This is a genomic window from Faecalicatena faecalis, from assembly GCF_012524165.2.
GTDB lineage: Bacteria > Bacillota > Clostridia > Lachnospirales > Lachnospiraceae > Faecalicatena_A > Faecalicatena_A faecalis.
Genome location: NZ_JABACJ020000021.1, coordinates 1 through 57,671, shown reverse-complemented (window position 1 = coordinate 57,671; position 57,671 = coordinate 1). Strand labels below are relative to the sequence as shown.

General features: G+C 47.8%; 40 protein-coding genes, 1 pseudogene and 1 riboswitch. Of the genes and pseudogenes, 11 read left to right on the top strand and 30 right to left on the bottom strand.

The genetic code is table 11. The features are described 5' to 3' along the window. The first annotated feature begins 15 nt into the window (after positions 1 to 15). The 4 genes from HGO97_RS17985 (at position 16) to HGO97_RS17970 (ending at position 4,569) form a co-directional block, all read left to right on the top strand. Complete coding sequence (locus tag HGO97_RS17985; protein WP_216244312.1) at positions 16 to 1,248, top strand: AraC family transcriptional regulator; 1,233 nt, start codon at positions 16 to 18, stop codon at positions 1,246 to 1,248. A 224-nt stretch (positions 1,249 to 1,472) separates the two neighbouring features. Beyond that, the gene (locus HGO97_RS17980; protein WP_216244311.1) at positions 1,473 to 2,750 is read left to right on the top strand and encodes a sugar ABC transporter substrate-binding protein; all 1,278 of its coding nucleotides are present in this window, start codon (positions 1,473 to 1,475) and stop codon (positions 2,748 to 2,750) included. 104 nt (positions 2,751 to 2,854) lie between these two features. Further along, positions 2,855 to 3,730, top strand: coding sequence for a carbohydrate ABC transporter permease (locus HGO97_RS17975; RefSeq protein ID WP_216244310.1), 876 nt, complete (start codon positions 2,855 to 2,857; stop codon positions 3,728 to 3,730). Next, positions 3,730 to 4,569: a carbohydrate ABC transporter permease gene (locus HGO97_RS17970; protein ID WP_216244309.1), complete on the top strand. Its 840-nt coding sequence runs from the start codon at positions 3,730 to 3,732 to the stop codon at positions 4,567 to 4,569. The genes HGO97_RS17975 and HGO97_RS17970 overlap by 1 nt, the downstream gene beginning before the upstream one ends. Before the next feature lie 84 nt (positions 4,570 to 4,653). Here the strand turns inward: HGO97_RS17970 and xdh are convergent, their stop codons facing one another. The 6 genes from xdh to ssnA form a co-directional block, all read right to left on the bottom strand. Next, a complete protein-coding gene (gene xdh, locus HGO97_RS17965) occupies positions 4,654 to 7,212 on the bottom strand; it encodes a selenium-dependent xanthine dehydrogenase (protein WP_216244308.1) in 2,559 nt (852 codons plus the stop codon). Positions 7,213 to 7,259: 47 nt separating this feature from the next. Continuing rightward, a complete protein-coding gene (gene yqeB, locus HGO97_RS17960; protein ID WP_216244307.1) occupies positions 7,260 to 8,618 on the bottom strand; it encodes a selenium-dependent molybdenum cofactor biosynthesis protein YqeB in 1,359 nt (452 codons plus the stop codon). A 17-nt stretch (positions 8,619 to 8,635) separates the two neighbouring features. Further along, complete coding sequence (yqeC, locus tag HGO97_RS17955; RefSeq protein WP_216244306.1) at positions 8,636 to 9,433, bottom strand: selenium cofactor biosynthesis protein YqeC; 798 nt, start codon at positions 9,431 to 9,433, stop codon at positions 8,636 to 8,638. Positions 9,434 to 9,528: 95 nt separating this feature from the next. After that, on the bottom strand, positions 9,529 to 10,908 hold the full coding sequence (gene hydA / locus HGO97_RS17950) for a dihydropyrimidinase (RefSeq protein ID WP_216244305.1): 1,380 nt from the start codon (positions 10,906 to 10,908) through the stop codon (positions 9,529 to 9,531). Between the two features lie 157 nt (positions 10,909 to 11,065). Beyond that, a complete protein-coding gene (ygfK, locus tag HGO97_RS17945) occupies positions 11,066 to 14,059 on the bottom strand; it encodes a putative selenate reductase subunit YgfK (RefSeq protein ID WP_216244304.1) in 2,994 nt (997 codons plus the stop codon). Between the two features lie 82 nt (positions 14,060 to 14,141). After that, entirely contained in the window at positions 14,142 to 15,473 is a 1,332-nt protein-coding gene (gene ssnA / locus HGO97_RS17940) for a putative aminohydrolase SsnA (protein ID WP_216244303.1), read from the bottom strand. Positions 15,474 to 15,797: 324 nt separating this feature from the next. Between ssnA and HGO97_RS17935 the strand changes: the two genes are divergently transcribed. From HGO97_RS17935 to HGO97_RS17905, 7 genes are all read left to right on the top strand, one after another. Next, positions 15,798 to 16,445: a helix-turn-helix transcriptional regulator gene (locus tag HGO97_RS17935; protein WP_216244348.1), complete on the top strand. Its 648-nt coding sequence runs from the start codon at positions 15,798 to 15,800 to the stop codon at positions 16,443 to 16,445. A 45-nt stretch (positions 16,446 to 16,490) separates the two neighbouring features. Continuing rightward, positions 16,491 to 17,696: a diaminopropionate ammonia-lyase gene (dpaL, locus tag HGO97_RS17930; protein WP_216244302.1), complete on the top strand. Its 1,206-nt coding sequence runs from the start codon at positions 16,491 to 16,493 to the stop codon at positions 17,694 to 17,696. A 61-nt stretch (positions 17,697 to 17,757) separates the two neighbouring features. Continuing rightward, positions 17,758 to 19,068 carry a YgeY family selenium metabolism-linked hydrolase gene (locus HGO97_RS17925; protein ID WP_216244301.1) on the top strand — a complete coding sequence of 437 codons (1,311 nt, stop codon included), beginning with the start codon at positions 17,758 to 17,760 and terminating at the stop codon, positions 19,066 to 19,068. A gap of 181 nt (positions 19,069 to 19,249) precedes the next feature. Then, complete coding sequence (ygeW, locus tag HGO97_RS17920; RefSeq protein ID WP_168866704.1) at positions 19,250 to 20,443, top strand: knotted carbamoyltransferase YgeW; 1,194 nt, start codon at positions 19,250 to 19,252, stop codon at positions 20,441 to 20,443. Positions 20,444 to 20,538: 95 nt separating this feature from the next. Further along, on the top strand, positions 20,539 to 20,919 hold the full coding sequence (locus tag HGO97_RS17915) for a RidA family protein (protein WP_216244300.1): 381 nt from the start codon (positions 20,539 to 20,541) through the stop codon (positions 20,917 to 20,919). A gap of 31 nt (positions 20,920 to 20,950) precedes the next feature. Beyond that, positions 20,951 to 21,898: a carbamate kinase gene (gene arcC, locus HGO97_RS17910; RefSeq protein ID WP_216244299.1), complete on the top strand. Its 948-nt coding sequence runs from the start codon at positions 20,951 to 20,953 to the stop codon at positions 21,896 to 21,898. A gap of 14 nt (positions 21,899 to 21,912) precedes the next feature. After that, a complete protein-coding gene (locus HGO97_RS17905) occupies positions 21,913 to 23,262 on the top strand; it encodes a uracil-xanthine permease family protein (RefSeq protein WP_216244298.1) in 1,350 nt (449 codons plus the stop codon). A 64-nt stretch (positions 23,263 to 23,326) separates the two neighbouring features. Here HGO97_RS17905 and HGO97_RS17900 read toward each other — a convergent pair whose 3' ends face one another. The 24 genes and pseudogenes from HGO97_RS17900 to purF all read right to left on the bottom strand — a co-directional run bounded on the left by HGO97_RS17900 (position 23,327) and on the right by purF (position 56,769). Next, complete coding sequence (locus HGO97_RS17900; RefSeq protein ID WP_216244297.1) at positions 23,327 to 24,901, bottom strand: AAA family ATPase; 1,575 nt, start codon at positions 24,899 to 24,901, stop codon at positions 23,327 to 23,329. A 183-nt stretch (positions 24,902 to 25,084) separates the two neighbouring features. Further along, positions 25,085 to 25,594, bottom strand: coding sequence for a xanthine dehydrogenase subunit XdhC (xdhC, locus tag HGO97_RS17895; RefSeq protein ID WP_216244296.1), 510 nt, complete (start codon positions 25,592 to 25,594; stop codon positions 25,085 to 25,087). After that, positions 25,587 to 26,474 (bottom strand): xanthine dehydrogenase subunit XdhB, encoded by an 888-nt coding sequence (xdhB, locus tag HGO97_RS17890; RefSeq protein ID WP_216244295.1) that lies wholly within the window; start codon positions 26,472 to 26,474, stop codon positions 25,587 to 25,589. Before xdhB ends, xdhC begins: the two co-directional genes overlap by 8 nt. 77 nt (positions 26,475 to 26,551) lie before the next feature. Continuing rightward, complete coding sequence (xdhA, locus tag HGO97_RS17885; RefSeq protein ID WP_216244294.1) at positions 26,552 to 28,849, bottom strand: xanthine dehydrogenase subunit XdhA; 2,298 nt, start codon at positions 28,847 to 28,849, stop codon at positions 26,552 to 26,554. A 99-nt stretch (positions 28,850 to 28,948) separates the two neighbouring features. Continuing rightward, positions 28,949 to 30,229, bottom strand: coding sequence for an amidohydrolase family protein (locus HGO97_RS17880; RefSeq protein WP_216244293.1), 1,281 nt, complete (start codon positions 30,227 to 30,229; stop codon positions 28,949 to 28,951). A gap of 69 nt (positions 30,230 to 30,298) precedes the next feature. Next, a riboswitch (purine riboswitch) is annotated at positions 30,299 to 30,394 on the bottom strand. A 61-nt stretch (positions 30,395 to 30,455) separates the two neighbouring features. Next, a complete protein-coding gene (locus HGO97_RS17875; protein WP_216244292.1) occupies positions 30,456 to 32,378 on the bottom strand; it encodes an NAD(+) synthase in 1,923 nt (640 codons plus the stop codon). Positions 32,379 to 32,434: 56 nt separating this feature from the next. Further along, the gene (hslO, locus tag HGO97_RS17870; RefSeq protein WP_216244291.1) at positions 32,435 to 33,310 is read right to left on the bottom strand and encodes an Hsp33 family molecular chaperone HslO; all 876 of its coding nucleotides are present in this window, start codon (positions 33,308 to 33,310) and stop codon (positions 32,435 to 32,437) included. Further along, positions 33,310 to 34,038 carry a class I SAM-dependent DNA methyltransferase gene (locus tag HGO97_RS17865; protein WP_246597564.1) on the bottom strand — a complete coding sequence of 243 codons (729 nt, stop codon included), beginning with the start codon at positions 34,036 to 34,038 and terminating at the stop codon, positions 33,310 to 33,312. The genes hslO and HGO97_RS17865 overlap by 1 nt, the downstream gene beginning before the upstream one ends. Positions 34,039 to 34,211: 173 nt before the next feature. Beyond that, on the bottom strand, positions 34,212 to 35,912 hold the full coding sequence (locus HGO97_RS17860) for an AAA family ATPase (RefSeq protein ID WP_216244289.1): 1,701 nt from the start codon (positions 35,910 to 35,912) through the stop codon (positions 34,212 to 34,214). 80 nt (positions 35,913 to 35,992) lie between these two features. Then, positions 35,993 to 37,180 (bottom strand): annotated as a pseudogene (locus HGO97_RS17855) (ArsA family ATPase). A gap of 13 nt (positions 37,181 to 37,193) precedes the next feature. Further along, the gene (locus HGO97_RS17850) at positions 37,194 to 37,457 is read right to left on the bottom strand and encodes a hypothetical protein (RefSeq protein WP_216244288.1); all 264 of its coding nucleotides are present in this window, start codon (positions 37,455 to 37,457) and stop codon (positions 37,194 to 37,196) included. Continuing rightward, a complete protein-coding gene (locus tag HGO97_RS17845; RefSeq protein ID WP_216244287.1) occupies positions 37,454 to 38,641 on the bottom strand; it encodes an ArsA family ATPase in 1,188 nt (395 codons plus the stop codon). The genes HGO97_RS17850 and HGO97_RS17845 overlap by 4 nt, the downstream gene beginning before the upstream one ends. Positions 38,642 to 38,749: 108 nt before the next feature. Continuing rightward, the gene (locus HGO97_RS17840; protein ID WP_216244286.1) at positions 38,750 to 39,244 is read right to left on the bottom strand and encodes a MarR family winged helix-turn-helix transcriptional regulator; all 495 of its coding nucleotides are present in this window, start codon (positions 39,242 to 39,244) and stop codon (positions 38,750 to 38,752) included. Positions 39,245 to 39,389: 145 nt separating this feature from the next. Further along, on the bottom strand, positions 39,390 to 40,604 hold the full coding sequence (locus HGO97_RS17835; RefSeq protein ID WP_216244285.1) for an LL-diaminopimelate aminotransferase: 1,215 nt from the start codon (positions 40,602 to 40,604) through the stop codon (positions 39,390 to 39,392). Positions 40,605 to 40,674: 70 nt separating this feature from the next. Further along, positions 40,675 to 42,153 (bottom strand): Asp-tRNA(Asn)/Glu-tRNA(Gln) amidotransferase subunit GatB, encoded by a 1,479-nt coding sequence (gatB, locus tag HGO97_RS17830; RefSeq protein WP_216244284.1) that lies wholly within the window; start codon positions 42,151 to 42,153, stop codon positions 40,675 to 40,677. Then, on the bottom strand, positions 42,150 to 43,658 hold the full coding sequence (gatA, locus tag HGO97_RS17825) for an Asp-tRNA(Asn)/Glu-tRNA(Gln) amidotransferase subunit GatA (protein ID WP_216244283.1): 1,509 nt from the start codon (positions 43,656 to 43,658) through the stop codon (positions 42,150 to 42,152). The genes gatB and gatA overlap by 4 nt, the downstream gene beginning before the upstream one ends. 11 nt (positions 43,659 to 43,669) lie before the next feature. After that, positions 43,670 to 43,963, bottom strand: coding sequence for an Asp-tRNA(Asn)/Glu-tRNA(Gln) amidotransferase subunit GatC (gatC, locus tag HGO97_RS17820; RefSeq protein ID WP_216244282.1), 294 nt, complete (start codon positions 43,961 to 43,963; stop codon positions 43,670 to 43,672). Positions 43,964 to 44,007: 44 nt separating this feature from the next. Continuing rightward, entirely contained in the window at positions 44,008 to 45,339 is a 1,332-nt protein-coding gene (gene aspS / locus HGO97_RS17815) for an aspartate--tRNA(Asn) ligase (RefSeq protein ID WP_216244281.1), read from the bottom strand. 98 nt (positions 45,340 to 45,437) lie between these two features. Continuing rightward, complete coding sequence (locus tag HGO97_RS17810; RefSeq protein ID WP_216244280.1) at positions 45,438 to 45,992, bottom strand: ANTAR domain-containing response regulator; 555 nt, start codon at positions 45,990 to 45,992, stop codon at positions 45,438 to 45,440. 26 nt (positions 45,993 to 46,018) lie between these two features. Next, complete coding sequence (gene glnA, locus HGO97_RS17805) at positions 46,019 to 47,341, bottom strand: type I glutamate--ammonia ligase (RefSeq protein ID WP_216244279.1); 1,323 nt, start codon at positions 47,339 to 47,341, stop codon at positions 46,019 to 46,021. 257 nt (positions 47,342 to 47,598) lie between these two features. Beyond that, positions 47,599 to 49,083 carry a glutamate synthase subunit beta gene (locus HGO97_RS17800; RefSeq protein WP_216244278.1) on the bottom strand — a complete coding sequence of 495 codons (1,485 nt, stop codon included), beginning with the start codon at positions 49,081 to 49,083 and terminating at the stop codon, positions 47,599 to 47,601. Further along, complete coding sequence (gltB, locus tag HGO97_RS17795; protein WP_216244277.1) at positions 49,052 to 53,641, bottom strand: glutamate synthase large subunit; 4,590 nt, start codon at positions 53,639 to 53,641, stop codon at positions 49,052 to 49,054. The genes HGO97_RS17800 and gltB overlap by 32 nt, the downstream gene beginning before the upstream one ends. A 14-nt stretch (positions 53,642 to 53,655) precedes the next feature. Further along, the gene (locus HGO97_RS17790; RefSeq protein ID WP_216244276.1) at positions 53,656 to 55,293 is read right to left on the bottom strand and encodes a CTP synthase; all 1,638 of its coding nucleotides are present in this window, start codon (positions 55,291 to 55,293) and stop codon (positions 53,656 to 53,658) included. A gap of 72 nt (positions 55,294 to 55,365) precedes the next feature. Continuing rightward, on the bottom strand, positions 55,366 to 56,769 hold the full coding sequence (gene purF, locus HGO97_RS17785; protein ID WP_216244275.1) for an amidophosphoribosyltransferase: 1,404 nt from the start codon (positions 56,767 to 56,769) through the stop codon (positions 55,366 to 55,368). Positions 56,770 to 57,671 lie beyond the last annotated feature (902 nt).

Genomic DNA, 57,671 nt, shown 5'->3' with positions numbered 1-57,671 from the left:
AAGGGGGGGGATTACATGGAGCATAAACAGCTTGAACTTTTTCAGGAGGCGGTCACCGCATGCAATGTCGGATGCTGTGTGGTCTTCAAGGACAATTCTAACCTGTCACGGACAGACAACGGGCTGAGACTGCGTCTGTATGAAGACTATAACTATCAGGCTTTACAGTTTTTCCTCGAACAATACGTCACTTCCGGGAAAATGATAAGATACCAGGATTCTTTCGGGATGTATTATATGTTCCTCCGTCTTCCCTCTCTCTATTTATATGATTATGAATCCCCGCATTTTGTGATTGGACCTTATCTGGAGACCACTCCTAAACCAGAAACGATCCGCCAAATCATGGAGCATTTAAGTATACCGGAACAGCTATTTGAGGATATCCGTCTGTATTACGCCTCCACCCCGGTACTTTCCAATATAGAAAGCTTCGAATCACTTGTTCTGAATCTTTCGCAGGGACTTTTCCACACTGAATACTCAATCTCACATCTTCCTGACCAGGGTGAGATCCAGATGGAGCATTCCCCATTGATTCTGAAAATACGGAAAAACCCTGAGATTTCTGTCAGTACCATTGAGGAACGCTACAAAGTAGAGAATCAGATGCTGGAGGCAGTCTCCAAAGGAGATGAGAAAAGGGCACACGAGCTGCATCAGAAATTCCAGACCTTTCAGCTCAGGCCCAGAACGGAGAATGCCCTTCTAAATAAGAAGCACGGAGTGATCATCCTGAATACACTTTTTCGGAAAGCAGTGGAATCTGGCGGGGTCCATCCACTGTATATCGATGACCTGTCCGGTAAATTTGCCATTCTGATCAATGAAGCACGTTCAGAGCGGGAACTGGACCATCTTGCATCGGATATGCTGCACAAGTACTGTCTGATGGTGAAGAATCACTCCATGACTGGCTATTCCCAGGTTATTAAGGACGTCATTTCCTATATTGACTTCCATTATGCAGAGGATTTAAGTCTCGCTTTTTTCGCAGAGATGTGCAATATGAATAAGAACTATCTATCAAGCCTGTTCAAAAAAGAGGCAGGGATCACTCTGACCGATTATATCCACCAGGTACGCCTGCGCCGGGCCATCACGCTGATCAATTCCTCCTCGTTGTCCATCACCACCATAGCAGCATCCTGTGGGTATAATGATATCAATTACTTCACCCGGATTTTTAAACGGACCTACGGAATGTCCCCGAAACAATATCAAAAATCTATCCTTCGTCCGTCCTAGCGGATATATGATTCTCCGGAACTTTCAAGCACAGCCGCTTTGCCTGCAGGTACGTTTTAGAGAGGGATTTTGAAGATAGATAAATTCAATAAATCAGTATACTTATGTGAAAAATAAATCGGCAAATCATACCTGTATCTTGCAGGCTGGGTTTGAATTGGATATACTTTGTAACGAAGGCTTAACAATACCAGGCCCAAGTTACACACACAAAGGAGGAAGTTATGAAAAAGAAACTATTGAGTGTGCTTCTATGCACCGCTTTGATTGGAACGCTCGCAGTAGGCTGCGGTTCTGACAAAAAAGCAGAAGAAAACAAAAAAGAGGATGCCCCTAAGTCTGACGGAAAGGAAATCACTGTCATGGTCCCGGAATGGGCAGTCCCAAGTGATGAGATGCTGGATGCTTTTACAGAAGAGAGCAGCATCAATGTAGTCATGAATGTAGTAAGCTGGGATGATATCCGCGATAAAGTAGCAATAGCCGCTTCCGGCGGAGCTGCCGCAGCAGATGTCATTGAAGTCGACTGGTCATGGGTCGGCGAGATGAACAGCGCCGGATGGCTTGAAGAGATCGAGATGACAGACGAGGACAAGGCCGATATGCCTACACTGGAGACATTTTCCATTGATGGAAAGGTTCTGGCTGTTCCATATGCGAACGATTACCGTATCGCATATTACAACAAGGAACATTTCAAACAGGCAGGAATCGAAAAGGCTCCTGAGACATGGGATGAAGTATATGACGCTTTAAAGAAAATCAAAGATGCCGGAATCGTAGAATATCCTTACACTATGCCGATGAATGCAGATGAATCTGCAACCACTTCTATGATGTGGATGGCATATTCCAGAAGCGGACAGGTCTTTAACGAGGATGGAACACTCAATCAGGATGCCGTTCTCGACGCTCTTACGTTTGAGAAGAAGCTGGTCGACGAGGGATTCACTGATCCTGCCTTAAAGACTGCATCTGGAATGGACGCTTACCGTAAACTGACAGCAGGTGAAGCAAGCTTCATGGTGGGACCGACCAAGTTCGTCGGAATCAGCAGCAATGAAGAGGAATGCAGTGTAGTGGGACAGATCGAAGCAATCCTTTTGCCTGGAAAAGATGCAGCCTCAAAAAAGACCATGCCTCTGCCAGAAGCAGTTGGTGTTACAAAATTCTCTGAGAATAAAGATGCTGCAAAAGAGTTCGTAAAGTGGTATACTTCTGCTGAGACACAGAAAGAACTGTACCAGGCAAATAGCTCTATCCCTACAAGAAACTCTGTACTGGCCGACCTCATCGACGATGGAACCATCCAGAACGCAGGTGCAATGCTTGACGAGGCAAAGCTGATCCAGTCTCCGTTCCCGAACGGAATCCCGGATTACTACTCTGAGATGAGCAATGCAATCTATAATAACGTCAACAAGATGGTACTCGGAGAGGCTTCTGCACAGGAAGCATTCGATGCCATGAATAAAAAAGTGACAGAATTAGCCGGAAAATAAAAGTACAGCCCAGGTTCGATCTGATACCTGGGCGAAAAAGGCTTTACGAATAGAAGTCATACTTATGGAATTTCAAAGCACGTAAGAAGCGGAGAATAAAGACTATGAAGAAAAAACACAAAGGGGCGCTGGGTATTGCGCTCCTTTTGCCAATTATTATCATCATGGCAGTACTCGTGTACTACCCCATTATTAAGACATTTTCATATAGTTTGCAGAAGATGAAGCTGACTGCGCCACAGGATACTGGATTTGTAGGACTTGCCAACTATCGTTCCGTCCTGGAATCAGATTCTTTCTGGTACAGCCTTCAGAATACGCTATTTCTGCTGGTAGTTGTAGTCCTTTTTACAACAGTCTTTGGAATTTGTGTCGCACTGATGCTGAATGTCGACACGAAGATTTCCGGCCTTCTGATGGCCGCGGCCGTCCTGCCTTGGGCTCTGCCTCCCGTAGTAAATGGAATTATCTGGCGCTTTATCTTCTATCCCGGATATGGATTCATGAATAAGCTGCTGATTGGTCTTGGAGTCATTGATCAGCCGATTGAATGGATGTCACACCGTTTCCTGCTGCTTTTCGTGGTAGCCGTTGTCGTAGCATGGCGGAGCATACCCTTTACAGCAATCGTATGCCTGGCCGGGCTTCGGGCGATTCCGCACGAATTCTATGAAGCCGCAAGGATCGACGGTGCGGGGAGATGGTCTTCCTTCCGTTATATCACGGGACCGCTGATGCTTCCTTTTATCGGAATCGGGATTACCTCTGCTTCTATCACTGCAATCAATATCTTCGATGAGATCGTAGCACTGGCAGGGTACAGTGACCTCGGGAAAAATCTTCTGATCGAGAGCTACCTGACCACATTCTCTTTCCTCGATTTTGGAAAAGGAAGTGCTCTGACTTATATCATCATGCTGATATCGGCAATACTTGGTTTCTTCTATCTTAGGAACCTGACCAGGGAGGTGGAATACTAATGAAGACAAAAGGCGGAAAGGTACTTTATTTCATCGTAGTCGTGATCTTTTTAATCTTCACGGCAGGCCCCTTTATCTGGGCATTTTCTGTATCTGTGACACCAGAATTTGAGATGTTCAAGAACACGATGAGTATGCTTCCGAGTAAACTGAACTGGGATAATTATGTCACCCTTTTCACAGCCTCTTCCAGACAGAATAAGATTCTATTCCAGGGAATGTTCAATTCCCTCAAGGCTGTTGGGATCACTCTGCTGATTGGTCTCCCAGTGGCCCTGATGTCCGCTTACTCTCTGGCACGATTGGAATTTAAGGGAAAGAAACTCATCAAGAATGCGATTCTGATCACTATGGTCATTCCAGTTTTTGCAACCGTGATTCCACTCTACCGTATTTTTGTTTCCTACCAGCTTCTGGATAAGATGTTCTGGCTCAGCCTGGTATATGCAAGTTCCTTCCTGCCAATGAGCATCTGGCTGATGATCAATTACTTCAGCACGATCCCGGTGGAAATCGAGGAGGCCGCCAGGGTGGACGGATGTGGACGGATCCGGACCTTCTTTGAGATTCTGATGCCGATTGCATACCCGGTCGTAATTTCCAGTGCACTCATCATGTTCTTAAGTGCCTGGAATCAGTTCCAGATTCCGCTGATCCTGGCATCCTCTTTTCAGACGAAACCAGTGTCTATCGTGACAAGCGAGTTTATGGTGAAGGATTCCATTCAATATGGGATTACTGCGGCGGCAGGACTGCTGGCCATTGTGCCGCCTGCGGCTACGGCGCTGATACTGAGGAAATATCTTGTGTCAGGAATGACACGGGGGACGGGAAAATAGAAACGGGCAGGGAAGATACCGCATCATCGGTAAACCTCCCTGCCCTTTCTTCTCCATAACATTTAATCTTACTTCTTTTATTCTCTATTTTTTCTTCTTCTCATAAGGAGTCCCCGTAAGCGGCAGCTTTGTCTGGAACTCTTTATTCCATTTATAATATGCTCCGGCAATTGCTGGTGCTGTCGGAATAGAAGTGATCTCCCCGATTCCAATCGCGCCATATCCTACATCGACTCCCGGCTTCTCTACGATAATGGATTCCAGCTCTGGCACTTTATCTGCCTTGAACAATCCCAGTGTTCCGAATCTGGAAACCGGATAGCCGTCTTTGAGTTCATACTGCTCTGTCAGGGCATATCCCATACCCATGACAACACCGCCTTCGATCTGTCCTTCTACACTGATTGGATTGACTGCCTTACCGACATCATGGACCGCTACCATCTTCTTTATTGTTCCATCTTCATTCAACACACACATCTGAGTTGCAAATCCGTATGCCACATGGGATACAGGATTCGGTACATCACTGCCCATCTTATCGGTCTTTGCCAGATATTCTCCGAGATACTCTTTTCCTTCCAGCTCATCCAAGGTATGTTCCTTTAAGTCCTCTGTCAGTTTTTCAGAAGCCCGCTTTGCAGCTTCCCCAGTGATCAGGGTCTGACGGGAACCGGATGTGGTACCGGAATCCGGTGAATCGGCGGTATTCGGACGGCAGTATTTAATCTTGTCAATGGAAAGTCCTAATGTCTCGGATACGACCTGAATCAGTACAGTTCCAAGTCCCTGCCCAATACAGGATGCTCCAGCATGAATCTCTACTTTTCCGTCTTTGATCAGCAGACGGCAGCGTCCCCAGTCTGGAAGTCCCACACCAACTCCAGCATTCTTCATGGCACAGGCAAGACCCGCATATGGTTCACTCTCGTATATTTCTTTTACCGCCTCCAATGTCTCTGCAACAGCGGTAGAGTTATCTGCGATCTGTCCATTCGGAAGTACCTGTCCCGGACGGATTGCATTGCGGTAACGAATCTCCCACGGAGAGATTCCCACCATCTCTGCCAGCAAGTCCAGGTTGCGCTCTGATCCAAAACAGGTCTGAGTCACACCGAATCCACGGAATGCTCCGGCTGGAGGATTATTGGTATAGACTGCTTTTCCGTCAATGTCCACTACCTGGAAGTTATATGGTCCTGCGGCATGGGTACATGCTCTCTGTAGAACAGGACCGCCTAAGGATGCATATGCTCCTGTATCAGATACGACAACAGCCTTCATAGCTGTCAGATATCCGTTCTCATCACATGCGGTGGTGATATCCATCCACATCGGATGACGCTTTGGATGCACCACGATACTCTCCTGCCTGGAGAGCTTGACTTTAACGATGCGTTTCGTCAGGTAGGCGATCAACGCAGCGTGATGCTGTACACTGACATCCTCTTTTCCACCGAAACCGCCGCCGACCAGCTTGTTTTCCACAATGACTTTCTCCGGTGGGAGTCCCAGCATGATACAGCACTCGTGCTGGGTATCATAGGTGCCCTGGTCCGTGGAGTAGATAAATACACCGTCATCAAACGGCATCGCCACGGCACATTCCGGCTCCAGGAAGGCATGCTCTGTCCATGGAGTCTCATAATGTCTTGTCACTTGATACTTGGATGCTGCGATCACCTCATCCGCATTTCCTCTGACCAGATGCTCATGGGCAAGGACATTACCTGACTCATGAACCTTCGGTGCATCCTCCTTCATTGCCTCGAAAGGATCCAGTACCGGTTCCAGCACTTCATAATCTACCTTGATCAGGCTCTTTGCACGTTCCAATGTCTCCTGATCCTCTGCTGCTACCAGACAGATGGCATCGCCCAGATAATGAGTGACCTTTCCTACCGGAATCATCGTATCCCAGTCCTGCTTGAGATGACCGACCTTGACATTGCCCGGAACATCTTCTGCTGTAAAGACACCGATCACGCCCTCGAGCGCTTCTGCTTCTTCTTTATGTATTGCCAGTACCCTTGCCCTTGGATATTCAGAGCGGACTGCACTTCCGTAAATCATGCCGTCAAGATAGATATCATCGGGATATTCCCCGATTCCCAAAACCTTTTCCCCTGCATCGATTCTCTGAATGGCATCTCCCACAAGGACTACACCACTATTATCCGTAGCGGGAATATTTTCACGGAACATCTTAGCACTGAGCAGAATTCCATCAATAATCTTCTTATATCCTGTACAACGGCAGATGTTATTACGGATTGCCGCAACCACTTCCAGGCGGGTCGGATCTGGATTCACATCCAGCAGCCCTTTCGCACACATGACCATCCCTGGAATGCAGAAACCACACTGCACTGCCCCGGCCTTGCCGAATGCACAGGCATAGACTTCCTTTTCACGATCACTTAGGCCCTCCACTGTGACGATCTTCTTTCCTTCCATCTTTGAAATCATCGGAATACAAGCACGTGTCGTCTTGCCGTCTACCAGAACCGTACAGGTGCCGCACGCACCCTGACTGCATCCGTCCTTGACAGATGTCAGATGAAGATCGTCCCTTAAGAAACGCATCAGCTTTTGATCCCTTTCGACCTGATAATCCTTCCCATTGACATGAACAGTAAACATGATATACCCTTCCTTTCTCCGAACAGCTCTTAGCTCCCCGGAACTCCTTATTCTAAGATATCATCCTTTAAATCGATATCCTTTAATTCTTCTGACTGTGCTTCTACATACCGGACCTTATCATGCAGCCGGGACATAATTTTTCTACCGCCGTTATCCCCTGTAAGCCCTCCAAGCTCATCAAAAAACATTCGGTCCCACAATACCGGATTGCCCGGTCTTAATGGATTCCCTGCACAGATGATCTGTCCCCTATGCACAGATGCTGTATTTAAAATCCGCTGGATCGTCGCTGCTTTTAAATTAGGCTGATCACATACCGAGAAGAGGATTCCCTGAATGTCCGGGTGTTCTTCTAAGCACGCCTCCAATCCAAGCCTGATAGAATGGGAGATGCCCAGCTTTGGCTCATAATTCATCACGGTCTGGATTCCCTGCTCCTTGGCCTCCTTTGCTATGCTGTCATATCCGGTCACAAGATACTGCGGAAAATCCCCAAATGCCTGCATCCGGTCCAGTGTATGCTGGTACAGTGGTCTTCCTGAAATTGCAGCCAGCAGCTTGTTATCTCCAAAACGAACGCTTCGGCCTGCCGCCAGGACTACCATAGCGTAATTTTGGCGCATGTGTTCAAAACGGGTCACAGCCTCCAGTACTCCACCGCCGACTGACCTTGCTTTATCTGAAATGGTAAAACAATGGTCGATCTCACAGCGTGCGTCAATATCCCCGATTTTTAAGTTCTCAGATACCTCCACACCTGACTGCAGCATTCCGCGGACAATCCCGCTCATCTGTGCGTAGACTTCTTTTCCACCTGTCAGCGCTACGACCTGTCCTTTTTCCACAACATCACCTATAGATACCAAAGGCTCAATTCTGCCTGGGGCAGACGCCCGAATCAGACGTTCTATCGTATATCCCCCGACATTACCCGGAACTCCTGTGTTCGGGATGGCACTTCCTTCATAAATGGTGCTGCCCAATGTATGGCCCCTTTTCGTTTCTACAACACAATGGCAGTCTTCTCCCGCTGTAAATCCGGGCCCGACCCCTATCACAAAGGGTGCATCTATGATTCTTGTACCAAGATTTTTCTTTGCAAGAATCGCGTCTATGACTACATCAGGATGGTATTCCTCTGCGATTGCCGCATGTTCATCTATGATCACCGGGATATCGCCTGCTGCCAGGACCGCCTCTGCCTCCTTCATGCAGGTGACGAGAACCCCTTTCATATCTTCTACAAGGGCCTCCTTTTCATAGACTGCCCTGGACAGAGCCACGATTCGGCGTACCGTCAACGGGACTGCGATCTCTGTCATTAAAATCTGATGTCCACTGTGATATAGGCGAGAGGCAATCCCTGTTGCCAGATCGCCCGCTCCTTTGATTAATATTTTCATAACCTCTGCTGCCTTCCTTATTTCAATGCTGTCACCAGGATGTCAGTCACTCCCCGCATCTCTGCCAGAGAGCATATCTTCGACGCTGTCTGTTCTCTTTCCCAGGTGTCAGCCTTATTCAAAATCACGCTGTACTTCATGGTGGGAAGTACACCTTTTTTCCCGCCCTTGGAACAAAATGCCAGGTTCAGGATATCCTCCGGGCATACTTGATCCGTGATACTTTTGTGTAAAATCTCCGCTGCAAGTGCAGGACGGAAGCATACTTCCTGAAAGGGCTTTCCTGCTGCATCTAATCCACAGACATAAACGACATGGGTCGTCTCTTTTAAAATCACTGGCTCATGCTCTGCCGGCACCTTTAAGGGAAGCCGTTTCGCTCCATCTGCTTCAATCAGTACCACACACCCACAGTTGAGAAGCTGTTCGAAAAGCCATCCAGGTGGTGCCTTCATCTTGCCTTCTTCGGCAGGAATCCCGACCCAGGCCACGCCTTCCTGAGACAGTACGTCCATCACAGCTTCCATGGATGACTCTAACACGAACCATGGGGCATCTTCTATTTTCATATGGGTCGTCGTCGTCACGATCACCGGAATGTGCTTTTTTCGATATTCCCAGGCCAGTCTCGTAATCATCGTAGTCTTGCCGCCTGCTCCTGTGACTGATATGACAGGATTCTTTCTTTCTATAGGAAGTGTTCCCGGATTGAATGCCTCGAAATCAGATGTCCTAAAATCACCTTCCTCAAGATCAAGTGCCTCAATCAATGAAGTGTATTCTTTTGTTGTACTTCCAATATACTTCTTAATCATTTCCTCCTGCCGCCCTGCTTATCCTGTATATTTTTTTATTGATATTAAAACTAATTGCTTGTTTTGTAAATTATTTTATTTCTTTTTTATTTTATCTATTCTTCTGTCTGAACTCCATGAAGAACATACTTCCCTGCATTTTCCTCTTTGATTTCACCATTCTCAGCAATCAACTGACCACGCAGGAATACTTTTTCAGCTCTTCCTTTGATCCGTGTTCCCTCCATCGGACAGTAATCGATGTTCGTCTGCTGTGTCTCTTTTGAAAGCATCCACTCTGTCTGTGGATTCCAAACAACAATGTCTGCATCACTTCCCGGTGAGAGTGTTCCCTTCTGTGGATAGAGATGATACAGCTTCGCTGGATTCTCTGCAAGATATCTGCACATCTGTTCCAAAGTAAGTCTTCCTTCTTGTACGCCAAACTGCCAGATCAGGGCTGGACGTTCTTCTGCTCCCGGCATTCCACATGGTGTCTTTGAAAAATCTTCCGCTCCCATGCTCTTTTGTTCGAGATCAAAGCTGCAGTGATCCGTACAAATAGTCTGGATTCTGCCTTCGGAAAGGGCTTCCCACAATACCTCCTGATTCTTCTTCGCACGAAGAGGCGGAGCGATCATATACTTTCTGCCCTCTCCATCTGGCAGGAAATATTTCGTCTCATCCATGACCAGATACTGCGGACAGGTCTCTACATACACGGTCTGTCCGTCTTCTCTCGCGCGCTCGATCTCCCGGTATCCTTCTTCGGAGCTTAAATGTACCACGATTACAGGTGTATCTACACATTTTGCAATCTTGAGCAGGCGGTTGACTGCTTCTGCCTCTGCTGCCGGAGGACGGGTGCCCGGATAATCGGAGACATCTTTTCTGTCCCCTTTTTTCATCTGGACTTCCTCCAGTCTGGCATCGATGATTCCTTTATTTTCACAATGCACGCCTGCAATTCCACCGAGTTCTTTTAACCGGGTCAGAATCTCATACATAGTCTTGTCATCAACCACCATATTGTCATAGGTCATATATAATTTGAAAGAAGAAATACCCTCCTGTACGACGCGCCCCAGTTCTTCGCTGATGCTGTCATTCCAGTCGGAGATTGCCAGATGGAACGCATAATCGCAGGAGGAGAGTCCGTCCGCTTTCTTATGCCAGTTGTCTAAAGCCTCATGCAGGGTCTCCCCTTTATTCTGGGTGGCAAAATCTACGATACAGGTTGTTCCACCCGCGATTTCAGCCTTTGTCCCGGTATCGAATTTATCTGCTGTTATCGTACCGCTGACTTCCAAAGCCATATGGGTATGGGCATCGATAAAGCCCGGAAAAAGGTATTTCCCTCTTACATCTTCGATCTGTGCATCCCGAAACTCCAGATCCTCACCCACTGCCAGGATTTTCTCACCTTTTACAAGGATGTCGAGCTGTTTTAAGCCTTCGCCGCTTACGACTGTTCCACCTTTAAACAAACGTTTCATAACCATTCCTTCTTTCTGTCAATCCTTCTTGAAAAACTTGTTTGTCAGTATGCTTTTTCAGATTTTAACAAGTGAATATATAATGCTGGGGACAAAAATATTTTGTCCCCTTTCATTCTTACAGATTGTTACATACTTTCTCTCACGCAATCCAGTTTTATACCAGCAAATAAGAATAATCACGGATAACCGTCTCTATTAACTGCTGTAATCCTTCTGGAAGTCTTGTGTCTTCTCCCTTTGTCCAGGTAAAGGTATCGCCCAGATATCTGACTCTTACGCTCACCTTTTCTGGATCAAGCACTGTGAATCCCTGATTCTTACTATCTTCCATATCCTTCTCGGTTGCAAATAAAGTAAACTTATCCAGATATGGTGCACTCTGGTATGGGCAGAAGCTCTTACAGTTGCCGCATTCATTGCACATGTAATCCACATGGATAATCTGATGTCTTGCCATTCCCGGAACCTGGATGGAAATATTAGCACGGTTCGGACATACTTCCACACAATTCTCACAGATGCTGGAGCATCCCAGACAACGCCCGGTCTCAGCAGGTCCTTCCTCCAGCTCTTTGAGGACGCCTCTTCTTGCATAAACCTTTTCATCTGCTGCCTGTCTGTCATAATCCTGAACCAAAGTTCTTCCGATGACAGCCTCTGCAGCCATCCTTCCGTCGCGAATACCCTCTACAACTGTTGCCGGCCCGCCAAGGGCATCTCCTGCGATATACACCCCTTCCAGATTTGTCTCACAGGTCCCCTCATTTACAAGAGCTTTTCCGCGCTCATTTACATGGATTCCATTTGCTTCGTACCATTCTGTCGGTACTTTTTCTCCAACTGCTGCAATCACGGTATCTGCCATGACCTCACAGATTTCTTCTGTCTCAATGACGCCTCGTCTGCCGGACGCATCAAATTCACCAAGCTGCATCACTTTACAGATTAATTTACCATCCACCAGCTTGATTGGAGAAAGCAGCTCTTTGAATTCCACACCGTCCTCCACTGCCATGACAAGTTCTTCCTCATCTGCAGGCATATAGCGTTTTGTCCGTCTGTAAACAAGAGAAACTCTCTCAACGCCTTTCGTGCGTTTTGCCGCTCTTGCAGTATCCATCGCAGTATTTCCACCGCCAATAACGACTACATTCTTACCAATATCCAGCTTGCCATTCTCTGCTTTGAACTTCGCAAGGAAATCCAGGGCATTCATGGTCTCGCCCTCTTCCAGACGAAGTACGCCCGGTTTGGACGCGCCGACTGCAAGTACAACTGCCGTATATCCCTTATCTCGTAATTCCTGAATACTTTCTACTTTTACATTGTATCGAATCTCAACTCCTACAGCTTCCAGGATCGCCGCATCCTTATCGATGGCATCTCCTGCAATTCTGAATTCAGGAATGACATGACGTACAACACCACCTAAGGAGTCTGTCTGTTCAAATAAAGTAACTTCCATTCCACCACGTCTCAAGAAATAAGCCGCTGCCATTCCTGCCGGACCGCCACCGATGACTGCTGCCTTACCTTTTTCAGTCACATCTGCCGGTTTCACCTGTGTAAGCCAGGAAACATAACCGTTCTGCGCTGCTTCCAATTTCATGGCGCGGATATGTACTGGTTCCTCATAAAAGTTACGGGTACATTTGCTCATACAGTTGTGTGCGCAGATCGTACCAGTGATGAACGGAAGCGGGTTCTTCTCCGTGATGACCTTCATGGCCTCTTCGTATTCTCCTGCATTTACGAGCTGCAGATAAGTCGTGATATCCTGGTGAATCGGACAGCCCTCCTTACATGGTGCCACAAAGCAGTCCAGAAGCGGAACTTCACGCTTCATCTTACGGGACGGAAGAGGTTTTACAGACTTCACGTGGTGAACGCTGACCTTTGCCTCTTCTGCGAGGTTCTTGACTGCACTTGCACGAACACCTGTGAATTCATCATTTTCTTTTTCCAGAATCTCTGCCATCTGTGACATTCTCTGGTATCCACCTGGTTTTAATAAAGTCGTAGCCACAGTTACCGGCCAGATGCCTGCATCTACGATTCCTCTGATATTGTAGAAATCGGCGCCGCCTGAGTAGGAGATTCGAAGCTTTCCATCAAATTCTTCTGCCAGTTTTGCAGCTAAAGAAATAGACAATGGGTACAAGGACTTTCCTGACATGTACATTTCTTCGCTCGGAAGCTCGTTCTGCTTTACGTCTACCGGGAAAGTATTTGTAATTTTTACACCGAACTCCAGACCGCGCTCCTTACATACGTTCATCAGGCGTGTCAGCATCGGTACGGCATCCTCATACTGTAAGTCATCTTTGAAATGGAAATCACCAAATGCTACATAATCATAACCCATGTCATCCATGGTCTTTCTTGCATATTCATATCCTAATAAGGTAGGATTACATTTAATGAAGGTATGGAATCCCTTCTCTGTGATCAAATACATCGCGATTTTCTCAATCTCCTGCGGAGGGCATCCGTGCAGAGTAGAGATGGTCACGGAATTGCAGATGTCGGACTGGATGCTTTCGATATCCTCTCTGGTCACGTTCTTGAACTGATCCACATGATCCAACAGATACTGCTTACAGGACTGGAAGACTTCTGAATCCTTCGCTTCCTTCATTGTATTCAGGAAATGATCGATCTTCTCAGACTTGATGCCTTCCAAGTCATATCCAACGCTGATGTTGAACTGGAATCCGTTCATATCTCCCAGCTCATATTCCTTTGCCATTACTTTTAAAAGGAACCATGCCTTGATATACTCTTCCATTGCCTGCGGTACATATAATTCTGTGGACCACTCGCAGTTATAGCACTCATCATCCGCCTTGATACATGGCTTATTCACACATGCAGAAAGCTCTGCACCGTCCATGATCTGTACCGTCTTTAACTCAAAGAAGCGGCTTCCTGTGTAGTATGCTGCTACAATATTCTGTGCAAGCTGTGTGTGTGGACCCGCTGCCGGTCCTACCGGAGTCTCTAAGGGACGTCCGAAGATCGTCCTTACATACTTCGCATCCGCTTTATATGGGGTATGCTCTCCGAATACAGTACCATGCTCCTCATGCTCTGTCATAATCCAATTCAATAAATGCCCGAAAGACATCGGGGTCATAATATCGCTCATCTGTAAAAACCTCCTATGATATAATCTAAATATTCTGAATATGGTGATCAAAAGGGGCAGACCCTTTTGACCATTTTGACTTTTATCCGTTAATCCGATTCCAGAGTGCCTCTGAGGCTTCTCTGCAGTCTGCCATTACTTTTGCTTCATCGATGTGCTGTAATTCTCTATCTTTCATCAGCACTTTTCCGTTCGCTACGGTTGTCACGACCTTGCTTCCGTTCATTCCGAACAGAATATGTCCGTTCACATTGCCTGCGCCAAGTGGAGTAAGTGGATCATAATCTACAATAATCACGTCACCGGCTGCGCCTTCTTTTAAGACTCCGAGCTGTTGTTTGAAGTAACGGTTCGCAATCTGTGCATTGCCGTTAAAGAGCATCTCAGGTACTTCTACCCATGCTGCATTCGCATCACAGAGGTGGTGCTTGTGTAAGACATTAGCCACCTTAAAGGATTCTGTCATATCGTGGGTATATCCGTCTGTTCCAAGTCCAGTCAGGATCCCTCTATGTACCAGCTCCATGGTCGGAGGACATCCACAGGCATTGCCCATGTTGGATTCTGGATTATGTACCACCATTGTATTTGTTTCCTTAATTAAGTCCATCTCGTGTCCGTTGATGTAAATACAATGTCCAAGAAGCGTCTTCTCTCCCAAAATATTCCAATCCATCAAGCGGTCTACGATTCGTTTGCCATAATGCTTTAAGCAGTGGTGCAGATCTTCGATTCCTTCTGCAACATGGATATGGTAGCCAACACCATCCGGCTTATTCGAAGCCGCCAGCTCCATCGTCTCATCGGAAATCGTGAACTGTGCATGCATTCCCATCATTCCGGCGATCATACCAGTGTCGTCCTTTAAGGCATGTCTGATGAACTCTGCATTCTCCATAACTGACTCTCTCGCTTTATCCATACCATCCCGGTCTGAAATCTCATAGCACAGGCAGGAACGTACCCCAGTCTCCTTCGCTGCCTCTTCTATATGGAACAGAGATTCACGGATAGAACCAAAGCTTGCATGATGATCAAAGATTGTTGTGACTCCATTCTTAATACAGTCAATATACGTAGCCATAGCACTTAAATAAGTATCATGCAGGGTCAGGTTACGGTCAATAGTCCACCACATTCCGTCTAAGATATCTAAGAACCCCTTCGGGTCATATCCTTTGACAGAAAGCCCTCTTGCAAAGGCACTGTAAATATGTTCATGTGCATTGATAAATGCAGGCATGATCACCTTTCCCTTTGCATCGATAAACTCTGCATCCGGGTATGCAGCCCTGACTTCCTCAAGACTTCCCACCTTTTTGATCGTGGTACCCTCGATTGCCACAGCGCCCTGCTCCAGATACGGATTCGCTTCATCTCGTGTGATTACCCTTCCATTTCCTAAAATCAGCATACTTTTGTCTCCTTTTCTTTTTGAAATCTTTTAGTATACAAATTCTACAAGGGTGTTGCTTTCCTTGCACGTCGCACTATATTTTGTATATTCTTTTGTAAAAACAGTCTTTTCTTTTTCGAACAGCTATTTTCAGACCGTTTTCGTTGTCTATAGAATACCATTAATATAAGATAATTGCAATACAAATCCTAAAAAACTTTTAGGTAACCTAAAAAATTTTTAGAAAAAGTATTGATTTATATTTTTTTTATGCTATGATGAGTTTAAAGGCGAGGGAAAAACAGCCTCCCGGAAAATCCAGACACGAAAGGAATGGTGACATTGGGTCAGAGATTAGAACTCCTGAAACAGATTGCACACGGCCTTGCCGTACAGTTCGGCAGCTCATGTGAGATTGTCATTCACGATCTGCAGAAGAAAGAACTGGAAAGCTCCATTGTCTATATTGAGAATGGGCATATTTCCAACAGAAAGTTAGGCGACGGACCTTCCAGCGTGGTACTGGAGACATTGAGCCGGGACCCGTCACAGATTCAGGACCGTCTCTCCTATCTGACCAAGACAGATGACGGACGGATTCTCAAATCAAGCACCATGTACATCAGGGATGAGGATGACCTTATTGTTTACATATTCTCCCTGAATTACGACATCACCGCACTGCTCACCATCGATACTGCACTCCAGTCTCTGATCAGTGTTGAGAAGGAATCAGGCTCTGACGATGAGAGAGACCAGCCACAGAAGATCACACATAATGTAAATGATCTACTCGATGTTCTGATCGAACAGGCGCTCGCCCTGGTCGGTAAACCAGTCGCACTGATGAGCAAGGATGACAAGATAACGGTGGTTCAGTATTTGAACAACGCCGGAGCCTTCCTGATCACCAAATCCGGTGACAAAATCGCCTCCCTTTTGGGAATTTCAAAATTTACACTCTATAGTTACATGGATGCGGGCAAATAGCCATACAACAACTCATCACATTATTATGAAGGAGGTTTTTCACACATGGAAACAATCAAATGGGCAGTGAACCACATGCCTAAGACAGATGACGCACAGCTTAAGGTCATGGCACTTGACGAGGTCAAGAAGGCAAGAGCCTTCCACGAAAGTTTTCCTCAATACAGTGTCACACCCCTTGTCAAACTCGACAAGATGGCAGAAAGACTAGGACTTGGAGAGGTTTACATCAAAGATGAATCTTACCGCTTCGGCCTGAATGCTTTCAAAGTACTCGGGGGTTCCTTCGCCATGGCGCGTTACATAGCACAGCAGGTTGGAAAGGATGTTTCTGAACTTCCTTACCAGGTACTGACTTCACAGGAATTAAAGGATGAATTCGGTCAGGCGACCTTCTTCACAGCTACAGATGGTAACCACGGACGAGGTGTTGCATGGGCAGCTAACAAGCTCGGACAGAAATCCGTTGTCCTGATGCCGAAGGGAACCACACAGACACGACTGAACAATATCCTCGCAGAAGGCGCACAGGCTACGATCGAGGAATATAACTATGACGAATGTGTCCGCATGGCTAACGATATGGCTAATAAAACAGAAAATGGAATCATGGTACAGGATACTGCATGGGATGGATATGAGGAAATTCCAGCATGGATCATGCAGGGATATGGAACGATGGCAATGGAAGCCAATGAGCAGTTGGGAGATTACGGATGTGACAGACCGACACACGTATTCATCCAGGCTGGCGTAGGTTCCCTCGCAGGCGCAGTTCAGGGATATTTTGCGAACCGCTATCCTGAAAATCCTCCGAAAGTGATCGTTGTAGAAGCCGAGGCTGCTGCCTGCCTCTACAAAGGAGCTTCCTTAGGAGATGGAAGTATCCAGATCGTTGATGGAGATATGGTAACAATTATGGCTGGACTTGCATGTGGAGAGCCTAACACGATTTCCTGGGATATCTTAAAGAATCACGTTGATACCTTCGTTGCAACACCTGACTGGGCCGCCGCAAGAGGAATGCGTATGCTGGCAGCACCGATCAAGGGAGACGCACCAATTACATCCGGTGAATCCGGCGCAGCACCTTTTGGAACCCTGGCCTGCATCATGTGCATGGATGAATATAAGGAATTAAGAGAACACCTGGGATTGGATGAAAATTCCAAAGTCCTTCTCTTCTCAACAGAAGGTGACACAGATCCAGAAAGATATGAATCTATCGTATGGGGCGGAAACGACCGCTAAAATAACAGTAACTAATCAAATTCAATTCTAATCAATGAAAAATGCAAAGGAGATTAAAAGAATGGATTTCAACAAAATCAAAGAGGCTGCACAAAACTATCAGGCTGACATGACAAAATTTTTACGCGAGATCGTAAAGAACCCAGGTGAGAGCTGTGACGAAAAAGCTCACATCGAGCGTATCGCAGAAGAGATGAGAAAACTCGAATTTGACAAGGTAGTCATCGACCCACAGGGCAACGTACTCGGCTACATGGGAACAGGCGAAAAGATCATCGGTTTCGATGCTCACATCGATACAGTAGGTATCGGTAATATCGACAACTGGACCTTCGATCCATATGAAGGATATGAGAATGACGAAGAGATCGGCGGACGTGGTGTGTCTGACCAGTGCGGCGGTATTGTTTCTGCAGTATATGGCGCAAGAATCATGAAAGATCTTGGCTTATTGAGCGATCAGTATACAGTCCTCGTAACAGGAACTGTTCAGGAAGAAGACTGCGACGGCTTATGCTGGCAGTACATCATCAACGAAGACAAGGTTCGCCCTGAATTCGTAGTATCTACAGAGCCGACAGACGGCGGAATCTACCGTGGACAGCGCGGACGTATGGAGATCCGTGTGGATGTCAAAGGTGTTTCCTGCCATGGTTCCGCTCCTGAGCGTGGTGACAATGCGATCTACAAGATGGCTGACATTCTCCAGGATGTCCGTGCACTCAATGAGAACGATGCTGATGACGCAACAGAAATCAAAGGTCTTGTTAAGATGTTAGACGAGAAGTACAATCCGGATTGGAAAGAAGCACGTTTCCTTGGAAGAGGAACTGTTACAACATCCGAGATCTTCTTTACATCTCCAAGCCGCTGTGCAGTAGCTGACTCCTGCTCCGTTTCACTGGACCGTCGTATGACAGCAGGCGAGACATGGGAAAGCTGCCTGGATGAGATCCGTGCACTTCCAAGCGTACAGAAATACGGTGACGATGTGACTGTATCCATGTACAACTATGACCGTCCGTCCTACACAGGATGTGTATACCCGATCGAGTGCTACTTCCCGACATGGGTAATTCCGGAAGACCACAAGGTAACAAAGGCTCTGGAAGAAGCTTACACGAACCTCTATGGAGAGACAAGAATCGGAACAGCTGAGACAGAGGAAATGAGAAAAGCACGTCCACTTACTGACAAATGGACCTTCTCCACAAACGGCGTTTCCATCATGGGAAGAAATGGAATCCCATGCATCGGTTTCGGACCTGGCGCTGAGGCACAGGCACACGCTCCAAACGAGAAAACATGGAAACAGGATCTCGTTGTATGCGCTGCTGTATACGCTGCACTGCCGACACTTTACTGCAAATAAGAAACACGATTACATTTGACGACTGCTGCAAAGGGGACAGAGCCCTTTGCAGAGGGGTCTGACCCTTTTGCACACCAGGAAAGCGGACATTCGCAATCCGCTTCGCTACTTGCTCATGAACGCAGGTCGCTTCGCTCATGCTGCGTTCAGAATATTCTTAAAATTTAGGAGGATTTATACTATGAAAACTTTACAGGATTATATCGACAAGCTGAACTCTTTAAACTTCAAGGAAATGTACAATGGAGACTTTTTCCTAACATGGGAAAAGACAGATGATGAACTGGAGGCTGTATTTACTTTAGCTGATGCTCTTCGTTTCATGAGAGAGAACAACATTTCTACAAAGGTATTTGAGAGCGGCCTTGGAATCTCTTTATTCCGTGACAACTCTACACGTACACGTTTCTCCTTCGCTTCTGCCTGCAACCTGCTTGGACTGGAAGTTCAGGATCTGGACGAAGGAAAATCACAGGTAGCTCATGGTGAGACTGTACGTGAGACTGCTAACATGATTTCCTTCATGGCTGATGTTATCGGTATCCGTGATGATATGTACATCGGAAAAGGAAATGCTTACATGCACGAAGTTGTTGATGCTGTGACTCAGGGAAATAAAGACGGCATCTTAGAGCAGAAACCTACTCTTGTGAACCTGCAGTGCGACATCGACCACCCGACACAGGCTATGGCTGATATGCTCCACATCATCCATGAGTTCGGCGGAGTTGAGAATCTGAAAGGCAAGAAGCTTGCTATGACATGGGCTTACTCACCTTCTTATGGAAAACCTCTCTCTGTTCCACAGGGAATCATCGGACTGATGACACGTTTCGGTATGGACGTTGTCCTGGCTCATCCGGAAGGATACGAGGTATTCCCTGAAGTAGAAGCTGTTGCAGCCAAGAACGCTGAGAAATCAGGCGGTACATTCACAAAGACAAATGACATGGCTGAAGCATTCAAGGATGCTGACATCGTATATCCAAAGAGCTGGGCTCCATTTGCTGCTATGGAAAAACGTACAGAACTGTATGGAAACGGCGACTTTGACGGAATCAACAAGCTGGAGCAGGAACTGCTTGCACAGAACGCAGAGCACAAAGACTGGGCTTGTACAGAAGAACTGATGGCTACAACAAAAGACGGCAAAGCACTCTACATGCACTGCCTGCCAGCTGATATCACAGGCGTAAGCTGTGAGACAGGTGAAGTTGACGCAAGCGTATTCGACCGCTACAGAACTCCGCTTTACAAAGAGGCAAGCTTCAAACCATACATCATCGCTGCTATGATCTTCCTTGCAAAATTTGCAGATCCAGCAGATGTTTTAAAGAAACTGGAAGAAAAAGGAACTCCAAGAGTATTTGATTAAGATATCAGCCGCGTACCTGAACAGTAAACTACGTCTTTTCCGTGTTTACTGTTTATGGTATCATGGAAAAGAAAAAATTTTAGGAGGTATTTGACATGTTAAAGTATGTTGAAACAAAAAACGCACCAGCAGCAATCGGACCATATTCCCAGGGAATGGTAGTAAATGGAATCGCTTTCTTCTCAGGACAGATTCCGCTTTCACCAGAGACTGGAGAAGTCGTTGGCAGCACGATTCAGGAGCAGACTGAACAGGTCATGAAGAACATTAAAGCTCTTCTTGAGAGCCAGGGCGCTGAATTCAAAGATGTAGTAAAGACGACCTGCTTCCTTGCAGACATGGGTGATTTCGGAGCATTCAACGAGATTTATGCAAAATATTTTGTTGGAAAACCGGCACGTTCCTGTGTAGCAGTAAAAGATCTGCCAAAGGGAGTTTTATGTGAAGTAGAAACCATCGCGTATGTAGGAGAATAATCCGGCGCGAGTAGTATCGGAGGAAATGAAAATGGCGAAAAAGAAACGGATCGTCATCGCTCTCGGAGGGAATGCCTTAGGCAATACCCTCCCGGAACAGATGACAGCGGTAAAGATTACCGCACGCGCCATCGTAGACCTGATTGAGGAAGGCTGTGAAGTCGTGGTAGCACACGGCAACGGCCCGCAGGTCGGAATGGTGAATAATGCTATGCTTGCACTGACCCATGAGGACCCACAGCAGCCAAACACTCCGCTGTCCGTCTGTGTAGCTATGAGCCAGGCATACATCGGATATGACTTACAAAATGCGCTGCGTGAGGAGCTTCTGAACCGAGGCATCACAGATATCCCAGTTGCAACTATGATCACACAAGTACGCGTGGATGAAGATGATCCTGCATTCCAGAATCCATCCAAGCCGATCGGAAGGTTCCTGAGTAAGGAGCAGGCTGATGAGATGGCTGAAAAATACGACTATCTTATGAAGGAAGATGCCGGACGTGGTTATCGACGTGTTGTCGCATCCCCAAGACCACAGGAGATTGTTGAGATCGGAACGATCCGCACCATGGTAGAATCCGGTGATCTTGTCATTGCCTGCGGCGGCGGCGGTATCCCAGTCACACGTCAGGGGAACCACTTAAAAGGTGCCAGCGCAGTAATTGACAAAGACTTTGCAAGCAGCCTGCTCGCCCGCGAACTGGATGCAGATTTCCTGATCATCCTGACAGCAGTTGAAAAGGTGGCGATCAATTATGGCAAACCGGACGAAAAATGGCTGGATCAGATTACCGTAGAGGAAGCAAAACAGTACATGACTGAAGGGCACTTTGCACCTGGTTCTATGCTGCCAAAAGTACAGGCTGCTGTCGAATTTGCAGAATCCGCACCAGGACGCCAGGCTCTGATCACATTACTTGAAAAAGCAAAAGACGGAATCAAGGGGACAACAGGTACCAGAATCAGTCAGGCTTAAAGGGGGATATAATCGTGAAAAATGAGGTGACCCACTCAACTATATTTGACTTAAACGGCGTGCCAAGCTTTAAACAGGCCTTTCCACTGGCCCTGCAGCACGTTGTGGCTATGATCGTGGGCTGTGTCACACCTGCCATCCTCGTTGCCGGGGTAGGCGGCCTAAGCGAAAAAGAATCCGTAATCCTCATCCAGGCAGCTTTGATTGTGTCAGCATTGTCCACACTGCTTCAGCTATTTCCTATTTTCAGGACAAAATGGCTCGCCATTGGTTCAGGACTTCCGGTTATTATGGGCGTCAGCTTCGCATATCTGCCTAGCATGCAGTCCATAGCATCTGATTTTGATATTCCGACAATATTAGGGGCACAGATCGTCGGCGGTTGTGTAGCAATTTTGGTAGGTATTTTTATAAAAAAGATCCGCCGCTTCTTCCCGCCTCTGATTGCCGGAACAGTCGTATTCACCATTGGACTTTCCCTGTATCCAACGGCCATCAATTACATGGCCGGCGGCGTGGGAAGCCCGAATTATGGTTCCTGGCAGAACTGGCTCGTTGCGATCATCACACTGGTCATTGTAACTGTCCTGAACCACTATGGAAAAGGAATCTGGAAACTGGCTTCCATCCTCATCGGTATCATCGGAGGATATATCGTAGCATTGTTCTTTGGAATGGTCGACTTTACAGCCATTTCACAGGCATCTGCATTCCAGCTTCCAATGCCGTTACACTTTGGTGTTAAATTTGAAGTTTCCTCCTGCGTGGCGATCGGCTTATTATTTGCCATCAACTCCATCCAGGCCATCGGAGATTTCTCAGCTACTACAAGCGGTGGTCTGAACCGTATGCCGTCAGACAACGAACTCCAGGGCGGAATCGTAGGATATGGTATCACCAATATCCTCGGTGCTCTTTTAGGAGGACTTCCGACCGCAACTTACAGCCAGAACGTAGGTATCGTGGCAACGACAAAGGTCGTAAACCGCTGCGTACTCGGACTTGCAGCCGTGATCTTACTGGTTGCAGGACTGATTCCGAAGTTTTCATCCGTTCTGACTACGATTCCTTATTGTGTACTCGGAGGAGCCACAGTTTCCGTATTCGCCTCCATTGCCATGACGGGTATGAAACTGATCACCTCCGAAAATATGTCCTTTAGGAACACTTCTATCGTCGGACTCGCAGCTGCACTTGGAATGGGAATCTCCCAGGCAAATGGCGCACTCGCAACCTTCCCGGACTGGTTCGTAATGATCTTCGGGAAATCACCGGTTGTCATCGCGACACTGCTGGCAGTACTGCTTAACATTATCCTTCCGAAGGATAAAGAGACCGATCCGGAACCGGCTCCGAAGGAATAGAATGGAATAAAATCATGTTAAAAAACAGAAGCTGCTGATGACGGCTTCTGTTTTTTATATCGAACTATTTTTCCCATTCTTCTATTTTACACTGATGTTCCTTTGTCTTTTTATCATAATTAATCCCGACCAGAAGAATTTTTCCCTGATAATCACTCAGGCTTCTACAGTATTCTTTCCTCTTTATCTGCTCAATTGCTCCTTCTGAATCCCGGTTCCATTTCAGTTCGACCACCAATGCAGGATAGTTTCCAAACTGCTTCCTGGGCAGGTACACAAGATCGGCAAATCCTTTACCTGTGGGTAATTCTCTGAATACTGTATAATAATTCCGTGCTACATATAAGGCAAGTGAAATTGTATAGCTCAATGCATTTTCATCATGATACTGCAAATGAGAGGTTTCATAATGAGCCTCTGCAATCGCATTGGCAACAACTTCTTCCTTTTTCGAAAGCACAGCATCCAATGCCTCACGTGAATTTTTAAGCGCCCGTGATACTTCTCCCCAATCAGAATTACTCACTGCTGTCACATATTCATTCAATATTTCATGATTTGGAATAAAGACCTGTTCTGACTCACTCCTGTATCCCAGATACCCCAGGTGCACAAGCAGAGTCATAACATCATCCTTTGAGTGAAACGTTACCATGTCATTTGTAAAACTTCTTGTATCTATAGAAACTTTTCCGTTTCCATTCATCAAGCTGATAATATCATCTTTCAATCCCTCAAAGTTCATATCTATATAAGTACGCAACGCTTCAAATGTCTCTGTCTGATTCCAATAATACTGGAACTTATGAAACTGCATTGCACTCACAACAGACTTTGGATTATAAATCGATCCGACATCCTCAAGATAATACCCATCATACCACTTCTTGGTTTCCTCAAAATCCATCTGATAACTTTCACAAAGATTCCTGACCTCTTCTTCCGTAAATCCTACATATTTCCCCAACGGACCCGCAAATGTCATAGAAAACTCATCAAACATATTCAGAGCACTGTGGGTTCCATATTTTTTGATCGGCAGAATTCCTGTCAGATATCCTAGGGCGATATTACCTCTGTCCTTGAGCAGATCCCTGAGAAAATCCAGGTACTTTTTCTGTGCATCTGAGTCCATCTTGTATTCTCTGAAAATGCAGTCCCATTCATCAATAATAACCACGAACGGTATCTTTGTCCTGCTATAAATATCCTGCATCGTGCGCATCAGATTCGTAGAATCAAAATACCTGAAATCTGGATATTCTTCTAGTAATTCCCATAAGACAGACCTTTTTAACAATGTCAGCATCTCATCCATACAGCCGCTCTGGCTTAGAAATTCCTGCATATTTAAAAACAAAACATCATACTTATTTAAAGATTTCGCGAAAGATTCTGCCTTTGCTATCTCATATGGTAAAAAAAGTTCATAGGAATCACATCCTCTGCTGTAATATGCCGCAAGCATATTCGCTGTCACTGACTTTCCAAAACGCCTCGGACGGCTCATACTAATAAAGCGCTGCGGTGTACAGATTACTTTGTTGCAGTATTCAAGCAGACCAGTCTTATCGACATAGATCTCAGCACTGATATCCATCTTAAATTTTTCGTTACCAGGATTCAAATAATTTCCCATGATGCCACCTGCTTTCAAGAACTCTCTTCATACAATTATATTCATTCTCTATCATTCAAAGCGGATATTCGGAATCCGCCCCACTACTTCCTTGATGAGATTTAAAAAATCGGTTACACTCTTTACCAAAAAGTATAACCGATTTTTACACTTAATACAACCAGATACCCTATTTCACGTTTCCTATTTCAAATACTCCGGAAATTCTTTCCCCAGTCTTCTGTACATGGTCTTCTCCACCGCATTGAGGATGTTCTCGTACCCCGTGCACCTGCACAGATGCCCGGACAGCAGTTTCCGTAATTCATCCCTTGTATATTCCTTCTTAGACTCCAGGATCTCCACCGCACTCATGATCACGCCCGGTGTACAGAATCCGCACTGTACCGCCGTCTCATCGATAAATGCCTGCTGGATATCGGAAAGCTCGCCATCAGGTCCCATCAGACTCTCCAGGGTACGGATATTCTTGCCGTCCGCCCACACAGCCAGATAGATACAGGAGTTAAAGCACTCTCCGTCTATGATGACATTGCATGCCCCGCACTCTCCTACTTCGCAGCCCTTCTTCACACTGGTCAGGCGGTAGTCATTGCGGAGCATATCGGTCAGGGACGCTCTCACATCCACCATGACCTCGCGCTCTTCCCCATTGATCGTACATCTTACCAGTTTATAATGCTTCTCACTCATGAACAACACCTCCTGCCAGTCTGATTGACTCTTTCAGTGCACGTTTACATAAAACCTTTGCAATGTGCTCTCTGAATGCCTTACTTGCCCGCCAGCTGTCGCGCGGCGTCACATCCTCAAGAACGGTATCCCCGATTGTCTCAATGGAAGCCTCACTGACCAAAAGCCCCTTTCCTGCCTCTTCTGCATGAAGTGCACGCATCGGGATTGGCCCTGCCACACCGTATGCGATCCTGACATCCTCGATCACACTCTTATCCTCTGACAGCTTCACATTGACCGAACAGCCCAGCGTTGCGATATCCATCGCGTTTCTCATGGCATACTTGATATAATGGCCATGATATCCTTCGTAAGCTGCCTTCGGTATCAGGATTGCCGTCTGGATCTCCGCAGGTCTTAAGTCAACCTTTCCTGCCTTGATATAGAATTCCCGGATCGGCACCTTACGGATTCCATCCGGTCCTGTCAGCTCCACGACTGCATCCCATGCAAACAGCGTAGACGCAGAATCCGCGGAAGTCACACCGTTACACGTATTTCCTCCGATGGTCCCGATATTCCTGATCTGCGGTCCGCCGACTTTATCCACAGCCTCTCCAAGTACATTGATGTATTCCTGAATGACCGGGTCCTTTGTGATGTGTGAAAAACTGGTCAGAGATCCGATTCGGATCGTACCGTCCTCCTCCAGCTTCACCCCGCGCAGCTCATCCAGCCCGTAAATACTTACCAGCTCCACTCCTGCGCGCTTGCCTTCTCTCATCTGTACCAGAACATCACTTCCGCCGGCAATGATCTGGGCTTCTGGATGCTCCTGTAATAACTGTATCGCATGAGGCACGCTCTCCGCCTCGTATAATGCCTTCATATCATACATGATTCAAAATCCTCCTTCCGGGGCGTTTCCATTTCTCCTATGCTGCCATGACAGCACAAAAGCTGCGCCCAGCCTTTTTATACGAGTCCCTCTTCCTTGAACCGTTTGAACAGGATATGCGGTGTTAATGGAATCTCATCCACTGCTACCCCTGTCGCCATCAGTACTGCATTACGGATCGCTGGTGCCACGGAGCATACCGGCGGCTCACCCAGGGCCTTTGTACCGTATGCACTGGTCGGCTCATAGTTTTCCACAAACTGCCCTTCCAGGTGCGGATGATCCATAAAGGTCGAAAGCTTATAGTCCAGAAGGTTATTGTTCAGAGGTTTTCCTGTGCGCTCATCAAAAATCAACCGTTCAGAGAGTCCATAGCCGATTCCCATACTCATCCCGCCGTGAACCTGTGCCAGAGCCAGTGACGGATTGATCAGCTGTCCTGCATCATGCACATTCACAATATTCGTCAAGGTAGCCCTGCATGCCGGAATATCTACCTCTACCTCCGCAAACGTACATCCGAAAGAGTAAGCGTTCGTCTTTGCCTGATAAGAGCTCTCTGCTGTCAGATGCCCATTATTCGTCAGACTGTACAGCTTCTCCAAAGCCAAATCTGCCAGGCTCATCAGAACTTCTCCGTCTCCTCTGCGGATAATATTTCCATTTACAACATCCAGGCTTTCCTTCGTATGCCTGGTCAGCTCCTGGGCCGCTTCCAGAATTCTGTTCTTTAAAAGAGCTGCCGTCTGATTGATGGAGAATCCCGCCATATATGTCTGTCTCGATGCATAAGCTCCTGTGCCGAACGGTGTGACATCTGTATCCTGGTTCGTCACAACATGCACCATATCCACCGGAATTCCTACCGTCTCTGCAGCCATCTGTGCAAAAGCGGTATCCGCGCCCTGCCCGATCTCTGTCTCACCGACCTGGACCTGAATCGAGCCATCCTGGTTCAGCACCATACGGCAGGCAGATGTTTCCAGTGAGATCGGCCATACTCCGGTATTGTACCAGAATGCCGCCACACCGATTCCCTTTCGGATCTCTCCGGTCTGGTCCGCATATTCCTTCATCTTCCTGTCATAATCTATGTAAGCTTTTCCTTTTTCCATGCACTGATGGAAGGTATCAAAATAATTCACATTCTTGGAGAAACCATCCGTAAATCCCTTCGGCATCAGATATTTCCACCGGAATTCAAAAGGTGACATCCCCACTGCCTTTGCCACATCATCCGTATGGCTCTCAACTGCAAACATTGCCTGTGGGATTCCATAACCTCTCATAGCCCCGGCAACAGACTTATTCGTAAAGACGGTATAGGCATCGCCCTCCACATTCGGGCATGGATATAACTGTGGAAACGCTCCCATTCCCTTAGCCGCAATACTGTGTCCATGGGAAGCGTAGGCTCCCTGGTCTGAGAAACATTCGATCTTCCTTGCCGCAAAGCTTCCGTCCGGCCTTACATAGGAAATGATATGTGTGCGGATGGCATGGCGAACTCTGTTGGAAACAAAGGTCTCCTCCCTGGACACATCCAGCTTCACCAGCCTGCCGCCGACCACGGTACTTAAGTAAGCACAGAGCGGCTCATACAGGATATCCTGCTTATTGCCAAATCCGCCGCCGATATAAGGCTTAATTACCCTTACCTTCCCCCATGGGATGCCAAGCGCCTGCCCTACGACTCTCCGGCAGATGTGCGGAATCTGTGTGGAGGATACCACGACCATGCGCCCCTGCTCCATATAAGAATAGCAGATAAAGTTCTCAATATGACAGTGCTGTACGGTCGGTGTATCATACCAGCCTTCCACCTTGATCAGGCCCGGTTCCTTCCTGGCCTCCTCATAATTCCCGTTGCGGATTGACGTATGCTTTAAGATATTGTTCGGAAACTCCTCATGAATCTGCGGTGCCCCATCTTCCATGGCCTTCTGCACATCCAGTACAAACGGCAGTTCCTCATATTCCACCTTGATGGCACGCACAGCCTGTGCAGCCGCGACTTCATTCTCCGCTACCACAGCTGCCACATCATCCCCGTAGAACCGGACATGCTCCTGTAAAAGCAGCCGGTCTGACACATCCTGATGTGCTGGCTCCGTTGACCACGGATGCCCTGCTGTCGGGAAATAATACTTCGGGACATCAAAACAGGTTACCACCTTCACAACTCCCGGAATCTTCTCGGCCTCCGCAGTATCTACAGACTTCACGATTCCATGTGCCACAGTAGAGTGAAGGATCTTCGCCACATATGCACTCTTGTCGCACAGATCGTCCGTGTACTTTGCACGCCCGGTCACCTTCTCAAAGGCATCCACACGCTTCACATTTTTCCCTACTGCATGTTCCCTCTCTTCCATAGTTCCACCTCCAAATTATTTTATTAGAATGATGCTGGGTCCAAAAGTCATACTTTTTCATGCGAGCCTGAAACGCACGAACTTCTGCCCCTGGTATTATCAGAATATCTGAACTCCTGCCGCATATTTTGCCATGATTTCTCTGTCATCAGAAAAATAGATCAATCTCTCCAGACGCTTCTTCACATCCAGTGGCTGCGGATGCATAAGACGTGTATCATCCAGCACGATGGCATCCAGTTCATAGCCGGGTTCAAAACTTCCTACCTTCCCAAAAAACTCTCCACCGCCCTTTGTTGCCATATAGAAGACTTCCTCTACCGTCAGCGGTTTTAACGAATCATCAAACAGCCTCCAGCGGAGCTTGGATGCCTGGATCGCATGGGACATGGCTGTGAAAATGCTCTCTGTAGAGCCTCCTGCCACATCGCTCCCCAATCCTACGTGAACCCCTTCGTCCAAAAACTTTCGGACCGGAGCTACACCAGATGCCAGGTTCATATTCGACTCTGGACAGTGTGCAACAAACACACCATTCTCCTTCATCCTGGCAGTCTCCCTCTCATCCGAATATACACAATGGGCCATCACAGTCGGACAGTCCACACCAAAGAGTCCGAACTTATCATATGCGTCTCCGTAAAATTCAGACCACGGACATAATTCCTTCACCCAGGCGATCTCGCTCTGATTCTCTGACAAATGTGACTGCAGCGGCAGTTCATAACGCATCTGGATCATCTTTAACTTCTCCATCAGCTCATCCGTACATGAGGGTGTAAAACGAGGCGTCAGGATTGGTTTTGTATGCTGATACTTCTTATGCAGAACATCCTTGATCCATTCCACTGTCTCCGTGGCAGATTCCTCTGCATCTGTCTCCCTCAGATAATCCGGGCAGTTCCGGTCCATATTCACCTTACCGACCATCGTACAAAGCCCTGACTCCTCAAGCAGATCCATTAACAAAAGTGTCCCTTTCCTGTGTACTGTCGCAAAAATGCAGGCCCTCGTCGTCGCACTCTTCTTCAGATTCTCTACAAATATACTGTATGCCTGGCGGGCATATTCCAGATCACGGAACTTCGCCTCCTCCGGAAATGTATTCGTCTCCAGCCATTCCAGAAGTTCCATATCCATCCCTAACCCCCGGTAAGAGTACTGCGGTGCATGTACATGCAGATCCACAAGTCCCGGAATAATCAGGCTGTCACCATAATCCGTGACCGGATACCCTCCATATTCAAACGGCAGGGTCTCATAGATCCCCTCCACGAGTCCGTCCTTGCAGACAAGATAGCTGTGCTCCCTGATCTCAAGTTCTTCCACGCTCCTGCTGAAAACCAGATTTCCTTTCAAAATAAAAATAGATTCATTCATCGTTACAGTCCCCTTTCCCATCTCCGTAATAAAGAAAATCACAAAAAAATGACTATAAGCAACTACAGAGATGTCTCCGCAGATACTTATAGTCAACTATTACGGTAGTTGGTAGAAACGTCCATCCGATTATGAACCTATATAAGTATTGGTCATATTATATAATTTTTTCTTATTTTTATCCTAGCATTTATCTATTTTTCTGTCAACCCAGAAATTAACATTTTTAATCCATCAGCGAAATATGCTCCAGATCTTTCAGCCAGACCGCAACACATGCATCACTCGGCATCCGTAAATCCCCTCTCGGAGAAAGCGCAACCGTACCGACCTTCGGTCCGTCCGGCAGGCAGGAACGCTTGAACTGCTGTGAGAAAAATCTCCGGCAGAAGGTCTCCAGCCATTTCAGGATTGTAACCGTATCATAGCTGTCCTCAAAGGTCCGTACAGCCAGCCTGTAGATCTTGCTCGGTGCATATCCGAATCGCAGCATATAGTATAAGAAGAAGTCATGAAGCTCGTAAGGTCCGACCAGATCCTCCGTCCTCTGTGCGATATCTCCGTCCTTCGGAGGCAGAAGTTCCGGGCTGACCGGAGTATCAAGCACGTCATAGAGCACCTTCTTTAAGGACTCGTCTGTTGTCACATCAGCCGCATATTTTACAAGATGTCTTACCAGCGTCTTCGGCACGGAAGCGTTCACCCCATACATGGACATATGGTCCCCATTATAGGTTGCCCATCCCAGCGCCAGTTCTGACATATCTCCTGTTCCGATGACCATTCCGCCCATCTCATTGGCAATATCCATGATCACCTGTGTCCGCTCCCTAGCCTGGGAGTTCTCATAGGTCACGCTGTGGTCTTCTGGATCATGCCCGATATCGCGGAAATGGACACTGACCGCCTCGGCGATCGGTACCTCGCGGAGCGTTGCTCCAAGCTGTACCGTCATCTTGCAGGCATTCTGATAGGTCCTGTCCGTTGTTCCAAAGCATGGCATCGTGACCGCCACGATATCCTTCTTGTCTTTTCCCAGCATATCAAATGCCCTTGCCGTTACAAGCAGCGCAAGGGTGGAATCCAGACCTCCTGAAATTCCCACAACAGCACTTCTCGCACGGGTATGTGACAGTCTCTTTTTCAGCCCCATGGCCTGAATGTTCAGGATCTCCTCACACCGTCTTGCACGTTCCTTCTCATTCGCCGGAACGAACGGCATCTTCGGGAAATGTCTGGTCAGCTCCGTCTTCTCGATTTCCAGATAAAACGGCACCCTGATCAGGGAACGTCCTGCTGCCATTTTGAACGTCGTATTCTTGCGGCGCTCCGCAACCAGACGAAAGATATCAATTTCCGAGTAAATTATATCGTTTCTAAAGCGCTTTGATTCTTTCAGCACGCCACCGTTTTCAGCAATCAGATTATGTCCGCCGAATACCAGGTCCGTAGTAGATTCGCCTTCCCCTGCATTGGCATATACATATCCTGCAATCAGTCTTGCTGACTGTCCGGCAATCAGCTCCCTGCGGTACTTATCTTTTCCGACTGTCTCGTCACTTGCAGAACAGTTCACGATCACAGTTGCCCCCTCCATTGCCGCCTCGATGCTTGGCGGGATCGGAGACCAGACATCCTCACAGACTTCCGCAGTCACAATCAGTTCTTCCATAGTAGTTGCCTGGAAAAGAAGCTGAGGTCCGAATGGTACCAGATTTCCTTCAAACATAATCCTTCTGGCAGAGTCCGGTCCCGGAGTAAAATGACGCATCTCATAGAATTCCCCGTAATTCGGAAGGAATGTCTTTGTCGTCAGTCCCAGCACCTCACCGCGGTTCAGCGCTGCAACCACATTGTAAAGCTCCCCGTCCACACTGAGCGGAACACCAACAAATACCAGAATATCCTTATCCGCCGTAAACTTTGCGATCTCCAGAAGAGCGGCTCTCGCCTCGCGTAGGAGCACCTCCTGTGTAAACAAATCCTCACATGTATATCCTGTGATGCATAATTCCGGGAAAACCACAATCTTGGCTCTCTCGTCTGCTGCGGCCTCGATTGCCTCACAGATCTTCTCCGTATTATATCTGACATCTGCTACGCGGATATCAGGCGTTGCCGCTGCCACCTTAACAAATCCCTGTCTCATTTCCAGCCTCCTTGTCCAAAATACTGATTCTTCTTCACTGATTTTCTCTTTGCCTTTTATCTGCTCTTCTTCAAGAGTTCTTTCAGCTCATCCACCGTATAATTATAAGCCGTATTGCAGAAATGGCACTTCACTTCGATATCTTCCCCATCATCGATCATGGACTGGATATCTTTCTTTCCGATACTGATGATCGCCTTCTCAATCCGCTCCTTGGAGCAGTTGCAGTAAAACTGTGCCGGGAGGGTATCCACGATCTCAACATCCAGCCCTTCCAGAACCTGGTCAAGCATCTCTTCTGGTGTGTGTCCGTTGTCCAGCATGGCAGTCACAGACTGGATCTTCTGGATATTTTCTTCCAGCTTATTTAAGACCTCATCCTCGATAAACGGCATGACCTGGACGATAAATCCGCCTGCACATCTTACGGTATTGTCCTTTTCCATCAACACTCCAAGTCCCACAGAGGACGGTACCTGCTCGGATGTAGCAAAATAATACGTCAGATCTTCCGCGATCTCCCCTGTCTGAAGAATAGTCTGCCCGGAATATGGCTCTTTGAGTCCCATATCCTTAATAACATTCAAAAATCCTGGTCCAAGTGCACCGCCTACATCCAGCTTGCCATTCTTAGGTGGAAGAAGGACATCCGGATTGTTCACATATCCCTTCACATTCCCCTGGCTGTCCGCAGTGACTGTCATACCGCCAATCGGTCCGCCGCACTGCACCTGCAGTGTCAGGACATCTGTCGGGTTCTTCATCATACTTCCCATCATCACGCCGCCTGTCAGCAGTCGTCCCAGCGCCGCCGTTGCCACCGGGCTGGTATTGTGGTGCTGTCTTGCCTGCTCCACCAATTCTGTCGTAGATGCCGCAAACGCACGGATCTGTGTATTCGCAGCCGTTGCTCTTACAATATAATCTTTCATCACACTTCTCCTTTTTTCACAATCATATAAATCCGTTCACTCGTTTCCGAAGGTTCGTCTCTTGTAAACGCGTCATAAGCCTTCACCGGCACCATTCCCGCTGACCGGATCAGCTCCTCCATCTCACTGAGTATATATCCTCTCTGATAATGCGTCTCCTGATACCGCCGGAAAACATCCCCGTCTTCTCCTGACAAATCCTCATCCCGAATGAACAGGCTCAACTCATATTCGTTGATTCGTTCTTCTTCATAATAATAATTATCCCAGATAAAACTGCAATCCTCACGGTTCTCGGCAATCGTCTGTTCCCCGATGACTTCACGGTATTTATAGTCTGTGTTAAAATCAAAAATAAAAAACCCGTCATCATCCAGAAACTCTCCCACATGCCGGAATACTTCACAGAGTTCTTCTGGTTCTGTGATATAATTTACCGAATCACAGATGCTGACAATCGCGCGGGCGCTTCCATACAGATCTAACTCGCGCATATCCTGCATCAGATACAGGATGTCCTTCCCGGATTCTATCTTTTTCTCCATGGCAATGGCAAGCATGTCCGAGGAATTGTCCACACCGATCATGTCATAGCCTTTTTCCGCCAGATACTCTGTCATCGTACCTGTACCACAGCCCAGATCGACTACAAGGCCATCATGAATTCCATATTCCTCAAGCAGCGCGTGCAGATATTCGCCCCATTCCCCGTAGGGTACATTGTCCATGAACGTGTCGTACACAGAAGCAAAGTTGCTGTAGGCACTGGAATTATAAGGGGGCTGAGCATTATTGTTTTCGTTGTTACTACAGTTTGTCTCTTCCATCTTGATTAACACCTCGTCTAAGTTTGCTTTTCGAAAAAAATCCTGCTGCCAGCGAGACAGCGCAAAGTGAACACTTATTTTCTTCCTATTAATACTTCTTTTCCCTTGAATGCAAACCCATATTTACGGATGTGCTTCTCCGGAATTCCTTTATCGATCAGCGCCGATGCATACTGCTTCTCATCTATCTGATTCAATGCAGCGATAACCGTATCCGATAATTCCTTCTCTTCCTCCGTATCCTGCACTTTAAATTCAAATATCATAGCATCCAGACTGGATTTTTTGGGTTCCAGCAATACATCATATCGTCCGAACCCGCTCTCCCGGTTCGAGGTGATATGATAGTTCTCTGCCAGTTCAACGATAAGCCCAAGAACAAAGCCATGGTAAAATCTCTCTGGCTCACTGTGTCCGGAAGCCTTCTGACCGCTGTCAAAGAAGCTAAAAGTCGTCAATGCAACACGGTTCATAAAAAGATTCATTGCTTTTATATCGTCCTGCAGAAGTGCTTTTATAAAATCATTGTAACTGGACGAGGCAGGATGAAACCAACCCTGAACCATTTTTCGGAACATGATTCTCACTTCAAAGTTCGTAATCTGTAATTCGTAAACCTGTTTCCATTCGCCATATTCCTGCCCTGTGATTTCACAGTTTTTCACCCGCAGATAACCACTTGCCAGCAACAGGCTCCAAATTGCATTCTCGTCCAGATCAAGCTGATTATATACAATCTGTTCGTCAATTTCCGTCTTAATTGTTCCGCCTGTAAGGAGCTCTTCAAAGGACTCTTTTACCTGTCTGGAACTTCCCTGGATCAGTTCCCCGATAAGGCTGTTTCCACTTGTATTGGTCCAGTAAGGTCCGGGTTTTCTCTCGTCTAAATAATTGATAATCGACCAGGGATTATAAATATCACTTCGCCCGCCGAAAACAAAGCCATCATACCAGTGTTTTACTTCATCCTTTTTATCCGCCAGTCCGTATTTTTCTAAAGCGGATAACACCTCTTCTTCTGTAAATCCAAATGCAGAAGCATATCTTGAGGAAGTGGTCGTTATCACTTTCAGGTTTTTTAAGTCTGAGAAGATGGACTCTTTACTGACACGGGTAATTCCCGTCAAAAGTGCGCGTTCCAAATACGGATTCGTTTTGAATGTAGCATTGAACATATTACGCATAAAAGAAGTAAGTTCCTCCCAATATCCGTTTACATAGGCCTCCTGCATAGGCGTATCATATTCATCGAGTAAGATAATCACCTTCTTTTCATAATAGCGGGAAAGAAAATCTGACATCTTGTGAATTGCCATTGTTGCAATCGTCTCATCCATATCCATGGTGACACTTCTAAAAAACTTTTCTTCTTCGTCAGTTAAAAAATGTGCGTCTAACAAAAACTCATGCTTATTATATAAATCCGTAATAATCTGTCCAATACGCTGCTTTGTCATTGGAAAGGTACGTTCCTTTACATTGGCAAAGGTAAGGCTGATTACCGGAAATGTTCCCTGCAGTTTCTGAAACTCTTCATGCTGCCAGATATCCAGGCCGTCAAACAATGCACCATGATCAGTATATTTTATAGAAAAAAACTGCTCTGCCATACTCATGGTCAATGTTTTTCCAAAGCGTCTGGGACGGGTAATCAATGTGACATCATCTTTCGTCTCCCACCATTCTCGTATAAATCCTGTTTTATCAATATAAAATGTATCTTTTGTCCTGATTTTTTGAAAATCCTGAAGACCAATCGCGATTGTTCTTGCCATAACTTCACCATCCTTTAGGTATAGGCTTCACCCTGACTGCTTTTGATTTTATAACATTTCCATTATAGCAGATGCCCTTATCATTTCCAATAAAAAGTTCGTTCGCTGTTAAAAACGACAGTCAGCTCTCCCTCTTCAAACTTTGCCCCTGCCACCTCTCTGCCTTTTAAGACATCGGGCAGTGTGAGTCTTCTTCTCTCATTTTTTACTGCGATTATCAGCTCATCGCATCTCTGCTCCAGCTCCAGGTTCTCCTTCTCTGCAAATGTAAGCTTCAGCCTCAGAACATATTCCCCGTCCTCACTGCGCACCAGGGTCATAAAAGAAGCCGGTGCCAGAACCGAGAGGGGATCTTTGTCTCCGTACAGTTTTTTGGCGGTCTCTGTCAGCATTTCTACTCCTCTTAATTCCCGGCAGAGCAGCTCCAGGGTATAGACCGGAATCTGGCCGAAGCTCTCCTTTATCTCCTCCAGATTCTTCTCCTGCAGTGCCTCCCATTTGTGGAAATATCCCTCCAGTGCCTGCTTAGGATAAATCCGGTTCACCATCACCGCATCCACATGATAGCCGAACAGCTGCAGGCAGGTAAAGTTGTGCTTTGCCTCCCGGATCACAATCTTCTCCGGCGTGGTCACAATGCGCAGGCTCACCTCTTCCTGATTGCTCATAAGCTCCTGCAGCTGTCCCAGCTTCCCGGTAAGCACTTCCAGGTCATCAAACACACCCTCTTTGGGCATGGGAACCTTCATCACTTTCTCCACTGCCGGTCCCATTACTTTCGCTGCCTTTCTCTTTATAGGAAGGTATGTCTCCATCACATTTGCGAACTGCTGGGGGAATTTCAGCAGAGAAAGTGTCTCCCCGGTAGGTGCACAGTCCACGATCAGTGCATCATACACTTTTGACTGGTAAATATCCAGAATCTTAAACAGGGAAAACAATTCTTCCAGACCGGGAAATACCAGAAGCTCCTCGGCCTCCAGCCCCTCATTGGCATGTGCGGTAAGCAGTTCTTTCATCTATCCATGAAGCCTTCCCCAAGCCTCCTCCCCTTCTTTCACAGTGTCCACTTCCAGTGCATCCAGATTCTCTGTCACTCTGGTAATCTCCCCAGTTAGAGAGCATTCCAGGGCATCTCCCAGGCTGTGTGCCTGGTCTGTGCTCATGATGCACACTTTTTTCCCTTTTGCTGCCAGCCCGCAGGCTGTGGCTGCTGCGATACTGGTCTTGCCCACACCGCCTTTTCCTGTAAATAGTATGACCCTCATCACGTTTCTCCTCTCACTCTACATGAATCTTCTTGATATTTCCACTGCCGTTTTCCCTGCCGTCCTGCGGCTCCTGATGCTGCTTTCCGTCTGCTCCCGCGGCATTCCTTCCGGTCAGCTTTTCTATAGCGTCAAATGCCAGTTCCTCAGCCATGGCGGCTGTCTCCCTTATGATGACCTTTAGATGCCTCTGCGCTGTATCAGGCATGAGTGCCAGAAAAGCTTCCTCTTCATATTTTTTTGCCAGTAACATATTTTCTATAAATTTCTGGTTCATAAGCCGCTCCTTTCTTCTTTCCGAAAATCCACGTAAAGGGTCTGTTCCTGAATCCCTGCGGAAGAGATCTCCCATCCCCGCAGGGTATTGGGAATGGGGATATTCCTCTTGAAATTTCCCACCTTTAAGATGACATCTGTGGCAGACTGATAGACCTGCAGCTTTTCCTTTTTAAGAAGTGGGACTGGCAGCAAAAGCCGGTAACCCGTGTCCGTCTTCCCATAGCACTCTCCTGCCTGGTGTTCTATAATTGAGAATACAGGATGCCCTGCAAGTACCTCACGGCACACTCTGTCCAAAGCCTCCAATCCGCGGAGTTCACTGTCATACCAGGGGATCGACAACATAGGGATTCCCTGAAACACCTCCTTTAATTCCTGAATATACCTTCCTTGTATCTCCTCCCATTCCCTGAAAAAAGGATTATCCGCCTCCTCTGGTAAAACTCTGTTCAGATAAATTCCGTCCACATAATATCCATACAGGTTCAGGTACATATAATTGCGCTTTGTCTCCTCCACCACCATCTTTTCCGGCAGGGTGACCAGACGCAGGGAAGTCACCTCCCGGTCCTTTAAAAGCTCCTGCAGCTTTATCAGGCGCACAAACATTTTCTCAATTTCACTCATCGCCGTCTTGTCAGGAAGCTGGATTTTAAACAGCTTATTCGAAACAGGCGACAGCACCCTCATCGCTGCCTTACCTATGGGAAAGAATTTCTCCATATACCAGCAGAACAGCTCCGGCATCTTCAGCATAGAAAGCGTCTCCCCTGTGGGCGCACAATCTATGATAATCCTCTGATATTCCCCCTGCTCATAGAGATCCAGTATCTTCAGAAGCGCAAAAAGCTCATCCATCCCGGGAATCATCACCGTATCGCCCAGAGAGACCTCCTGCTTTTCACTTCCCTGGGACAGCATCGCTGTAATCGACTCACCCAGATGGGCGTATTCATGTTCCAGCATATAATCCGGGTCGATCTCCAGACCGTAAAGGTTCTCCGTGATCTGCACTTCCTCCCTTCCTACGGGACACTGAAACAGATCACTGAGATTGTGTGCCATATCGGTACTCACCAGCAGGGTCTTCACACCCTCGCCTGCTGACAGTCTGGCATGTGCCGCTGCTACACTTGTCTTGCCTACACCGCCCTTACCTGTAAAAATCAAAATCCTTGCCATAGTTTCTCCTCTCTTTTTGCTTCTTCTTACTTCTTCTTTTTATTTCCTCTTTCGAATAGTTCTTTCCTCGAAGTATTTTTTAAAAAGAAAGAGCTGCAAAGCTCCTTCTTATTCAATATGGATTTTTCTGACTTTCTTCTCCGGTTTTACATCCCTTTGGTCTTCTCCTGGTTCTTCCAGGGCCACAGCCAGCTTTTCTAGGATTCTTGTTCCCCACTCCAGTTCTTCTGGTGTCAGGGTGCCAAGCAGCCTCTGCCCATAAATCAGGAACTCCTGCATACTGTCCTTTAGGCAGGCTTTTCCCTTATCTGTCATACCGATTGTCACCACCCGCTTATCCTCGTGGCTCCGCTCTCTGCTCACCAGTTCCTTCTTTTCCAGGCGGTTGATGATTCCGGTTGCCGTATTCAGAGGCACCCCCACATAATCTGCAATCTGTGTCATATTGGCCTGCCCTCTCCGGTATAAAAAGAGAAGCGCAAACGCCTCATTCTTAGAGCAGTTCATCAAGGCGTTTGACCAGGTCTGGGGGGAAATCAGTGCCTTGATCCTGTCGATATACTGGAAAATCCAATCTTCCATCTCTGCCATTGTAAATTCCATACGCCACCTCATCTGACAATACCGCGTACTGTGAACGGCATCCTTTCAAATACTTCTTTCCTCGAAGTATTTTAAGTATACCCCTGGCGGGTGGTCCTGTCAAGCAGCTTTTGGCACATTCACACAGCCCAGTCTGAACAACGGCCTATAATCTGCTGATCCTGTCAATCGCTTCTTTTGTGTCTTCATAGCTTCCAAAAGCGGTCAGCCGGAAATATCCTTCTCCATGAGCGCCAAATCCGCTCCCGGGCGTTCCTACTACTTTTGCCTTCTCCAGCAGGTAATCAAAGAATTCCCAGGATGTCATGGAATCCGGTGTTTTCAGCCAGATATAAGGGGCATTGACGCCACCGTACACGGCATATCCGGCCTCCTTCAGTCCTTCGTATATAACTCTTGCGTTGCGCATATAAGCTGCGATCTGCTCTTTTAACTGTATTTGTCCCTCCAGGGAATATACTGCCTCACCCGCACGCTGTACAATGTAAGGCGCACCGTTGAATTTTGTCCCATGACGTCTCGCCCACAGGTCATGGAGCCTGACGCCATCACGCACGAGTTCCTTTGAAATCACCGTGAATCCCAGACGTACGCCTGTAAATCCGGCGTTCTTTGAAAAACTGCGAAGTTCTATGGCACAGGTCCTGGCACCCTCACATTCGAAAATACTGTGTGGAATTCCCTCCTCGGAAATATATGCCTCGTAGGCTGCATCATAGATAATGACCGCCCCGTTTAAGTTGGCATAATCCACCCATTTCTGCAGCTCTGGCTTTGTAATTGCAGAGCCTGTCGGGTTATTCGGAAAACACAGGTAGATCAGGTCCGGTACTTCTTTTGGAAATTCAGGCAGAAATCCATTTTCTTCTCTGCATGGCATGTAGATGATTCCATGGAAGTTTTCGTTTTTCTCACAGTAACTGCCGCTGCGCCCTGCCATCACATTCGTATCCACATAGACCGGGTACACCGGATCACATACAGCCACCTTGTTGTCCAGGCCGAATATCTCCTGTATATTGCCGGAATCACTTTTCGCTCCATCTGAGATGAAAATCTCATCCGCCTCAATCTGGCATCCCCGGCTTTGATAATCATGCCTGACAATTGCATTACGCAGGAATTCGTAGCCCAGATCAGGAGCATATCCATGAAATGTTTCTGCATGTGCCATCTCATCCACCGCTTTGTGCAGGGAGTCGATAATCACAGGTGCCAGAGGCTGGGTCACATCACCGATTCCCAGACGGATAATTTTTTCCCCCGGATGTGCCTCGCAGAACGCTCCCACCTTCTTTGCAATATTGGAAAACAAATAGCTCTCCTGCAGCTTTAAATAATTTTTATTGACTGTAACCATCTATCTCGTACCTCCTTTGTTCCTATTCTTCATTATTCTGATTCACACCTTTATTTATTCCCTTATTGATTCATTCTTTCGCTTTTCTCTTTTCAATCCCGGCTTTTTCAATCCCAACTTTTTCAATCCCGGCTGCAAGGCTCTTCCTTACACTTTCCGGATTTGCTTTTCCCTGCATCTCCTTCATGACTTTTCCCACAAAAAATCCCATGACCTTCTCCTTGCCATCAAGCAGCTCTTTCAGCGGCCCTGGATTTTCGTCCAGTACTTTTTGTATGACTTCATTGAGACGTCCCAGGTCCTCTACGATTTTTAATCCTTTTTCTTCTATATAAATGACCGGATCAATATCCTGATCAAAAATCCGTTCAAATACTTTCTTTGCATTCTGGGAATTGATTTCTTTTCTTTCCAGCATGGAAAGCAGATCTGCCAGATGTTTTGGGGTAAACGATATTTCTTCCGGTTCCATGCCTCTTTCTTTCATCAGCCTCAGAACCTCTACCATGAACCAGTTGGAGGTCTTCTTTGCATTTCCGAAGCTTACGGCAGTCTCCTCGAACAAAGAGGCCAGTGACCTGGATTCTGTAAGGATTTCTGCATCGTAAGCCGGCAGTTTGAACTCTTCCTGATAGCGCTTCATTTTCTCTTCCCTGAACTCTGGCAGGGACTTCCTGATTGTTTCAAGCCATTCGTCTGAAATCTGCACCGGAGGCAGATCCGGGTCCGGGAAATAGCGGTAATCTCTGGCATCTTCCTTGGAACGCATGGCAAAGGAGGCCTCCTTGTTGTCATCCCAGCGTCTTGTTTCCTGAATGACAGCCTTTCCCTCCTCAAGAAGCTCGATCTGGCGTTCGCTCTCCCCTTCGATTGCCCTTGCAATGGCTTTAAAAGAGTTCAGATTCTTCATCTCCGTACGGATGCCAAGGCTCTCACTTCCGGCCTCGCGCACAGACAGATTCACATCCACACGCATGGAGCCTTCCTGGAGTTTACAGTCGGACACACCCGCATACTGCATGATACAGCGCAGCTTCTCCAGATAAGCGATAACTTCCTGGCTGTTTCTCATATCCGGCTCTGATACGATTTCAATCAGCGGGACACCGCTTCGGTTGTAATCTACCAGGGAACAGTCCGCCCATTCATCGTGGATGAGTTTCCCGGCATCCTCCTCCATATGCATTTCATGGATTCGTACCTTTTTCTTTCCTGTATCCGTCTTAATCTCCACCCAGCCATCCTGGCAGATTGGGATATAAAGCTGGGAAATCTGGTAGTTCTGCGGGTTATCAGGATAGAAATAGTTCTTTCTGTCAAACTTGCAGGTCTGATTGATCCTGCAGTTCGATGCAAGACCTGCCCTTAATGCGAACTCCACGACCTTTTTGTTGAGGACCGGAAGTGATCCGGGCATTCCCGTACATACGGGACAGGTATGCGTATTGGGTTCTTTGCCGAACTCAGTGGAACAGCCGCAGAATATTTTCGTTTTCGTAGCAAGTTCTACGTGAACCTCCAGTCCAATGACCATCTCATATTGTTTCATACCTTTGCATCTCCTTTCGCAATTTCAGGAAATACTACCTGCTTTTTCTCACTTCCGAATCTGATAAATGCCTCTCGTCTTTTCTCGTATGCATGTGCTGCGCGCAGGATTTTCTTTTCCATAAAGCAGTCCCCGATCATCTGTAATCCGATCGGAAGGCCCGCCTTATCTTTTCCACAGGGAAGACAGACCGCAGGCAGTCCTAAGAGGTTGACTGCGACTGTATAAATATCGCCCAGGTACATGGCAAGCGGGTCCTTTAGGCTCTCCCCAAGGCGGGGAGCCGTATATGGTGCTGCCGGGGCCAGGATCACATCATATTTTTCAAAGGCACGGTCAAATTCCTGTTTCATCACGGCTCTTGCTTTGAGCGCCTTCAGATAATAGGCATCGTAATAACCAGAACTTAATACAAAGGAGCCCAGCATGATCCGGCGTTTTACCTCTTCTCCAAATCCTTCTGTCCTTGTTTTTTTATACATGTCATGAAGTCCGTCATATTCTCTGGCCCTGAAGCCATATTTGACACCGTCAAAACGTTCCAGATTGGAGCTTGCCTCCGCAGAAGCGATCACATAATATGCCGGAATCATAAACTCTGTCGTCTTAAGTGAAATAAACTCTACAATGGCACCCATTTGGACCAGCTCCTCCAACACCACCATAAATGCGGACCTGACCTCAGGGGATAGGCCTTCTGTCAGGTACTCCTTTGGTACTGCAAATCTCATTCCTTCGATTCCTCCCCCCAGAGCCTGTGAAAAACATAGATCCTCCCTCTGTAGAGAAGTGCTGTCTTTGGGGTCATATCCAGAGATGACCTCAAGCAGTGCTGCACAGTCTGCCGTATCTTTCCCGACCGGGCCGATCTGGTCCAGTGAGGATGCGTAGGCTACCAGCCCATAACGTGACACAGTTCCATAAGTAGGCTTTATTCCTGTGACACCACAGAATGCGCTCGGCTGACGGATGGAGCCTCCGGTATCGGAGCCCAGTGCCAGATACGCTTCTGACGCTGCCACAGCTGCACAGGAGCCCCCTGACGAACCACCCGGGACATGATCTGTATTCCTGGGGTTTCTTGTAACGCCAAAAGCAGAAGTCTCCGTGGTACTCCCCATAGCGAATTCATCCATATTTGTCTTTCCTATGATGACCATTCCCGCTTTTTCCAGACGTTCGATTACCTCGGCCTGATACCAGGGAACAAAGTTTTCCAGGATTTTCGATCCACAGGTGGTTCTTTTTCCCTGTATACAAATATTATCCTTCACAGCAATCGGGACGCCGCAAAGCGGACCGGAATATTTCCCCTCTGCCATTCCCTTTTCCACCTGAGCTGCCCTTTCAAAAGCCTCCTCTTTGTAGAGATCCAGGTATGCGTGTATGGTTCCCTCTTTTCTCTCAATCTGTTCAAAAACAGCTTTCACTCCATCCAGGACACTCACCTGTCCCTGCCTTATCTTTTCCGCCAATTCCAAGGCTGTCAATGTTTCCAGACCCATCTGTCCCCCTCCTATCCTATCGTTTTCGGCACCTGAAACTGTCCGTCTTTCTTTTCTGGTGCATTCCCAAGCAGGGCATCCCGGTTGTCCTGGCTGGTAATTACATCCTCTCTGAAGATATTATGACTTGGGAAAAGATGCGACAGAGGCTTAACACCGCTGGTATCCAGTTCATTCAGTTTTTCCACATAATCCAGCATTCTCTGCATCTCCTCCTTTGCCTTTTCCTTTTCTGCTTCTGAAAGTGTCAGCTTTGCAAGAATACAGATATTTTCCATTGTTTCATCATCTATCTTTTTTACCATGTTTCCCCTCCCTGTTTCTTCGTTTTCTTACACTTTTGTCTCTGCTATGGCTCCAGCCGGTTCATATACCGTGGGAACAGGCAGGTCTCTTTTACGTTGTCCTCGCCGATAAGCTGCATGGTCAGACGCTCCAGTCCGATTCCCAGCCCTCCGTGAGGAGGCATACCATATTTAAAGGTATCCAGATACTGCTCCATTCCCTCCTCTGACATTCCCCTGTCCGCAATCTTTTTCCTGAGAGTCTCATAGTCATGGATTCTCTGTCCCCCGGTGGTGATTTCCAGACCCCGAAACAAAAGATCAAAACTTAAAGTATACCTCTCATCCTCAGGATCATCCATTGCATAAAAGGGACGCTTTTTAGAAGGATAATGTGTCACGAATACAAAATCAGATCCATACTCTTCCTTAAAATACCTGCCGATCAGGCTCTCTTCCTCCGGTTCCAGATCATAGGGGTTCCTGATCTTCCGGTGATATTTCTCAGCTGCCAGCTCCTTGGCCGTGTCAAACCGCACCGCTGGAATTCTGGAGACATCCGGCAGCTTTATCTTCAAGATAGAAAGTTCCTTCTCATAATCTTTTTCAAGCAGCTCCATCGCATATTTGAGGAATCCTGTCTCCATCGCCATGATTTCCTCAAAGCTGTCAATATAGCCCATCTCAAAATCCAGGCTCGTATATTCGTTCAGATGCCGCTTTGTGTTGTGCTTTTCTGCCCTGAATACGGGTCCGGTCTCAAATACTCTGTCGAAAACCCCTGTCATCATCTGCTTGTAAAACTGAGGGCTTTGTGCCAGCACCGCCGGTTTGTGGAAATATGCAAGCTTGAAGACATTTGCACCGCCCTCCGCTCCTTTGGAACCAATCTTCGGTGTGTGTATTTCTGTAAATCCCTGGCCGTAAAGATAGTCCCGAAATGCCCTTGCAAGCGCCTCCTGGATTTTAAACTTTGAACGCTCCCGCACGTTGCGCAGGGAAACGGTGCGGTAATCCAGCTTTGCTTCCAGTGAGGTGTTCAGTTTCCATTTATCGATCGCAATTGGGAGCGGTTCTGCCGGAACAGATAATATTTCCAGCTTACAGATGCACAGTTCTCTGTTGTGAGGAGCACGCTCTTCCTTGAGAAGTACGCCTTTTACCCTGACTGTCATAGCCTCCCTGATCTGATGGATGGAAAGATCTGTCTCCTTCTTTTCAAGCACACACTGAAACAGCCCTTCCTTTTTCCGCAGAATAATAAATGCCACATCCCCCATATTCCTGATGCTGTGAATGGCACCGTCCACGCAGACTTCCCTTCCCAGCATCTTCTCCGACATTAAGACGTCCCATCCGCACGTCTCCTTTTCCCATGTTCCATCTATAAATTCCATGTTTTTTTCCTCCATTTATAAAAAAAACTGGCATACCCGAAAAAATCCAGGTATGCCAGGATTGGATATTCAGGTTACGCCCTTGTAACCAAAACCAATTATTCAATTTCATCAAGCATGAGCATCAGTACCATCTGAGCTGTCTCCACCATGTTCGTCCCCGAATTCATACTGGATTTCTGGATATAGCGGAATGCCTCCTCCTCGCTCAAATGATTTCTCTGCATCAAAAGCATTTTGGCATTGGAAATATAATTCTGCTCCTTTGCCGAACGCGCCTTTGGCTTTTTCTTTCTCCTGCGCTGCCTGCGTTCGATCTGGTTGAGCATCATATCCACCGTGTTCACAAGATCTCTGGCTTTCAGCGGCATTTCCAGTGACAGGACTGACTGGGGCATATCATTTATGACTCTGGAGGACGCAAGGAGCAGAAGTTCAAAATAGTCCGGCAGGCAGTCTGCCAGCTCACTGTAAGACATATCGCAGAGACGGTAACCGCAGATCAGAATCCCGCAGTCCAGTTCGGACATCTTTGCCAGTGCATGGGAACCTGTGCTGCAGACAGAGGCCGCAGGAAAACCGTACCTGCTTAAAATCGTACGGATTTTCTTCCCATCTTCTATTTTGGGTAGTGCAATCACAATGCTGCTCATAAAATGCCACTCCTCTTTTGCCCCATTTATATACGGTAAAGGTACTCCTCAAGCTCCCATTTCGTAATCTCTGTTGTATACCTCATCCACTCTTTTTTCTTTGCCGCGGCATACTCTTCACAGAATTCTCTGCCCAGGATTTCCTTTATCCAGCTGCTTTCCTCGAACAAGGTTATCGCTTCTTTCAGATTTTCAGGAAGCTTCCCAAGATCCTCTCCTTTTTGCCCTTCTTCAAAACCAAGGCTGTCAGAAGCCTCGACTGGCTTAAGCTTCTTACGGATACCATCAAGTCCTGCTGCCAGGCAGACTGCAAATACAAGGTACGGATTTGCCGACGGATCCGGGCTGCGCAGTTCAATCCTCGTCTCATCCCCCCGCGGGTCCGAAATCCGCACCAGCGAATCCTGGTTGTTCTTCGTCCAGGTAAGCTTCGTAGGTGCTTCATATCCGGGCACCAGACGCTTATAGGAATTCACAAGTGGATTCGTGATCAGCGCCATCTCTTTGCTGTGGGCCAGAAGCCCGCCTGCAAAGTAATAAGCCTCATCACTTAACTTCTCCGGGTTTTCCTGATCCTGGAAAATGTTCCGTCCATTTTTAAACAGAGAAAAATGTAGATGCATCCCGGAACCGTTCGCCTCTTTCTTCGGCTTCGGCATAAAGGTCGCGTGCAGTCCATGCCGCTTGGCAATGATTCTGACTGCCATTTTAAAGGTCATAAGACAGTCTGCCATTTTCCTGACTTCCCCATACTTAAAATCGATCTCGTGCTGGGCAGGTGCCGTCTCATGGTGGGAGGATTCCACTTCATATCCCATGTCCTCCAGAGTAAGGACCATATCCCGTCTCGCATTTTCCCCCAGGTCCAGCGGACTGATATCCAGGTATCCCGCCTGCTCGTGGGTCACTGTGGTCGGCATTCCGTTGTCATCCGTATGGAACAGGAAGAACTCACATTCCGGGTCAACATAACAGGTATACCCATCAGCCAGTGCAGCATCCACGGTCTTCTTCAGGATATATCTGCTGCTGCCCAGATAAGGTGTGCCATCGGGGCGGCAGATATCACAGAGAAGCCTTGCCACCTTCCCCTGCTGCGGCCGCCATGGAAGCACACTGAATGTATCCAGGTCCGGGCGCAGGTACATATCCGGTTCTCTCTCCCCTGATATCCCCGCAATAAAGGAACAGTCTATAAGATACTCATGATTCAGCGCACGCTCAAGCTCACGAGCTGTTATAGCAATATTTTTCAGAGTACCGAACATATCGGTAAACTGCAGACGGATGAATTCCACGTCTTCCTCCTCTGCCATGCGTAAAATTTCTTCTGTGGTATAATTCCCCATAATATTCTCCTTATCGATCCTCAATGTATTCACCTGATAAAGTTTCGCTTATTAAGAAAAGGCGCACTTCTGACAGGAAAACCTCTCAAAAGAACGCCTTTGTTCATGCAGGTATTATAAAACACTGATGAAGCCATGTCAATCCTTTTTTTATTATAAACGTAACTATTCAGCCATTAAGCTCGATTCCGCAAAGACCGCTTCATCTCGCTTTGGCTGAACGCTGTACAAATATCCCCGCATGGCTGAATAGTTACCTATAAATTCGTATACCCCATCAGCGATTCATCCACCGCCCGGGCCGCTTCTCTTCCTTCGCGGATGGCCCATACAACAAGGGACTGCCCTCTTCTCATATCTCCTGCCGTGAAGATACGTGAGACGAACGTCTCGTATTCTCCGTCCTTTGTCCTCACATTACTGCGCTCATCCACCTCTACGCCAAAGGCATCTGTCACATATTTTTCACTGCCTGTGAATCCGGCAGCGATCAGCACCAGATCGGCTTTTACGACTTCTTCTGTCCCTTCCTGCGGCACCATCATTTTTCTGCCGGTTTTCTTGTCAGTTTCGCTTTTCAGCCTGATCAGCTTTGCTTTGCTTACGTGTCCCTTTTTATCCGGGATAAACTCTGCCACTGTTGTCTGGTAAATTCTCGGATCATGCCCGAATACTGCAATCGCTTCTTCCTGACCGTAATCCGTCTTGAGTACCTTCGGCCACTGCGGCCACGGATTGTCACTGGCACGCTCCTGTGGGGGCTTGGGCATCATCTCAAGCTGGGTCACGGACGCGGCACCGAGCCGGATGGCAGTTCCCACACAGTCATTTCCTGTGTCTCCGCCCCCAATTACAATGACATGCTTTCCTTTTGCAAGTTCATAAGGAATCTTCTCAAAATTGGAGTCCTGGAGTTTTTTCGTTACGCGGCTTAAAAAATCTACTGCGAAGTAAATCCCTTCGGATTCTCTTCCCGGCACCTGAATGTCTCTGGGCTTTGATGCACCGCAGGCGAGGATGACTCTGTCAAACTTTTTCATAAGCTCCTCTGCCCGGATGTCTACACCGATATTTGTACCAGTCACAAAGTTCACGCCCTCTTCTTCCATCAGACGGACTCTTCTGTCCACCACAGACTTTTCCAGCTTCATATTCGGGATTCCATAGCGTAAGAGACCGCCGATCTGGTCGCTTCTCTCAAACACTGTGACGCTGTGTCCTCTCCTGTTGAGCTGCTGTGCAGCTGCAAGCCCGGCAGGACCGCTTCCTATAACGGCAACGCTTTTTCCGGTACGCACCTTCGGAATCTTCGGTACGACCCAGCCCTGTTCAAAAGCAGTCTCAATGATTGCTCTCTCATTCTCTTTTGTAGACACAGCTTCCCCATCCAGATTACAGGTACAGGCGGCTTCGCACAACGCCGGACAGACACGGGAGGTGAATTCCGGGAAACTGTTCGTCTTGATCAGCCTGAGATACGCCTGTTTCCAGTTGCCTGTATAGACCAGGTCATTGGTCTCCGGCACCAGGTTGTGAAGCGGACAGCCGGATGCCATCCCGCCGATCATCATCCCTGACTGGCAAAAAGGAACTCCGCAGGCCATGCACCTTGCCCCCTGCTGCTTTTGTTTTTCCCTGTTCAGAGGGATTTTAAATTCTTTAAAATTCTGAATCCTGACTTTGGGCGGCAGAACACACGCCGTCTCTCTTTCATACTCTAAAAATCCTGTTGGTTTTCCCATGGTCTCCTCCTTCATGTTTCACTCCGATACTTTCATAAAATGCTTCCATCTGTGCCTGCTCGGTATTCAGCCCCTTTTCCTCCAGTTTTGCACTCAAAATGAGCATCTTCTTATACTCGTTCGGAATCAGTTTCTTAAATCTCGGAAGATATTCTTCAAAATCAGCCAGTATCTTTTCTCCCAATTCAGAACCCGTGGCTTTCACATGGGCATCAATCAGATCGTAAAGTTCTTTTTTATCATATTTGTTTTCCACCGTTTCGATGGAAATCATCGCTTTATTCACATTTTTATAAAGTTCGTTCTCCATGTCCAGAACATAGGCCGCACCGCCGCTCATTCCAGCAGCAAAGTTCTTTCCGGTCTTTCCAAGAACAACCACCCGGCCGCCTGTCATGTACTCACAGCCGTGTTCGCCCACTCCTTCTACTACTGCGTTCGCACCGGAGTTACGCACGGCAAAACGTTCGCCTGCCACACCGCCGATAAATGCGCAGCCGCTGGTTGCTCCATAAAGGGCTACATTTCCCACAATGATATTTTCCTCTGGCTTATAGGATGCTTTTTTCGGGGTACGGACAATCAGCTTTCCGCCGGACAGCCCTTTTCCGAAATAGTCATTACTGTCTCCCTCCAGCTTTAAGGTCAGCCCGGCCGGGATAAATGCGCCAAAGCTCTGGCCGCCTGCACCTGTACAGTTCACAATGATGGTATCCTCTGGAAGTCCTTTCTGATGAAGCCGGGTAATCTCAGAGCCAAGCAGCGTTCCAAAAGTACGGTCCGTATTCGTCACCTCAACAGACAGTTCTGTCTTTTCCCCCTGCGTCAGTGCCTTTTTACATTTCTTCAAGAGCACCTTTTCATCCAGTGTATTTTCCAGGCCAAAATGATACTCTTCCCCTGGATTAAATGTAACCTTTGCGTTTCCGGCCCCATAGGGATGATCCAGAATGGCGCTTAAGTCTACCTTTCCCTTATGAGGCTGGCCTGCCACCTGTGATGGCATTAGCAGGTCTGTACGTCCTGTCATCTCATCGATGGTGCGTACCCCCAGACGTGCCATATATTCCCGAAGCTCCTGTGCGATAAAACGCATGAAGTTTTCCACATATTCCGGTTTCCCGCGGAATCTTTTCCTCAGTTCAGGATTCTGCGTGGCAATTCCAACAGGACAGGTATCCTGATTACATACACGCATCATCACGCAGCCCATAGTCACAAGCGGAGCCGTAGCAAACCCAAATTCCTCTGCACCTAACAGCGCTGCGACCGCCACATCCCGTCCGCTCATCAGCTTTCCGTCCGTCTCGATCCGTACCCGGTTCCTCAGACCGTTCTTCAACAGGGTCTGATGCGTCTCTGCAAGCCCAAGCTCCCACGGCAGCCCGGCATTGTGGATGGAGCTTCTGGGGGCGGCGCCTGTTCCACCGTCATAGCCGGATATGAGGATGGTCTGTGCACCGGCCTTGGCAACACCTGCTGCAACCGTTCCTACGCCAGCCTCAGACACCAGCTTCACAGAAATGTCCGCATATTTATTCGCATTTTTCAGGTCATAGATCAACTGTGCCAGATCTTCAATGGAATAGATGTCATGGTGCGGCGGCGGAGAAATCAGGCTGACTCCCGGTGTGGAATAGCGGGTCTTCGCAATCCATGGGTATACCTTTTTGCCAGGCAGATGTCCTCCCTCTCCTGGTTTTGCCCCCTGCGCCATCTTGATCTGAATCTCCCGGGCAGAGACAAGATAACGGCTGGTCACGCCAAAACGCCCGCTTGCCACCTGCTTGATCGCAGAACAGCGGTCCAGTGCACTGCCTGCAGAATCCAGACGTTCCTCGCTCTCCCCGCCTTCTCCGGTATTGGACTTTCCATGGAGACGGTTCATCGCGACTGCCAGAGTTTCATGGGCTTCCTGGGAGATGGAACCATAGGACATCGCCCCGGTCTTGAAGCGCTTCACAATCTCATCCACGCTCTCCACTTCCTCCAGTGGGATTGGATTTTCTGCATATCTAAATTCCATCAGCCCCCGCAGATTTCCGCCGTTCTCCTGGTCAATGAGTTTGGTATACTCCTTGAACATCTCATAATCCCCCCGTTTTGTGGATTCCTGGAGAAGATGGATGGTCTGCGGATGGTAGCGGTGTTTTTCTCCCTGGCTTCTCATTTTATGTACACCCACGCTGTCCAGTGTGAGTTCCGTACTCAGTCCGAGCGGGTCGAATGCCTGGGAATGCAGGCGTTCTACATCGTCCTCGATATCTTCCAGCGTAATTCCTTCGATCCGGCTGACTGTGCCTGTAAAATAGCGGTCAATGACTTCCGAAGAGATACCGACTGCCTCAAAAATCTGGGACCCCTGGTAGGACTGGATCGTAGAAATTCCCATCTTGGATGCAATCTTTACGATTCCGCTGATGACCGCCTGATTATAGTCATTCACTGCTGCATAATAGTCCTTATCCAGCATATTATTATCGATCAGTTCCCGGATCGTCTCCTGCGCCAGATACGGATTGACTGCACTCGCACCATAGCCCAGAAGAGCGGCAAAATGATGGACCTCTCTTGGTTCCCCGGACTCCAAAATAATAGCAAGCGATGTACTTTTCTTTGTTTTCACCAGGTGCTGGTGTACCGCAGAGACCGCAAGCAGAGATGGAATAGCCATATGGTTCTCATCCACTCCCCGGTCAGAAAGGACCAGAATATCTGCTCCCTCCCGAAACACTTTATCCACCTCCACAAACAGCCTGTCAATGGCACGTTCCAGTTTTGTACTTTTATAGTACAACGTGGAGACAACCGCCGTCTTGAAGCCCTTGTGCTGCATATTCTTGATTTTCAGCATGTCCGTATTGGTCAGGATCGGATTGTTGATTTTTAACACCTGACAGTTTTCCGGTTTCTGCTCAAGCAGATTTCCTTCTTTTCCCACGTATACACTTGTGCATGTAACAATCTCCTCACGGATCGCATCGATAGGCGGATTGGTAACCTGTGCGAACAGCTGTTTGAAATAGTCGAACAGCGGGCGGTGCTCCCCGGATAATACAGCAAGCGGTATGTCCGCACCCATGGCGCTGATGCTCTCCGCACCATTTAGTGCCATATTCCGGATAGAAGTGCGGTACTGCTCGTAGGTATAGCCAAATGCCTTCTGGAGTCTTGCACGCTGCTCCTGTGTATATTCAACAGGGCGCTGGTTCGGAATCCTGATATCCTTAAGCTGCAGAAGATGACTGTCAAGCCATTCGCCGTAAGGCTGCTTCTTCGCATAACTTTCCTTTAACTCATTGTCATCGATCACTTTTCCCCGGATGGTATCTACAAGCAGCATTTTTCCTGGATGCAGGCGCTCCTTTAATACGATTTTTTCTTCCGGTACAGGCAGGACCCCTACTTCTGAGGAAAGAATCATATTTCCATCAGAGGTGATGTAATATCTGGACGGTCGGAGTCCATTGCGGTCGAGTACTGCTCCCATCACATCACCGTCTGAGAACAGGATGGAGGCCGGACCGTCCCATGGCTCCATCATGGTTGCATAGTACTGGTAAAAGTCCCGCTTTTCCTGGGAAATCGTTTCGTTGTTGGCCCATGGTTCAGGTATGGTGATCATGACGGCCAGAGGCAGTTCCATTCCGCTCATCACAAGGAATTCCAGCGTATTGTCAAGCATGGAGGAGTCTGAACCGTCCCGGTTCACTACTGGAAGGACCTTGTGAAGCTCTCCTGCAAGATAAGGGGATTCCATGTTCTCTTCTCTTGCAAGCATCTTGTCTGCATTTCCACGGATCGTGTTGATCTCCCCGTTATGTACCATAAAGCGGTTCGGATGAGCCCGCTCCCAGCTCGGATTGGTATTGGTGCTGAATCTGGAATGCACCAGGGCGATGGCGGATTCATAGTCCCCATTCTGCAGATCTTCAAAAAAGGTCCGAAGCTGCCCTACCAGAAACATTCCCTTATATACAATGGTCCTGCTGCTCATGGACACCACATAGGTATTGTCATTACTCTGCTCAAATTCACGCCGTGCGATATATAATTTCCGGTCAAAATCCAGACCCTGATCCAGTTCCTCCGGTTTTTTGATAAATGCCTGCATGATGCACGGCATGCATTCTCTCGCCTTGTGCCCCAGCACCTCCGGTCTGACCGGAACGCTGCGCCATCCCAGAAGTTCAAGACCTTCCTTCTGAATAATGATCTCAAACATCTTTTTCGCCTGGGCACGTTTGATTTCGTGCTGTGGGAAGAAAAGCTGTGCAATCCCGTACTCCCTCTCCTCTCCGACTTCGAAACCTGCCTTCTGACAGGCTTTTTTGAAAAATTTATGGGAAATCTGGAGAAGGATTCCTACACCATCACCTGTCTTTCCTTCCGCATCCTTTCCTGCACGGTGCTCCAGATTTTCTACGATTTTCAGTGCATCCGCTACCGTCTCATGGCTCTTTTTGCCTTTGATATTCACCACCGCACCGATTCCACAATTGTCATGCTCAAACTGGGGACAGTAAAGTCCACTCTTATGTCTTTCCACTTCTTTCATCTCCTTCTCCTTTCTTATTCCCGTTCTTCTTTCTCTTTCCTGCCTTCTTCTCCTGCCTTTTCCACTGCTGCCTGGATAAAACCACGAAACAGCGGGTGTGCATGGTTTGGCCGGGACTTGAATTCCGGGTGTGCCTGGGTCCCGATGAAAAACGGATGCCCGGCTCCCTCCACCATTTCCACAATGCGGCCGTCAGGGGAGGTTCCCACGATATTCAGCCCATTTTCTTTTAATTCACCGCGAAATGTATTGTTCACCTCATAACGGTGTCTGTGCCGTTCCCTGATTGTTTTCTCTCCAAATAGCTGATAAGCCCTGGAGCCTTCCTCCAGCACACAGGGGTAGCTTCCCAGGCGGAGCGTGCCGCCTAAGTCCTCGACCTGCTCCTGGTCCGGCATCAGTGCGATCATCGGATGCCTGGTTCCGGGGTCCAGCTCAATGCTGTTGGCATCCTCATACCCGAGAACATATCGGGCAAACTCCACGATTGCCATCTGCATTCCCAGACAGATTCCCAGATATGGAATCTTATGGGTCCGGGCATAGTGGGCAGCCAGTACCATACCTTCTGTCCCTCTGTTTCCAAACCCTCCGGGAACAAGAATGCCGTCTGCGCTGTAAAGCTTCTGATCCAGATTCTTTTCAGTGAGTTCCTCGGAATCCACCCACAAAAGCTCTACCTTTGCCTTACAGAAAATCCCGCCGTGTTTCAACGCCTCAACCACGCTTAAATAGGCATCATGAAGCTGGATGTATTTTCCCACGATGGCAATCGTGACGCTCTTATCAGGATTCTTTAAGTTCTCCACCATGGATTCCCAGTCACTCAAATCCGGCTCATGGTTCTGAAGGTGCAGGCACTCCAGTACAACCTCCGCAAGCTTTTCCCGTTCCATAGCGAGGGGTGCCTCGTACAGATATTCTACATCCAGATTCTGCAGCACATGGCTGACGGGCACATTGCAGAACAGCGCAATTTTTTCTTTTAAACTGTCCGTCACCGGATATTCGCTGCGGCATACCAGGACATCCGGCTGGATCCCCATTGCCTGAAGCTGTTTCACACTCGCCTGGGTAGGCTTTGTCTTCATTTCCCCGGATGCTTTTAAATACGGAATCAGGGTCACATGGATCAATATGGCATTCTCTCTCCCTACATCCTGCTGGAACTGCCGGATGGATTCGAGAAATGGCTGGCTCTCGATATCTCCCACTGTCCCCCCGATCTCGATAATTGCGATCCTCTCCTCCTTTGAAAACTCTTCCCTGTAAAAACGGCTTTTGATCTCATTGGTAATATGAGGAATGACCTGTACAGTCCCTCCCCCGAAATCTCCATGCCGCTCCTTCTGCAGGACAGACCAGTAGATCTTCCCCGTCGTGACGTTAGAATTTTTATCCAGGTTCTCATCGATAAACCGTTCATAATGCCCCAGGTCCAGGTCTGTCTCCGTGCCATCCTCAGTGACAAAGACTTCCCCGTGCTGGATCGGATTCATGGTTCCTGGATCGATATTAATATAGGGGTCGAATTTCTGCATCGTCACCTGATACCCTCTTGCCTTCAGCAGACGTCCCAGGGATGCTGCCGTGATCCCCTTTCCCAGGCCGGAGACGACTCCGCCTGTAACAAACACATATTTTACTGCCATGTATGGTTTCCTCCTCTGTTTCTTCTACCCGCCTACGGGTTCCCGTGCTTCTTCTCTCTTGATCTGTCTCCTTTAAAGATCCATATATTCCTCAGTCTGATCAGGAATCTCCATGGGATACTTTCCATCGAAACATGCCTTGCAAAGAGGCAGCCCTTTTACCATCCCTTCCAAATAACTGCTCTGCATATATCCCAGGGAATCTGCCCCTATCATCCTGCAGATTTCCTCACTGCTGTGACTTGCCGCTATCAGCTGGTCATTGGATGGAACGTCTGTCCCGAAATAGCAGGGATAGAGAAACGGCGGGGAACTGATCCTCACATGTACCTCTTTTGCACCTGCCTCCTTTAGCATATGAATCAGATTCGTGATCGTCGTTCCTCTGACAATTGAGTCATCTACAAGTACAATCCGTTTTCCCCTGACCACAGGCTTTAGGACACTCAGCTTCAACTGTACACTGGATTCCCGTTCTTCCTGAGTCGGCTTGATAAACGTTCTTCCGATATAGCTGTTCTTATAAAAAGCCAGGCCGAATGGAATGCCAGATTCCTCGGAATACCCTTTTGCCGCTGGAATCCCGGATTCCGGTACACCCGTGACCAGATCCGCCTCCACCGGATAAGATTTTGCCAGAGATTTTCCTCCCCGCAGCCTGGCCTCATAGACGTTCACCCCGTCCATGGTACTGTCGAGCCTGGCAAAATAAATATACTCAAACACACAGTGGGCATGCTGTTTTATTGCAAGCGTCTTATCCGATTTCAGTCCATCCTTCGTAATCGTCAGAATCTCCCCCGGTTCAATATCCCGCACAAACGCCGCCCCCACAGAGGCAAGCGCACAGCTCTCGGATGCCAGCACATATGCATTTCCCCGCTTTCCAAGACACAGCGGCTTTAAGCCATAAGGGTCCCTCACCCCGATCAGCTTCCTCGGACTCATAATGACCAGTCCATAGCCGCCCCTTATTTTCTGGGCCGTCTTTAACACAGCCTCCTCCACCGTTCTGGAATGGACCCGCTCCCTTGCAATGTGAAAAGCTATGACCTCCGAATCTGTCGTCGTATGAAAGACAGCCCCATTCTGGATCAGCTCCCACTTTAACTGCGGCGTATTGATCAGATTCCCGTTGTGCGCAAGCGCCAGCGTCCCCTTCACATAAGAAAGCACCAGCGGCTGCGCATTTTCCGCCACCGAAGCCCCTGTCGTAGAATAACGGACATGCCCGATCCCGATATCCCCTTCCATACTGCGTACCGTATCTTCACGCAGAACCTCACTCACCAGTCCCAGATCCTTATAAAACTGCACATTCCCCCTCTTCCCCGCAGTCCTGGAAACTGCCAGCCCACAGGATTCCTGCCCCCTGTGCTGCAGCGAAGTCAGTCCATAATAAATCGAAGGAACCACATTCCCCCCGTCCAGATCATATATCCCAAACACACCACATTCCTCTTTTATTTCCGCCATTTATTCCCTATCCTCCATTTCTTACCTCGAAAAATTTTCCCCTCATCGTCCTCCTGAGCCTCAGACAACCACACCACCATCGTGCCCACCTGTCGCCCGTACACCACACTGCACATCCTGCCTCAAAGACTTATCTGCATAAAATCATACATTATTCAGCAGCCTCACCACTCCCCGCCCGTAAGCGCATGGATTACAAGATGCCCAACAGACATAAAAAAAGAGGCACTCCAGGTATTCCTGAAGCGCCTTTGCTTACACAGAAATTATAATAAAAGATAAAGATTTGTCAAGAACAAATTTTCCCAGTGACACCCCAGTGACGAGCTTTAGCCTCGTCACGAACGCAGGAATAAAACTCTCCCCCCAACCCAAAAGTCTCTGATTCCGCCCCCCAATTCCCCTTTCCCTACTCCCCCCGTCCCAAACCATCTCCCCCCATCAATTCCATCCGCCGCCCACGCCCAAAAACCCCCGTAACGAGCTTCTCTCCTGACCGGATGAGCCCAGCTGGCGGGGAGATACGATGTGTGCAGGTCCCTGTCCGGAGCGCATATGCCGTTTTACTCGGGCATAAAAGTAAGCCTAGAGGCACTTAATGGCCCAGAACCAGATTTTGCGGATGGAATTTGATGTTCAACATCAAATTCCATTGAGGGCTGAGCCGAGTTTTCATCAAGAAAACTCGGTGAATCCCTCAATTTCCGCAAAATCCGGTTCTGGACCATTTAGTGCCTCTCAGCGAACGACAAGCCCGAAAAAACGGCATATGCGCCCCGGACAGAGACCTGCACACCTCGTATCTCCCCGGCCGCGGGCGCCGCGGCGCCCCCCCCCCGCCACCGCGGGCCCCGGGTGCCGCGGGGGCGGGGGGGGTTTGTTTGTTTTTGACGGGGGGGTGG

What these genes read in the sequence shown, in the direction of transcription:
- HGO97_RS17970 (WP_216244309.1), top strand. Translation starts at nt 3,730, where the DNA reads ATGAAGACAAAAGGCGGAAAGGTACTTTATTTCATCGTAGTCGTGATC.
- aspS (WP_216244281.1), bottom strand. Translation starts at nt 45,339, where the DNA reads ATGGAATTTATAGATGGAACATGGGAAAAGGAGACGTGCGGATGGGAC.
- HGO97_RS17980 (WP_216244311.1), top strand. Translation starts at nt 1,473, where the DNA reads ATGAAAAAGAAACTATTGAGTGTGCTTCTATGCACCGCTTTGATTGGA.
- arcC (WP_216244299.1), top strand. Translation starts at nt 20,951, where the DNA reads ATGGCGAAAAAGAAACGGATCGTCATCGCTCTCGGAGGGAATGCCTTA.
- gatB (WP_216244284.1), bottom strand. Translation starts at nt 42,153, where the DNA reads ATGAAACAATATGAGATGGTCATTGGACTGGAGGTTCACGTAGAACTT.
- HGO97_RS17790 (WP_216244276.1), bottom strand. Translation starts at nt 55,293, where the DNA reads ATGGCAGTAAAATATGTGTTTGTTACAGGCGGAGTCGTCTCCGGCCTG.
- HGO97_RS17915 (WP_216244300.1), top strand. Translation starts at nt 20,539, where the DNA reads ATGTTAAAGTATGTTGAAACAAAAAACGCACCAGCAGCAATCGGACCA.
- HGO97_RS17850 (WP_216244288.1), bottom strand. Translation starts at nt 37,457, where the DNA reads ATGAACCAGAAATTTATAGAAAATATGTTACTGGCAAAAAAATATGAA.
- ssnA (WP_216244303.1), bottom strand. Translation starts at nt 15,473, where the DNA reads ATGCTGATTTTAGGAAATGGAAGGGTAATCACACGAGATGAAGCGAAT.
- HGO97_RS17900 (WP_216244297.1), bottom strand. Translation starts at nt 24,901, where the DNA reads ATGGGAAATTATTTGAATCCTGGTAACGAAAAATTTAAGATGGATATC.
- HGO97_RS17860 (WP_216244289.1), bottom strand. Translation starts at nt 35,912, where the DNA reads ATGGCAAGAACAATCGCGATTGGTCTTCAGGATTTTCAAAAAATCAGG.
- HGO97_RS17880 (WP_216244293.1), bottom strand. Translation starts at nt 30,229, where the DNA reads ATGAATGAATCTATTTTTATTTTGAAAGGAAATCTGGTTTTCAGCAGG.
- dpaL (WP_216244302.1), top strand. Translation starts at nt 16,491, where the DNA reads ATGGAAACAATCAAATGGGCAGTGAACCACATGCCTAAGACAGATGAC.
- HGO97_RS17985 (WP_216244312.1), top strand. Translation starts at nt 16, where the DNA reads ATGGAGCATAAACAGCTTGAACTTTTTCAGGAGGCGGTCACCGCATGC.
- HGO97_RS17865 (WP_246597564.1), bottom strand. Translation starts at nt 34,038, where the DNA reads ATGGACAATGTACCCTACGGGGAATGGGGCGAATATCTGCACGCGCTG.
- HGO97_RS17810 (WP_216244280.1), bottom strand. Translation starts at nt 45,992, where the DNA reads ATGAGCAGCATTGTGATTGCACTACCCAAAATAGAAGATGGGAAGAAA.
- gltB (WP_216244277.1), bottom strand. Translation starts at nt 53,641, where the DNA reads ATGAAAGAAGTGGAAAGACATAAGAGTGGACTTTACTGTCCCCAGTTT.
- yqeC (WP_216244306.1), bottom strand. Translation starts at nt 9,433, where the DNA reads ATGATTAAGAAGTATATTGGAAGTACAACAAAAGAATACACTTCATTG.
- purF (WP_216244275.1), bottom strand. Translation starts at nt 56,769, where the DNA reads ATGGCGGAAATAAAAGAGGAATGTGGTGTGTTTGGGATATATGATCTG.
- xdhA (WP_216244294.1), bottom strand. Translation starts at nt 28,849, where the DNA reads ATGGAAGAGAGGGAACATGCAGTAGGGAAAAATGTGAAGCGTGTGGAT.
- hydA (WP_216244305.1), bottom strand. Translation starts at nt 10,908, where the DNA reads ATGAAACGTTTGTTTAAAGGTGGAACAGTCGTAAGCGGCGAAGGCTTA.
- xdhC (WP_216244296.1), bottom strand. Translation starts at nt 25,594, where the DNA reads ATGAGTGAGAAGCATTATAAACTGGTAAGATGTACGATCAATGGGGAA.
- gatA (WP_216244283.1), bottom strand. Translation starts at nt 43,658, where the DNA reads ATGGGTCTGGAAACATTGACAGCCTTGGAATTGGCGGAAAAGATAAGG.
- ygfK (WP_216244304.1), bottom strand. Translation starts at nt 14,059, where the DNA reads ATGAGCGATATTATGACCCCGATGTCTTTCGGGCATTTATTGAATTGG.
- HGO97_RS17845 (WP_216244287.1), bottom strand. Translation starts at nt 38,641, where the DNA reads ATGGCAAGGATTTTGATTTTTACAGGTAAGGGCGGTGTAGGCAAGACA.
- gatC (WP_216244282.1), bottom strand. Translation starts at nt 43,963, where the DNA reads ATGGTAAAAAAGATAGATGATGAAACAATGGAAAATATCTGTATTCTT.
- xdh (WP_216244308.1), bottom strand. Translation starts at nt 7,212, where the DNA reads ATGTTTACTGTTCATGTCAATGGGAAGGATTATCAGGTCGAAAGGGAT.
- HGO97_RS17840 (WP_216244286.1), bottom strand. Translation starts at nt 39,244, where the DNA reads ATGGAATTTACAATGGCAGAGATGGAAGATTGGATTTTCCAGTATATC.
- yqeB (WP_216244307.1), bottom strand. Translation starts at nt 8,618, where the DNA reads ATGAAAATATTAATCAAAGGAGCGGGCGATCTGGCAACAGGGATTGCC.
- hslO (WP_216244291.1), bottom strand. Translation starts at nt 33,310, where the DNA reads ATGAAAGATTATATTGTAAGAGCAACGGCTGCGAATACACAGATCCGT.
- HGO97_RS17925 (WP_216244301.1), top strand. Translation starts at nt 17,758, where the DNA reads ATGGATTTCAACAAAATCAAAGAGGCTGCACAAAACTATCAGGCTGAC.
- HGO97_RS17875 (WP_216244292.1), bottom strand. Translation starts at nt 32,378, where the DNA reads ATGAGACAGGGATTTGTTAAGGTGGCAGCGGCAACGCCTGATATCCGC.
- xdhB (WP_216244295.1), bottom strand. Translation starts at nt 26,474, where the DNA reads ATGTATGATATGAAGGCATTATACGAGGCGGAGAGCGTGCCTCATGCG.
- glnA (WP_216244279.1), bottom strand. Translation starts at nt 47,341, where the DNA reads ATGGGGAATTATACCACAGAAGAAATTTTACGCATGGCAGAGGAGGAA.
- ygeW (WP_168866704.1), top strand. Translation starts at nt 19,250, where the DNA reads ATGAAAACTTTACAGGATTATATCGACAAGCTGAACTCTTTAAACTTC.
- HGO97_RS17800 (WP_216244278.1), bottom strand. Translation starts at nt 49,083, where the DNA reads ATGGGAAAACCAACAGGATTTTTAGAGTATGAAAGAGAGACGGCGTGT.
- HGO97_RS17975 (WP_216244310.1), top strand. Translation starts at nt 2,855, where the DNA reads ATGAAGAAAAAACACAAAGGGGCGCTGGGTATTGCGCTCCTTTTGCCA.
- HGO97_RS17835 (WP_216244285.1), bottom strand. Translation starts at nt 40,604, where the DNA reads ATGGTTACAGTCAATAAAAATTATTTAAAGCTGCAGGAGAGCTATTTG.